This is a genomic window from Rhodobacter sp. JA431, from assembly GCF_900217725.1.
GTDB classification, from domain to species: Bacteria; Pseudomonadota; Alphaproteobacteria; order Rhodobacterales; family Rhodobacteraceae; genus Rhodobacter; species Rhodobacter aestuarii.
The window spans coordinates 111,024-166,407 of sequence record NZ_OBMP01000003.1; the positions used below are offsets into that span (position 1 = coordinate 111,024).

Genomic DNA, 55,384 nt, shown 5'->3' on the forward strand with positions numbered 1-55,384 from the left:
GTCAGCGAGCAGCGCGTCGTAGTTGCTATGAACCGCCAGCCCCGGTGCGAAGGCTTCAAATCGGGCGGCTTTTTCAGGCGAGGAGGTGGCAAGGGCCGCAAGCCGCGCGCCTTTGGCGGCGTGGATCGCGGGCCCCATATGTTCGGCGGCAAAATTCGCCGCGCCCAGAATGCCCCAATTCATCGGCTCCATCGCGCCCTCCTGTCTTCATGTTTCCCGAAAGCTAGGCCGGGGCATGGGGGGCGGCAAGGGCGCTTAGTCGCTGAGCGGCATGCCCTTTTCTTTGGCGAGCGCTTTCATCCGGCCTTGCAGCTTTTCAAAGGCGCGCACCTCAATCTGGCGGATGCGTTCGCGGCTAACCTCATATTGGCCGGAAAGTTCTTCCAGCGTCACCGGGTCATCACGCAGCCGCCGCGCCATCAAGATATCACGCTCGCGCTCGTTGAGCACATCCATCGCCGCAACCAACATTGCGCGGCGCGCCTCTAGCTCATCAGCTTCGGCATAGGCTTCGGCTTGGTCGGCGGTTTCATCCTCCAGCCAATCTTGCCATTGCGTCGCGCTTTCGCCATCGGACGAGCCGATTTGCGCATTGAGCGAGGCATCCGAACCCGCGAGGCGGCGGTTCATCTCCACCACGTCGGCCTCGGTGACATTCAGGTCTTTGGCGATTTGGGCGACCGTATCAGGGCGCAGATCGCCATCTTCCAGCGCGCCAATTTTGGATTTGGCCTTGCGCAGGTTGAAAAACAGCTTCTTTTGCGCGGAGGTGGTGCCAAGTTTCACCAAGCTCCAAGACCGCAGGATATATTCCTGAATCGCGGCGCGGATCCACCACATCGCATAGGTGGCGAGCCGGAAGCCGCGCTCCGGATCAAAGCGCTTCACCGCCTGCATCAGGCCCACATTGGCCTCAGAAATCACTTCCGCCTGCGGCAGACCATAGCCGCGGTATCCCATCGCGATTTTTGCCGCGAGCCGCAAATGCGAGGTCACAAGCTTATGGGCAGAGGCGGAATCTTGGTGGTCAACCCAAGCTTTTGCCAGCATGTATTCCTCTTCCGGTTCCAGAAGCGGAAACTTCCGGATCTCCTGCAAATAGCGATTCAGACCCTGTTCGGGACTGGGGGCTGGCAGGTTGGCATAGGTGCTCATGCGTGCTCATTCCTCCTTCGGCCCCCATAAATGGGGCGAGACGGCCCGCCTTTCAAGGGCTTGCGGCTGCGGGGCCTTCTTTACAGGAACCTGAACGGAGCATGAACCCGTTTCCGCCGCATCGCAAGCTTCGTTGACGCAACTGTGAGCCTAGCGGGCCTGGGCCCCCGCGCGCAAAATGGCCTGCAAGGCTTCAAAATCAGCGGGCAGGGGGGAGGTGAAGCTGAGTTCTTCACCCGTCACCGGATGGGTGAAGCCCAGCGTGGCCGCATGCAGCGCTTGGCGCGGGAAACTGGCCACGGCTTGCGCTGCCGCCTCGCCAATGATCCGCACCGGCAGTTTGCGCTTGCCGCCATAGGTCGGGTCGCCCACCAGCCCGTGGCCTATATGGGACATATGCACCCGAATTTGATGCGTGCGCCCGGTTTCCAGCCAGCAATCCACGAGCGACGCGACGCCGGCAAACTCTTCCACCACCCGCGCGCGGGTCACCGCATGACGCCCGCCGGAGAAAAGTACTGCTTGGCGTTGCCGGTCCGTGGGGTGTCGGGCGAGTTGCGAGGTGATCTTGAGGATATTTCCGCCCTCGAAACTCACGCCACGAATCCCGCGCAGGCGCGGATCGGCGGCAGAAGGCACGCCGTAAACCAGCGCGCTATATTGGCGGTGCACCGTGTGCTTTTCAAACTGCGCGGCAAGCCCATGATGCGCGCGGTCGGATTTTGCCACCACCAACAGGCCAGAGGTATCTTTGTCGATCCGGTGCACAATGCCGGGCCGCGCCTCGCCACCAATGCCCGAAAGATTGCCACCAAAATGGTGCAACAGCGCATTGACCAAGGTGCCATCTTCGGAGCCCGGTGCCGGATGCACCACCATGCCCGCGGGTTTGTCGATCACGATCAGATCGTCATCTTCCCAAAGCACGGTGAGCGGAATGTCTTGCGCGACCGTTTCCACCGCGCGTGGGGGCTCTAATGCGATCGTGTAGATCTCGCCGGGGGCGACCTTGGCTTTGATCTCAGTCACCGGCGTGCCATCGCGGGTCACCGCGCCTTCCGCGATCAGCTTGGCAAGACGCGAGCGCGAGAGTGCGGCTTCTTCTGGCACAAGGGCCGCCAATGCCTTATCAAGCCGGTCGGCGGGGTTTTCGCCGATTTCGATGTGCAGGAGCTGCGACGCGATGTCCGACATGATGCCTTCCGATCCGGCCCCGCCGCCCGAGGTGAGGTTTCTGAAACTGCTAACCACCACCTTGGCGGGTGTGATGATCGTGGGCCTTGTAACGATCATCGGGCTGCTTGTCACGCGGCTGCCGAAAGGGCCGGTCTTGCCAGAACTTCCCGCGCGGATTGCCCTGCCCGAAGGCGTGAAGGCCGAGACGGTGACCTTTGGCAAAGGCTTCACGGTGGTGGTGAGCGACACGGGCCGAGTGCTTGTCTATCGCCCGGATGGCGCTTTGGTACAGGACGTGCCGCTGCAATAACGGCTTTCGCCTTGGCCAAAAGAAAAGCGCCTCACGCGTGGAGCGGAGGCGCTTTTATGTTTGGCTTTACCGCCCGGCAGCGGCACGCCTGATTTACTTCGCTTCGAGCGCGTCGAGGCGGGCTTTGAGCACTTCGTTTTCTTCGCGCGCTTTGATCGCCATCGCTTTGACAGCGTCAAACTCTTCGCGGGTCACAAAATCGCGCTCGGCCAGCCAGCGGTCCATCCAGCTTTTCATCGCGGTTTCGGCTTCGGTCTTGGCACCTTGCGCCACACCCATCGCATTGGTCATCAGCTTCGACATCTCGTCGAAAATCTTGTTCGGAGCTTCCATCGCGTTTCCCTTCTGCACCCCGGGACTTGGCCCGACTTGCCCCCTATATGGTCTGCGCGGCGCGCCAAGACAAGGTTGACTTCGTCGCAAGCTGCGGGCCTTTTGGCGGCGCGGCAGATGAGATGAGGCCCCGATGGCGATCCCTTTCCCCGAGATATCCCCCAATGCCTTTGTGATCCCCGGAGTAGACCTGCCCATTCGCTGGTATGCTTTGGCCTACATTGCGGGGCTATTGGCGGGCTGGCGGATCATCGTCGCGCTTATGAAGAGGCCAAAGCTCTGGGGCGGGCGCGTACCGATGCCTCCCGAAAAGGTTGAAGACCTGCTCACAGCGGTGATTCTGGGCGTGATCTTGGGGGGACGGCTTGGCTATGTGCTCTTTTACGACCTGCCGACCTATGTGGCCGATCCTTTGGCGGTGTTCCGGGTATGGGAAGGCGGGATGGCCTTTCACGGCGGGTTTTTGGGTGTTGTGGTGGCTGGTATCTGGTTTTGTCGCCGCGACGGCTACCCGGCGCTGTCGGTGGGCGATGCTTTCGCGCTGGTGGCTCCCATCGGGCTTTTGTTTGGGCGCGTGGCCAATTTCATCAAGCCAGAGCTTTGGGGGCGGCCGACCGATGCGCCTTTGGGGGTGATTTTCCCCGGGCAAGCGGCGCAAACCTGTATGGGCTGGGCGGGGCAGGTGGATGGCTTTTGTGCCCGCCACCCCTCACAGCTTTATGAAGCAGGGCTTGAGGGGCTCGTTTTGGGCGCCATGCTTTGGGTGTTGATGGCGCGCGGCGCGCTGCAACGACCGGGGCTGCTCATGGGCGTGTTCTTGATGGGCTATGGGCTGGCGCGCGCTTTTGTCGAGCTGTTCCGCCAGCCTGATGTGCAATTCACCTCGCCGACCAACCCGATTGGCTATGCGCTCCAATTTGGTGAGTTCGGACTGACGATGGGGCAGATCTTGTCAATCCCGATGGTGCTCGTCGGGCTCGCCTTCGTGCTGATTGCGCGGGCCAAGGCATGACCCCACTGGGCGAACTTTTGGCGCGGCGCATCGCGGCAACCGGGCCGGTTGGACTTGATAGCTATATGGCCGACTGTCTGATGCACCCCGACCACGGCTATTACGCCACACGCGACCCGTTTGGGCGGGCGGGGGATTTCATTACGGCCCCCGAAATCAGCCAGATGTTTGGGGAAATGTTGGGGCTTTGCCTTGCGCAGGCGTGGCTGGATCAGGGGCGGCCTGCTCCGTTTATATTAGCCGAATGTGGCCCCGGGCGCGGCACGCTGATGGCCGATGTGTTGCGCACGATCCGCACGGTTCCGGGGATGCAGGAGGCCGCGCAGGTGCATCTGATCGAGGCGTCATCCACGCTTCGTGAACTGCAGTGCGCCAAAATTGCGCCGCAAGACGTTGTTTTTCATGAGAGTATCTCAAGCCTGCCCGAGGCGCCGCTGTTCCTCTTGGCGAACGAGTTTTTTGATGCCCTGCCAATCCGCCAATTTATCCGGCAAGGGCCGGGTTGGGCCGAGCGGCAGGTCGGGCTGCAAGGCGATGTTCTCGTGCCGGGCCTTGCGCCGCCCGCGCCTTTGGAGGCCTTGCAACATCGGCTGAAAGACACGCGCGAGGAAGATGTGGTCGAGATTTGCCCCGCCGCTGCGCCGATTGCCGGGGAAATTGCGACGCGGATTGCCGCGCATGGTGGCGTGGCGCTGATTGTCGATTACGGCCATTGGCACAGCCTTGGCGATACCTTTCAGGCGGTCAAAGACCATGCGCCTTGCGACCCGTTCGCCGCGCCCGGTGAAGCTGATCTGACCGCGCATGTGGATTTTGAGCCTTTGGCGCAGGCAGCGCGTGCCGCTGGCGCACAGGCCAGCGCCATGACCGCCCAAGGCGTGCTTTTGGAACGGCTTGGGATCACCGCACGGGCCGAGGCGCTTGCCCGCAAACTGGACGGCGCGGCCTTGCAGGCCCATATTGCTGCGCATCGGCGCTTGACCCATCCCGAAGAAATGGGTCAGGTGTTCCAAAGCCTTGCCATCTTCCCCGCAACCGCCCCGCTGCCGCCGGGCTTCGACGCTGCTTGAGCTCTTATCATGCCCACCACGCTCGAATTCCTGACTGCTCCGGCCCTTTCGAGCACACGCCACGGGTTCTTTACCCGCAAGGGCGGTGCCTCTTCTGGGGTGTTTTCTGGGCTCAATTGCGGGCATGGCTCAAGCGATCAGACCGAGGCGGTGGCACTGAATCGGTCTCGTGTCGCTGAAGCGATGGGCGTTGCGCCTGCCGCGATGGTCGGTGTTTGGCAGGTACATTCCGCCGATGTCGTTGCCGTGGATGCGCCGCTTACGGAAAAGGTCGAGGCCGATGGCATTGTGACCGCCAAGCCGGGGCTATTGCTGACGGTGCTGACCGCCGATTGCCAACCGGTGCTTTTTGCAGATCGGCAAGCCGGTGTGATTGGGGCCACCCATGCGGGTTGGCGCGGCAGCCTTGAGGGGATTTTGGAAGAAACCCTTGCCGCGATGGAGCGCCTTGGGGCGAAGCGCGCCAATATCACCGCTGTCATTGGGCCGTGCATCTCGCAGCGCGCCTATGAGGTTGGGCACGACTTCATGGAAAACTTCTTGGTCGAAGATGCCGAGAATGCGCGTTTCTTTGCCGGTGGCCCGCAAGGCAAGCCGATGTTCGACTTGCCCGCCTATAGCCTTGCGCGGTTACGCGCTGCGGGTGTCGGCTCGGCGGAATGGATTGGGCGCTGCACCTATTCGGAACCAGATCGGTTTTATTCCTACCGCCGCACGACTCACGCGGGAGAGGCTGATTACGGGCGGCTGATCTCAACGATCCGGCTCTGACCCCTGAGACTGCTCTGCGCCTTTGGGGCGCGAATGTGCTCTCGTTTACCAAAGCCTTGCCACAATTGTGGCGCTGATCGCGCGGATGCGGTGCAAAGGGCCTTGTTTTGCGCGCTCTGGTAACAATCGACGCGCCACAATTTCGGGCAATGTCAGATTAACTTTTTTGCTTAAGGGTCAAAACCTCGCCGCAAAGGGGAGCGATACCTTGGGGACCGGCTAGAAGACCCAAGATGCCTGAGGCAGGAGAGATAAGATGACCGCCAAGACCAATCGCCGCTGGATGCGCACCGCCCTTGCGGGCAGCGTGAAATGTGATGTGGTGATGCCCTGGCAACGTGGCGCGCAACGCAGCGAAATGCTGGCGCGCCGGGATGGCCCGCAGGCCGCCCAAGGCGTGCGCCAAGACCAGATGCGTTGGCGCGCGAAAGCCGCCAGCTAAGAACTTCCCCGACCCTTTCGCCCCTGTGGGGCGGGCTGCCCTTTGGGTGGCCATTGCAGGGGCCGGGGGCTGCCACCCCCGGCCAAGGCCTGTGCGCAAGGCGCGTGATTCGCGCCAATTGCGGCAAAATCTGGGCACTGTTGCCCACATCGGTGACAGTCCGCGCCACGCCGCGCGGATTAGGTTACCGCCCTTTATCAATTCTTCACGAAATTTGACCTGCGCGCGAGAGCAGCGCATTTTCGGTTTGTCTTTCTGCATCCGGTGGGGGCCGCGCAGATATGACCAGACCGAAAGGCTGTGCCATGTCATATTCCCACCGGGTGGGTACGGGGCAGGTGTCCCCCGTGCTGCGACCCCAATCACAAATGCCCGCAGGCCAGCCGCGCAAGGGGTTGCCCACGGGGAAGACGCTGCGTGCGATGCCGCTGACGCGCCGTTATGAGGCGATGTGGCTCGGGGCTGAGGGCGAAATCCTCGACAGCACCCGCCTTGCGCCAGCCATGCCACTTTTTGAAGAGGCGTTCTCGGCCCTTGCGCGCGGGGCGGTGCTGGCCACCACACAAGGGCCTGTCGCGGTCGAAGATTTGGTGCCGGGCATGCAGGTCATGACCGCCGAAGGGGCGGAGGAAACCGTGACTTGGGTGGGCTCCATGGTGATTTACCCGGGCCGTGACGGGGCAGATGGGGGCGCAGAGCCTGTCACCCTGACACGGGTCACCGCCGAGGCATTGGGGGCCGGGCGTCCGATGCAGGATGTGGTGCTTGGCCCGCGCGCGCGCCTTTGCCTGCATGATACGCGGCTGCGCCGTGTCGCGGGCTATGACGCGGCCTATGTGCCGGCCCGCGCCTTTGTTGACGGGGTGAGCGTGATCGAGGTGACCCCGGTCGCACCGGTCACTGTATATCATGTCGTGTTGCAGCGGCATGGCTCGCTCAAAGTGGCGGGGCTGGAGGTAGAGGCTTTCCATCCCGGCGAAGGTGTGGAGCGCATGATCGACCCGCGAATGCTGTCGCTTTTTGCGGCGCAATTCCCGCAAATGCCCGATCTTTCCGGCTTCGGCCCGCAGGCGCATCCGCGGCTTACCCGGTTTGAGGTGGAAAGCCTTTGGGACTGATCGCGCAGCTTTAAAAAACCGGCGCTCTTGCGGGCGCCGGTTTTGCGTGGGTCGCGTGGCTTAATGCGCCATCAAGATCGGCACTTCGGCCTGTTCGAGCATATTGCGGGTCGCGCCACCCAAAATCGCCTCGCGGAACCGCGAATGGCCATAGGCCCCCATCACCACCATCTGCGCCGAGGTATCGCGCACATGACGGTTGATCACATCAGAAATGCGCGGCAGCGTTTTCGCCAGAACCGAGACCTCGACCTTGACGCCGTGACGCGCCAGCCATTGGCTGAGCTGCCCGCCCGGGTCTGAACGTTCCGGCCCATGCGCGGGTGGGTCAATTACCGTGATGTCGACAAGCTGTGCCGATTTCAAAAGCGGCAGCGCCTTGCGGATCGCGTTCATCGCCTCGTTCGATTGGTTCCACGCCACCACAACCCGGCGCGCGTTCAGGCTGACCACTTGCCCATCGGGCACGATCAGCGCGGGGGATTGGCCTTCGAAAAGCGCGGCTTCCACCGCGGCCTCCAATTCCTGCCCGCGGCCCTCGCCATAGGGATGGCCCATCACGACCAGGTCGGCGAAGCGCGCGCGCAGCCCAACCACCGTTGCAATCGCGCCGATTTGGGCCACCACAGCCTCGGTGCTCCAGCGAATATCTTCGGTAGAAAGGCGCTCATTGATCGCTTTTTCGGTCTCGCGGGCCTCTTCTTGCGCCCGATCGAGAACTTCTTGCTGCACAAACGCCGTTGCTCCGGCATAATAGTAGCCAGTTTGGGTGCGATCGACGCCCAAACACAACACTTCCAGATGTGCATCTTCGGCACGGGCCACCGCGACTGCCGAGTCGATTTGTCCATGCGCTTGTGAGACATCCGTCACAATCGTCAAAACCGTCTTGTAGGCCATCTACTGCCCCCTGAATGCGGATTTATCAGCAATCTCTAACGATTCGAACGGGTTTGCACATTGACGAGGATCAAGGCAGACCCTTTACAGGAGGTGGGCGCGCTGTCATGGTGCGGCGAAAGAACGCACCACCTTGTCAAGAAATTGATCAAGATCAAGGCGGGTGGCATACCCTGAAATCACAAGAGACAAGTCGAGAAACTTCTGCCCCGACCGACTCGGGATGGGACAGAAGAACAACAAGACGAAGGGACGCAAAAATATGTGGGATTACATCAAGCTGATCGCGCTTGGTCTCGCGGCGGCGCTTGCTGCATACGCAGCGAGTCAGGCGCGGGACCTGCCGTATATGGTGAACATGATCGAGGCCATGCTGGCGGCGGTCATCGCGTTCATCTGGATACTGCGCACAATGGGGGACCCCAAGCCCTCGAAAAACGAATATTGCGACGGCGTTATTCGCGCCGGCGTTATTGCAACCACCTTCTGGGGCGTGGTCGGCTTCCTTGTGGCCGTGATCATCGCTTTCCAGCTCGCCTTCCCGCAGCTCAACCTTGAGTTCGGAAATGGTATGCTCAACTTCGGGCGCCTGCGTCCGCTGCATACGTCGGCGGTTATTTTCGCTTTTGGTGGTAACGCGCTGATCGCTTCTGCCTTCTATGTTGTGCAACGCACCTCGGCGGCGCGTCTGTTTGGCGGCAATTCGCTCGGTTGGTTCGTGTTCTGGGGCTGGCAGCTGATCATCGTGATGGCCGCTTCGTCCTATTTGCTCGGCGGCTCGCAAGGCCGTGAATATGCCGAGATGAACTGGCATATCGACCTGTGGATCACCGTTGTTTGGGTGGCTTACCTGCTCGCCTTCCTCGGCACGATCTTCAAACGCAAAGAACCCCACATCTATGTGGCGAACTGGTTCTACCTGTCGTTCATCGTGACGATTGCTATGCTCCACCTCGTCAACAACCTCGCGATTCCGGTGTCGATCTTCGGTTCGAAATCGGTTCAGGTTATGTCGGGCGTGCAAGATGCCATGACGCAATGGTGGTATGGCCACAACGCCGTGGGCTTCTTCCTGACCGCCGGCTTCTTGGGCATGATGTACTACTTCGTGCCGAAACAAGCTGAACGTCCCGTCTATTCGTACAAACTCTCGATCGTCCACTTCTGGGCCCTGATCTTCCTGTACATCTGGGCTGGTCCGCACCACCTGCACTATACCGCGCTGCCCGACTGGGCCTCGACGCTCGGCATGGTGATGTCGGTGATCCTGTGGATGCCGTCCTGGGGTGGCATGATCAACGGTCTGATGACGCTTTCGGGCGCTTGGGACAAACTCCGCACCGATCCGGTCATTCGTATGATGGTTGTGTCCATCGGCTTCTACGGCATGTCGACCTTTGAAGGTCCGATGATGTCGATCAAAGCTGTGAACTCGCTCAGCCACTACACCGACTGGACCATTGGCCACGTGCACTCGGGTGCGCTCGGCTGGAACGGCATGATCACCTTCGGCATGCTCTACTTCCTGACGCCGCGCCTGTGGGGCCGTTCGGGTCTCTACTCGCTCAAACTGGTCAGTTGGCACTTCTGGCTCGCCACCATCGGGATCGTGCTCTACGCGTCCTCGATGTGGGTGACCGGCATCATGGAAGGCCTGATGTGGCGTGAAGTTGATGCGCAAGGCTTCCTTGTGAACGCTTTCGCCGACACCGTGGCTGCGAAAATGCCGATGTATGTCGTGCGTGGTTGCGGCGGGGTGCTCTATCTCACCGGCGGCATCATCATGGCCTACAACCTCTGGGCCACCGTGGCCAAACAACCGAAAACGGCCGAAGCTTCGGTCGCGGTCCCGGCGGAATAAGGAGAGACGCAGATGGCAATTCTGGACAAACACCACGTTCTTGAAAAGAACGCGACGCTGCTGCTGATCTTCTCTTTCCTCGTCGTGACCATCGGCGGGATCGTCGAGATTGCGCCGCTGTTCTACCTCGAAAACACGATCGAGAAAGTGGAAGGGGTTCGCCCCTACACGCCCCTCGAACTCACCGGGCGCGATATCTACATCCGCGAGGGCTGCTATGTTTGCCACTCGCAGATGATCCGCCCGATGCGTGACGAGGTGGAACGTTACGGCCACTATTCGCTTGCGGCTGAGTCGATGTACGACCACCCGTTCCAGTGGGGCTCCAAACGGACGGGGCCTGACCTGGCCCGCGTTGGCGGCCGTTACTCGGATGCGTGGCATGTCGAACACCTGACGAATCCGCAATCGGTGGTGCCGGAGTCGGTGATGCCGAGCTACAGCTACCTGTCGCACGTGCCGCTCGACAGCACTTACATCGAGGAACGTCTGGAAACCGACGCCCTCGTTGGGGTGCCTTACACCTCGGAAATGATCGCAACGGCGAAAGCAGACTTCGTGTCTCAGGCGAACCCTGACGAAGACTACGACTCGCTGCTCGAGCATTACGGCGAAAAAGTGAACGTTCGGAACTTTGATGGCCAACCCGGCCTGACGGAGATGGACGCGCTGATCGCCTATCTGCAGGTGCTGGGGACGATGGTCGATTTCTCGACCTTCCAGCCCGTGGCTAGTCGCTGAGGAGAGCTGGGATGGACTATCATATCTTGCGTGAATTTGCCGATAGTTGGGCGGCGGCTGCGATGCTGCTGGTCTTCCTCGGTGCCGTGGTCTGGGCGTTCCGTCCGGGTTCGGCGAAGACTCACGCCGATACGGCGAACATCCCTTTCCGGCATGAAGACAAACCCGCCGATCCCGGCGCGGGCGACAGCCTGCGCTCGGACGACGGCGCCACGCGCTAAGGAGGCGTGGAAATGAGCAAAAAACCGACGAAAAAAGAGATCCAGACCACGGGCCATTCGTGGGATGGGATCGAAGAACTGAACACGCCGCTGCCGCGCTGGTGGCTGTGGACCTTCTATGCCTGCATCGTTTGGGGTGTGGCCTATTCGATCGCCATGCCGGCTTGGCCGATCTTTGCTTCGGGGGCGACCCCGGGTCTGCTCGGGTCTTCGACCCGCGCCGACGTGGACAAAGAAATCGCCAAATTCGCCGAAATGAACAAAGCGATTGAAGAGAAGCTGGTGGCAACGGAACTGACCGAGATCTCGAGCGATCCCGAGTTGGTCACCTATGTCAACAACGCTGGCGGCGCTGTGTTCCGGACTTGGTGCGCGCAGTGCCACGGTTCGGGTGCGGGCGGCAACAAAGGCTTCCCGAGCCTGATCGACAGCGACTGGCTCCATGGCGGCACGATCGACCAGATCTATTTGGACGTGCAGCACGGTATCCGCGATCCGCTTGATCCCGATACCAACGCGGCGGCGCAGATGCCTGCGCACCTCGACGACGAGCTGCTGGAACCGGCGCAAATCGATGAAGTCGTGCAATATGTCCGCCAAATCTCGGGCCAAGATGCCGATGCCGAATTGGCGACGGCTGGCGCTGAGGTCTTTGCTGAATGGTGCGTCTCGTGCCACGGCGAAGATGCCAAGGGCATGCAAGAAATGGGTGCGCCCAACCTGACCGACGCGATCTGGCTCTATGGCGGTGACGTTGACACGCTCACCACCACGATCCGGCACGGCCGCGCTGGCGTGATGCCCTCGTGGAGCTACGGCACCACCGAAGGCACCTCGCGTCTGAGCGAAGTGCAGATCCGCGCTGTCTCCGCCTATGTGCACAGCCTCGGCGGCGGCGAATAAGCTTCAGTCAGATAGTCGGGGCGGTCTTCGGGCCGCCCCGATGAGCACCGACGCCCCGTCCTGTTCGCGCGTTTCCTGGGGCGTCGGTGTTTTTTGCGTTGTAAGTTGCGGTATTTTGTCCTTGCGACACTAAGTCCCATAGGGCAAGACGCACTCACCCATGACAGTCTCGGTCATATCGTGTATCGCAAATCTGTCTTTATATGCAGATATGATGATCTGCGCATCGAGGCATCCCCGTTCGGACCACGGGAAGGCGGCCCGGACGCAAGCGCATTGCCAACGGAGATGAACCCGTGAGCTCCACCGAACCCACTGACGACGCGCCGCTTTATGAGGCGCGCGAACCTATTTTTCCGAAACGTATTTCCGGCAAGTTCCGTTCGCTGAAATGGATTCTGATGTCGATGATGTTGGGGATTTATTACATCACCCCATGGATCCGCTGGAACCGCGGTCCGGCCCTGCCAGACCAAGCCGTGCTGCTCGATCTGGCGAATCGTCGCTTCTTCTTCTTCGGTCTCGAGATTTGGCCGCACGAGTTTTACTTCGTGGCGGGCTTGTTGATCATGGCCGGTCTGGGTCTTTTCCTGTTCACCTCGGCTTTGGGGCGTGTGTGGTGCGGCTATGCCTGCCCTCAAACGGTCTGGACGGATCTGTTCATTCTGGTTGAACGCTGGGTTGAAGGCGATCGGAACAACCGCATCCGCCTGCATCGCCAGCCGTGGAACGCAGAGAAGATCCGCAAGAGCCTGACGAAATGGACGTTGTGGCTGCTTATCGGTCTCGCGACCGGCGGGGCTTGGGTGTTCTATTTCACCGATGCGCCAACGCTTTTGGCGAACCTTTTCACCGGTGATGCCTCGCCAATCGCCTATACGACAATTGCCGTTGCCACCGCGACGACCTTTGCCTTTGGCGGGTTCGCGCGCGAACAGATGTGCATCTATGCCTGCCCGTGGCCGCGGATTCAGGCGGCGATGATGGACGAAGACACGATCACCATCGCCTATCGCGAATGGCGCGGCGAACCGCGCGGCAAGCTGCACAAGGGGCAGGTGGCCGAAGGGCAGGGCGATTGCATTGATTGTATGGCCTGCTTCAACGTCTGCCCGATGGGGATCGACATCCGCAACGGTCAGCAGCTTGAATGCATCACCTGCGGTCTGTGCATCGATGCTTGCAACGAGATCATGGACAAAATCGGCAAGCCGCGCGGCCTTGTGGGCTATATGGCGCTCAAAGACGAAGCGAGCGAGCGTGCGGGCAACAAGGTGGTCAACATCTGGAAACACGTGCTGCGTCCGCGCACGCTGGTCTATTTCACTCTGTGGTCTGGCTTCGGGATCGCGCTTGTCGTGGCGCTGTTCTTGCGCTCGCCGCTTGACTTCAACGTCACGCCGAACCGTGACCCGCTTTACGTGATGCAAGGCGATGGGACGATCCGAAACATCTACACGATGAGGATCCGCAACAAGCATGGCGAAGACGTGACCTACCGTATCAGCGCAACCACACCCGATGGTGAAGCTGATCCCACGCTGACCCTCTCGCTCGAGGGCCAAGAGGGTGATACGGTGACCGTACCGGCTGACCAGCTCTATAACCAGCGGCTCTACCTTGAAGCGGCGCCGCGGTCTGATCTGGCCACCACCAGCCGCACCGATATCGACATTTGGGTCGAACAGGTGGGCGGCGAAGTGCCGGTGAAGGACTCGGTTGGCACCGTGTTCAACGGGAAGGAGCAATGAGATGACGAAACCCCTCACCGGGCGCAAGGTGTTCGCAATGTTCGTGGCCTTCTTTGGCCTGATCATCGCAGTGAACGTGACGATGGCCTATAACGCTATCAAAACCTTCCCCGGTGTCGAGGAGGCCCATCCCTATAACGCATCGCAGACCTTTGATGCGGATCGGGAAGCGCAGGAGCGGCTCGGTTGGAGCGTGCGCCCTGCCTATGATGGGACGTCACTCATCATCGATATTCGCGACCGAGACGGAAATCCCGCCTCGGTCGCGGATTTGACTGTTTTGGTTGGCCGCAAAACCATGGCCGCCGAAGACCAAACCCCAGACATGACGCCATTGGGCGGGCTTTTCACCGCCCCGGTGGCCCTCGCCCCCGGCGATTGGCTGCTCCATATCAATGCGAAGTCGACTGACGGCACCGTCTTCCGCCAAAGGCTCGATTTCTTTGTCGACGGCTGATGCGCCATGACGGTTGCCCCCCTCGCGCCGGAACGCGCGCAAGAGTTTGACGAAGAGCATGTTTCGGCCTCGGCCTGCCCGGCCTGCCTTGCCGCCCCTTCGGCGGAACAGATGGCAAAATCGGGCGATATCAAGGGCGCGCGGATCATGCTGTCGTTGCCCACCGCGCATTGCGCTGTGTGTATCACCGATGTCGAACGCGAGATGGAAGCAACGCCCGGCGTGCGTTCGGCCCGCGTCAACCTCACGCTCAAGCGGGTTTCTGTTGATGCTGAGGCGGGGGTGGAAGCGGGCGATCTGATCGCGCGTCTGGACCGTATTGGCTATGAGGCGCATGAGCTTGACCCGGGTATGCTCAGCGCCACCGAGACCGACAAACGCGGGCGTGATTTGCTGATGCGGATCGGCGTGGCCGGCTTCGCGATGATGAACATCATGCTCTTGTCGATCGCGGTCTGGTCAGGGGCCGAAAGCGCGACGCGCGATATGTTCCACTGGATTTCGGCGGCGATTGCTCTGCCGACGGTGGTTTTTGCGGGCAAGCCGTTCTTCGTTTCGGCCTTTGGGGCGCTGCGCCATGCGCGGCTCAATATGGATGTGCCGATTTCGCTGGCGCTGGTGCTGGCCTCGGGCATTTCGATCTTTGAGACGATGCAGCACGGCCATCACGCCTATTTCGATGCGGCTGTGATGCTCGCCTTCTTCCTGTTGGTCGGGCGCTACCTTGATTACCGCACCCGTGCAGTGGCGCGCTCGGCGGCCGAAGAACTTGCCGCGCTTGAGGTGCCGCGCGCCACGCTGTTGCGCGAGGGGCTTGAAAGCATTGTCGCCGTGTCTGACCTGCAACCGGGCGATTTGATCCGCGTGCGCCCGGGGGGCCGCATCCCAGCCGATGGTGCGGTGACGGAAGGGACATCGGAAACAGATCGCTCGCTGCTGACAGGCGAGACGCTGCCGGTTTACGTCGGCCCGGGCACGATGCTCAGCGCGGGCGAGGTGAACCTGACCGGCCCGCTGACCTTGCGGGTGACGGCGGCAGGGAAAGATAGCTCCCTCCACCGCATGGCCGATCTGGTGGCAATGGCCGAAAGCGCCAAGACCCGCTACACCACGCTCGCCGAGCGCGCTGCGCGGGCCTATTCGCCGCTGGTGCATCTGCTTTCGTTCTCGGCCTTCGGCTTTTGGCTCTGGTGGACCGGAGGCGATCTGCGCTTCGCGATCAATATCGCCGCCTCTGTCTTGATCATCACTTGCCCTTGCGCGCTTGGGCTGGCCGTGCCTGCGGTGGTGACGGCGGCCAGCGGCAAGCTGTTCCGCAAGGGGCTATTGATCAAAGACGGCACCGCGCTCGAACGCTTGGCCGAGGTCGATACGGTCGTGTTTGATAAAACCGGAACGCTGACGCTCGGCACACCCGTGCCCGAAAATCTTGATGACTTTGATGCCGAAACGCTTTCGATGGCCGCAGCCCTCGCTGCGGCTTCTGCGCATCCGCTGGCGAAATCCATCCACGCGGCCACGCTGGAACGTGGGCTACTGCCTACCCAATTGGATGATTTGCGCGAAGTGCCCGGCTTTGGGGTCGAGGGGCGGCTTGGCAAACGCAAACTGCGGCTCGGTCGGTCCGATTGGGTTGGGGCGGCAGCGGCAGACACGACCGCGACGCATCTGCGCATTGGCGATGCGCCGCCGCTCACCTTCCGCTTCTCGGACCATCTACGCCCCGGGGCGGCAGAGGCTGTGGCGCTTTTGCATGCACAGGGCAAGCAGGTGCTGCTGGTCTCGGGCGATGTCGAAAGCGCTGTGGCCACTCTCGCCGCGAAGCTTGAGATCAAAGATTGGCGCTCTGGCGCATTGCCTTCCGAAAAGGCGGCACTGGTCGCTGATCTGATGGGCCACGGCCATCGCGTGTTGATGGTGGGCGATGGGCTCAATGACACGGCGGCGCTTGCGGCGGCGCATGTCTCGATCTCGCCCGCAACCGCGCTTGATGCGGCCCGCACGGCTTCTGACATCGTGCTCTTGGGCCAAGACCTTGCGCCCGTGGGCGATGCTTTGCGGATCGCCAAACAGGCCCGCGCGCGGATCAAACAGAACTTCGCGATTTCGGGGATCTACAACACCATTGCAGTGCCGCTTGCGCTTATTGGCCTTGCGACCCCACTTTGGGCGGCCTTGGCGATGTCGTCATCCTCGATTACGGTATCGCTCAACTCGCTGCGTTTGCGCTGAAGAGGTGCCCTGATGTCGGTCCTGACCTATCTCATCCCGATCTCGCTCTTTCTGGGCGGCTTTGGCCTTGTGGCTTTTGTTTGGTCGCTGAAAGACCGCCAATATGAAGACCCGAAGGGCGATGCCGAACGGATCTTGTCTGGCCAATATGACGATCACCCGAAGCAATAAGCGAAGCGATTGTGCAAAGAAAAAGCCCGGGCGCCGCAAGGCCCGGGCTTTTATAGCTTCTGTGGGGCGCGCTTACGGCCCGATGACTGTGCAGTCCACGGCACGGGCGCTTAGCCGCGCGCAGGCAAGGTCTGCATCAGCGCGGGTCAGCCCAACAAACAGTGCCTCATGCCCTGCGGGGCGGCTGGCCACTTTGCGCAGGCCTTCCCCAAGCGAAGTGCTTTCCATCAGCGCCGTTTTCAACAGCACCTGTTCGGCGGCATATTGTGAATTGTATTTGCCAAGGCTTACGCCCCATTGCCGCCCACCGGAGCTTGAGGCCCGCGCCACCACTTCGCGCCGCGCTTGCGGCATCGGGGCAGGGGGGGTGAGGGCGGCCAAAATCACCGTATCATTGCGGCTAGCTTGGCTGCGCGACATCGCCAGCGTTTCCGGCTGAGCCGTTGCCGTCTGGATGAAGATCGGCGCGGTGGCATCGGTATCGCCTTGCGCAAGCACAGAGTCATCCGCTTCGAGCATCGCCAGCGTTTCGGGCTGCGGCGCGGTCACTTCAACCAGACCTGCCGGTTCGTCCTCAGCCAAGGCCAATTGCACGGGAGCGGTGTGCGCGGGCTTCGGCGCGGGGCGCAGGGTATTGGGCTGGGCCTGCGCCACTTGAATGGTTGCGGCCAAGGTTTCTTGCGGCTCGGCAGCTTGTACCGGCTCTGGTGCAGGTGCAGGCGGCGGTGCTGCGGCTGCCAGTGCGACAGCGGCAGCGATGGCGTCGGTGTCAATCGCGGCGGCGATTTCAGGTGCCGCAGGTGCCGGGCGTTCCATTGGCCGTGGGCTGCGCTTCAGCGCAGGCGGCGCAGATGTGGGGGCCGCATCAGCCAGCAGCATCGGGGCGGGTTCAGGCGTGACCGTGCGCGCACGGTTCGGCGCACGAGCAAAGCCGAGATCCAGAAGTTCCGCCATTTTCGCGTTGCGGCTTGCGGTCGAGGTGCCGCCAAACACGGTCGCAATAATGCGTTTGTTGCCGCGCTTTGCCGAGCCCACAAGGTTGAAGCCCGCGGCAACCGTATAGCCCGTCTTGATTCCATCCGCGCCTTCATAGGCATCCAGGAAGCGGCGGTTGGTGTTGTAAACGCGGGCAATCCCTGCATCTGCGCTACGGCGCGAGAACAGGTTGTAATATTGCGGGAAATCGAACAGCAGGTGGCGACCCAGAGTCGTCATGTCATGGGCGGTCGACAAATGCCCTTCGCGGGTCAGCCCGTTCGCGTTTTTGAACGTAGTCTTGGTCATGCCAAGCGCGCGGGCGGTGCGGGTCATGCGCGCGGCAAATTTTGCCTCATCACCGCCGATAAAATCACCAATTGCGGCGGCCGCATCGTTGGCAGATTTTACGGCCGCAGCGCGGATCAGATAGCGCAGCGCGATCTTCTGCCCGGCCTTGAGGCCAACGCGGGAGGGCGGTTGCCCCGCAGCATTGGCGGAAACCGTCACCATCGTATCAAGGCTCAGCCGCCCCGCTTCGATTTCTTGAAACGCGATGTAGAGCGTCATCATTTTGGTGAGCGAGGCCGGGTGCAGCCGCGTCTCGGCGTTTTTGGCGTAAAGCACCTCGCCCGAACGCGCGTCGATCACATATGCCGCAAACGGTGCCGCCCAAAGCGCCACCGGCATAAGAACAAGAAGTATTGCCACAAGCCCTGAACGGACCCAGCACGAAAGCCTGGTCACGGTACTGCCCTTACACTGCCTCTGAACGCCCCTATTTTTGGGCTTTCGCACAGCCTAGCACGGTCATATCGCGGTGAAAACCAAGAAGATTCAAAGGGTTTGAATGCGACCTTGATGCAACGAGGGCGGCACCCCTGCGCAATATACCGTAGGTTTATGGCGTCTGGGTGCTAGATGTTGTGTTTTTGATATGTGGCGAAATTGTGGCGATGTCGTTTTTGGGATCGGCGCGGGGCCTTACTCACTTTTGCGTGCGCGGCCTATACTTGTGACAAGCGCTTCAAGGCCGCTCAAATCGGGCAATTCCGCAAATCTTGGGTGCCCTAAGGGCGGGTCGGCATGTTCAAGTGCCCAAGTGAGCCCATGCGGGACGTAAACGCCCCAGCCGCCGGCCTCAATCATCGGTAAAACGTCCGATTTCAGGGAGTTGCCGACCATTAGCCCCTCTGTTGCGCCGGTGCCATGGCGCGCAAATACGGTTTGATAAGTCTCGGCGCGCTTGTCCGAGACAATCTCAATCGCGTCAAACAATTCCCCCAGCCCGGATTGCGCGAGTTTACGCTCTTGGTCGAGCAAATCGCCCTTGGTGACCAGAACCAACCGATACTGGCCAGAAAGCGCCTCCACCGTCGCGCGGGCATGGGGCAGTAATTCGATCGGATGGGCGAGCATTTCGCGCCCTGCCGCCATGATCTCTGCGATCACCGAAGCGGGAACCTGCGCCTCGCTCACCTCAATCGCGGTTTCGATCATCGACAGCGTGAAGCCCTTCACGCCAAAGCCGTAATGGCCCACGTTGCGCCGCTCCGCCGCTAATAGCCGTTCTTCCAAATGATCGGCGGGCGCATGATCGGCCAGCAGGTCATGAAAACGCGCCTGCGTGAGCCGAAAGAACCGCTCATTGTGCCAAAGCGTATCGTCGGCATCAAAGCCAATGGTGGTCAGCGTCATGGGCGCCTCCTTTGCCGCGCGACCCTGCCGCGCAACCTCCTGTTTGGCAACTGTTCCGCTTGGGCTTTTTTTCTGTCACCATCTTCCTATATTGACGCGCATGCTCAGCGATTCCCTATCCTTGGAGGACCACGTGCTTCAGCCTTTCCTTGCCAGCGCCGATGATGATGGCGATCGCGGGGGCGATGGCGATGCGGGTCTTGCCACCAAGACGCGGACGCGCACCAAGCGCCCGCCGATGTATAAGGTGATGCTGCTCAATGATGATTACACGCCGATGGAATTCGTCGTGCACATCCTGGAGCGGTTCTTTGGCATGACCCATGCACAAGCGTTTGAGATCATGTTGACAGTGCATAAGAAGGGGCTGGCGGTTGTCGGCGTTTATTCCTTCGAAGTGGCCGAGACGAAGGTGGGGCAGGTGATGGATTTCGCCCGGCGCCACCAGCATCCGCTGCAATGCACGATGGAAAAGGAGTGAGGGCAGGCGCCCTCTGAACCCGCCATGAGCCATACCCGTTTGTCACTGGCGCTTGATGCGCCCGAAGCTTTGCCCGTGGAAGGTCGTATCGCGGTGTTTCGCCCAACGGCGGAAAGCGATCTGTCGCTTTTGCCGAAAGAGCGGCTGCACCTGATCCAAGGCTTCCGCCCAGATTATGACGCGCTCACCGCGCGCGGCTACACCGTTTCGCCCGCGCCCGAGGGCAGCTATGCCGGGGCCGTGGTGTTTTTGCCCCGCGCGAAGGCCGAAGCGCGCGCGCTTTTGGCGGCGGCGTGTGAAGGTGTGGCCCCCGGTGGGGTGATCTGGGTCGATGGCATGAAAACCGATGGCATCGACTCGGTGATCAAAGATGTGCGCGCGCATCTCGAAATCTCGGACCCGATCGCCAAAGCGCATGGCAAGATTTTCTCCTTCTCCGCCACATCGGGCGCGCTGGCGGCTTGGGCGGCAAAGCCGATGCATCCTGCCGAAGGGTTTACCACGCTGCCCGGCGTCTTTTCTGCCGATGGGGTAGATCGGGGTTCGGCACTGTTGGCGGCGTGTTTGCCCGAGCATCTGCCGGCGAAAATGATCGACCTCGGCGCGGGTTGGGGCTGGCTGTCGGCACAGGTGCTGGCGCGCGAAGGCGTAGAAAGCCTTGATCTGGTCGAGGCAGAGCATTCCGCGCTCGAATGTTCGAAAATGAATATTTCGGACCCGCGTGCACGCTTCATTTGGGGGGATGTTACCCATCTGAAGTTGGAAAATCGCCCTACGGGTGCGGTGATGAACCCGCCGTTTCACACCTCGCGCACGGCAGATCCGGCGCTTGGCGCGGCCTTTATTCGGTCTGCCGCGGGGCTTTTGTCGCTTTCGGGCACGCTTTGGATGGTGGCAAACCGCCACCTGCCCTATGAGGCGGTGCTGCGCGAAACCTTCCATGAGGTGCATGAGATCACGCCGCCCACGGGCCGTGATGGGGCCTTCCGCATCTTCCGGGCAGAGCGGCCGATTGCCCATGCCACAAAGCCGGGTGCCGCTGTGCAAAAGCCCGTGAGCGCGCCGCCGAAAGGCCGCCGCGTTGCTCGCACCCGTCGTTAAGATCGGTTAACCTCTCCCAAAACCGCTGAAGGAGCCGCTATGACGCTCGCGATTTCCGGCAAGACTGCCATTGTCACCGGGGCTGCCAACGGCATTGGCCTTGCGATTGCACGCCATTTTCTGGATCGCGGCGCGCAGGTGATTTGCGCCGATATCGATGAAGCGCGGCTGCAAGCGGAATGGGGCGCCGCCGCGCGCGAAGAAACCGGTCCGGTGCGGCTTTTCACGGGCGATTTGTGCGAAAAGCTAACGGCTGCGAACTTGCTTTCTGCCGCGATTGACGCCTTTGACCGGATTGACGTGCTGGTCAATGCCGCGCGCAGTTTTGCCCCCACGCTCGACCCGCTCGATTGCTCCGATAGCGGGCTGGAAGAGATGCTCGCGCAGAATATGAAATCCAGCCTGCGGTTGTCGCAGATGACGGCGAAGCGGATGATCGCGCTTGCTGAGAAGGAAGAACGCACCGAAGGCGAGATCGGCTCGATCATCAACGTCTCGACCTTGGCTGGGTGCCGTAACCAGCCGCAATTGCTGAACTATTCGATTGCTTGTGCCGCGCAAGATCAAGCAACGCGCGCGCTCGCCGTGGCGCTTGCCCCGCATCGCATTCGCGTCAATGGCGTGGCCTTCGCCTCACTCATGAGCGCGTCGCTGCAAGCCGCCTTGAAGGAAAATAGCTCGTGGCGCGAGGCCATTACCGAGGGCACGCCGCTTGGCCGGATTGCGCCCGCTTCGGAGTTGGTCGATACGGTGCAATATCTGGCGTCCCCCGGCGGCGGCTTTGTGACCGGGCAGATCATCACCGTGGATGGTGGGCGCAGCCTGCTCGATCCGGTCTGCGTGCCAGCTTACTGATCACGTCTCGGGGTAGGCTTCACGGCAGGCGGCAACAGCGGCATTGGCGGCGGGGGTCAATTCCTTCACGCGTTTGCGCAGCCCGTCCCGTTTGCGGGTCTCGGCAGCCGGATCAATCGCCACTTTGCGGGTGCGGGTCACGGTGTAATCTTCAAGGCACATCTGAGGCTTTTCGATCACCGTGCCATCGGGGCGGGTGATCGTGGTCGCGCCGCAGACTTCCCACCGGGTCATTGGCACTTCATAGTCTTCATAAGCGTAGCCGCGCGCCAGATTGCCCTCTACCTCTGCCAAGAGATTCTGCACGCTGCGCAATTCGCGCGTTTCGCGGTTGATGCACCGTTCTTGCGGCGTGCCGCAGGCGGCAATGAGCAAAAGGGCGAGCAGCGAGAGTTTGCGCATGAGGGCCTCCGAGCTTTGTGGCATTCTTTCGTGCGCGCAAGCCCTTGGCAAGGGCGGGCCAGACGCGCGCTTCCCGTTGCGCGACAGTTTGTGCGGATATTTTCACCCATTCTGCACAACAGGCTTTCTTTTTAAGGCAAAGGGGCGTAGAAGCCGCGCTTTCCGCTCTAGTGAAAGCCTTCCCCCCATGACCGAGTTCCCCCATCTTCCCGCCGCGCTGTCACAGGCGTTGGCTGCGAAGGGCTATGAAGCCCTCACGCCGGTGCAGGAGGCGGTGACGAAGCCCGAGATCGCCGGGCGCGATCTGTTGGTCTCGGCGCAGACGGGCTCGGGCAAAACCGTGGCTTTTGGTCTGGCGATGGCGGGCGAATTGATGGGCGAGGCGGGGATTTCGCCTTATCCGGATCTGCCGCGTGCGCTGGTGGTGGCCCCGACGCGCGAATTGGCGATGCAGGTGAGCCGGGAGCTGAGCTGGCTTTACGCGGGCGCTGGTGCCGTGATCGCGGGGGCCGTCGGCGGCATGGATGCCCGGTCGGAACGCCGTGCGCTTGAACGCGGCGCGCATATCGTTGTCGGCACCCCGGGCCGGATTTGCGACCACATCCGCCGTGGCGCGCTGGATCTGGCGGCGCTTTCGGTCGTTGTGCTCGACGAAGCCGATGAAATGCTCGACATGGGCTTTCGCGAAGATCTTGAATTCATTCTAGAAGCTGCGCCGGAAAGCCGCCGCACGCTGATGTTCTCGGCCACCGTGCCGCGCGAAATTGAGCGGATGGCAGGCACCTTCCAGCGCGAGGCGGAGCGAATCTCCACCATCGCCGCGCGCGAAAGCCATGCCGATATTGATTATCGCGCCTTCTTGGTCGACCGCTCAGATCGGGAAAACGCCATCGTCAACCTGCTGCGCTTCCATGAAGCAGAGCGCGCGATTGTGTTTTGTTCGACCCGCGCCGCCGTGGCGCACCTGACGGGGCGGCTTTTGAATCGGGGTTTCTCGGTCGTCGCCTTGTCTGGGGAACTGACGCAAGACGAACGCTCCCGCGCGCTGCAAATGATGCGCGATGGCCGGGCGCGGGTCTGCATTGCGACCGATGTGGCCGCGCGCGGGATCGACCTGCCGGGCTTGGAATTGGTGATTCACGCTGATCTGCCGATGAACCGCGAAGGGCTTTTGCACCGGTCTGGCCGCACCGGGCGTGCTGGTCGCAAAGGGCTTTCGGCCATCGTCGTGCCCGCGAATATTCGCGCCAAGGCAGAACGGCTGATCCGCGAAGCGGGCGTGGCCGTGAACTGGGACACCGCGCCGACGCCGGAGGCCATCTTGGCGCGCGATGAAGAGCGCATGCTGCAAGAGCCGGGTCTGGTGGAGCCGGTCACGGCGGAAGAATTTGACGCGGTCGAGCGCCTTGTCTCGGCCTTCCCGCCCAAGCAATTGGCGGCGGCGGTGCTGCGCCATTTCCGGGCTGCGCGCACCGCGCCCGAAGACATCGTGCCGATGACGGTGGGCGAAGGCCCGAAACCGCGTGCACGCGAAGAATTTGGCGCGGCGCGGTTCTATCGTCTGTCGATGGGCCACGACCAATGGGTTGATCCGAAATGGCTTTTGCCGATGCTGTGCCGCGCGGGCGATCTGACGCGCCGCGACATTGGCATGATCCGGGTGATGGAAGATCATACCTTCGTGCAAATCCATGAATCGGCGGCGGCAAAGTTCGAAGCCGGGCTCGCGCCGTCGATGGTGATGGAAGACAAATGCACCGTCGAGCCGCTGGCCGAAGCGCCGGCTGGGCTGGATCGGCCCGGTCCGAAGCCTGCCCGCTGGGCCGGTAAGGGCGGGGATCGTGGCGACCGTGGCGACCGGAAACCCTATGGCGGCAAAAGCTTTGGTGACAAACCGCGCAGCCCGAAACCGCACCGCAAAGGTCCGCCGCGCGAAGACCGCAGCGAAGGTGGCGAGCGCCAAGAGCGTGCAGAACGCCCGGCCCGCAAATTCGGCGAAGGCGCGCCCGCGAAAGGCCGCAAAGCCGCCCCTTGGGCGCGCGAAGGTGGCCATGGCGGTGCTGCAAAAGAGGGCAAGCCGAAGGCGAAATACGGCGCGAAACCCGCAGGAAAACCGGGTGGCAAACCTGCAGGCGCATGCAAGCCGGGCCCCAAGAAACCGCGCAAAGCGTAAGGAAATAAGAAAGGGGGCCGCTTGGCCCCCTTTCGCTTTGGTCTCCCCGACCGCAGCTTAACCGTTGCGGATGGTTTCCATCAGCAGCGTGACGTTTTCCGGATCGGCTTCGGGCGTGATGCCGTGGCCGAGGTTGAAGATATGCGGGCCGTTTTTGAACGCGGCGACAACATCTTTCGTGGCCTGCACCAGCGCATCGCTGCCGGTGATCATGTAGGACGGATCAAGGTTGCCCTGCACACAGCCATCTTTTTGCACATTGGCGGCTGCCCATTCGGGCGAGACGGAGTTGTCAATCGCCACACAATCGGCCCCGGTTTTCTTGGCAAAGCCGATGTAACCGTCACCCGCTTCACGCGGGAAGGCGATGACCGGCAGGCCCGGGAAGCGGGCTTTGAGTTCCGAGGTGATGCGTTTCGCCGGTTCCACCGCGAAATCGTCAAAATCCTGGCCCTTCAGGCTGCCCGCCCAACTGTCAAACAGCTTGACGACTTCACAGCCCGCTTCGACCTGTTTCGACAGATATTCGATCGTCGCATCGGTCACCTTGTCGAGCAGCGCGACAAAGGCGGCCCGGTCTGTGTCTTTGAGTTTATGCGCGGCGGCTTGGTCTTTCGAGCCACGGCCCGCGATCATATAGGTCGCCACGGTCCAGGGCATGCCGGCGAAACCGATGAAGGTGGTTTCTTTGGGCAGTTCACGCGACAGGATTTTGCAGGTCTCGTAGACCGGGGCGAGCTTGTCGTGGATGTCGTCTTTGCCTTTAAGCGCGTTCACACCAGCCATATCGGTGGTGGTGGACATGCGCGGGCCTTCGCCCGTTTCAAACCAAAGGTCCGCACCCAAGGCTTGCGGCAACAGCAAGATGTCGGCAAACAGGATCGCCGCATCAAAGCCAAAGCGGCGGATCGGCTGCAGCGTCACTTCGGCGGCCAGATCGGGCGTGTAGCACAGGCTGAGGAAGTCGCCCGCCTGCGCGCGGGTCGCACGGTATTCGGGCAGGTAGCGGCCCGCCTGCCGCATCAGCCACACCGGCGGCGTGGGAAGTACTTCGCCCTTCAGGGCGCGCAGGATCGTCTTGTCGGTCATGGGGGCCTCCTTCACTTACTCCCTTTCATCGCCCCCTGCGGCTGAATGTCAAGTCTTGTTGACAGTTGTAAAGCTTGCGCGGGCAATCTGACGCGGATATGCCAAGTGTATGGAACAGATGCCCTCGCCCAACGCCCCGCTGAAGATCGGCACCCGCGGCAGCCCTCTGGCGCTCGCGCAAGCCTACGAGACCCGTTCGCGGCTCATGGCCGCGCATGATTTGCCTGAAGAGGCGTTTGAGATCGTGGTCATTAAGACCTCGGGCGACAATGCCTCTTTGATTGCAGCGGACAAACCGCTGAAAGAGGTGGGGGGCAAAGGCCTTTTCACCAAAGAAATCGAAGAGGCGATGGTCGATGGTGGCATCGATATTGCCGTCCATTCGATGAAAGATATGCCGACGGTGCAGCCCGAAGGCCTGATCCTCAACTGCTATTTGCCGCGTGAAGATACCCGCGACGCTTTCGTTTCGCTCAAATACGACTCGCTTGACGCGCTGCCCGAAGGCGCTGTTGTCGGCACCTCGTCGCTGCGCCGCCGTGCGCAGCTTGCCTATCGTCGCCCGGACCTGAAAATGGTGGAGTTCCGGGGCAATGTGCAAACCCGGATGAAAAAGCTCGAAGATGGCGTGGCCGATGCCACCTTCTTGGCGCGGGCCGGTTTGAACCGCCTTGGCATGTCGGATGTGGCGAAATCTTCGATTGAGCCGGAAGATATGTTGCCCGCCGTGGCGCAAGGCTGCATCGGGATCGAACGCCGCATCGCCGATGAGCGTTGCGCTGAGCTGCTGCTGCCGCTGATGGATGGCCCCTCGGGGCTGCGCCTTGCCTGTGAGCGCGCTTTCCTGCGCACGCTGGATGGTTCGTGCGAGACGCCGATTGCGGGTCTGTCGATCCTTGAAGGCGATCAAATCTGGCTGCGTGGCGAGATTTTGCGCCCCGATGGCTCGGAAGCGATTGCCGATGCCATTCGTGGTCCGGCGACCGATGGCGAAGCCCTTGGCGAAGAGCTTGCGCGCCGGATGCTGGCCTCGGCCCCGGCTGATTTCTTTAGCTGGCGCTGCTGAGCCCACGACGATAAAGCCTTTCGGGCCGGAGGTTTGCCGCAGGGCAGCCTCCGGCCCGCTGCATTTCAAGGACACCCGCCATGGATCTGATCGCCCGCCTTGCTGAGATTGTCGGCCCCACCCATGTGCTGACCGGGGCCGAGGCGGCGGGCTTTGGCCGCGAATGGACGGGCCATTATACTTGGACCCCCTTGGCCGTGGTGCGCCCCGGCACAACGGCAGAGGTTTCGGCGCTTTTGCAATTGGCGCATGAAACCGGCACCAAGGTTGTGCCGGTGGGCGGCAATACCGGGCTAAATGGCGGTACCTTTGCCGAAGGCGCGCTGATGATCTCGCTTTCACGCCTGAACCGCGTGCGCGAGATCAACCCCGCCGCGCGGGTGGCGGTGGCCGAGGCGGGCGTGGTGCTGGAAAGCCTGCATGATTTGGCCGCGCAGCATGATCTGGCGTTCCCGCTGACCTTTGGGGCCAAAGGCTCGGCGATGGTGGGGGGCTTTTTGTCCACCAATGCGGGCGGGTCTAATGTGGTGCGCTATGGCTCGGCGCGTGCGCTCTGTTTGGGGCTAGAGGTCGTGCTGGCCGATGGCCGGATTTGGAACGGCCTGACCGGGCTGCACAAAGACAACACGGGTTACGACCTGCGCGATCTGATGATCGGCGCGGAAGGGACGCTTGGCATCATAACCGCCGCGGTGCTCAAGCTCACGCCTGCGCCCAAGGCCTATGCGACGGCGCTGATCGGGCTGCCCAGTTTGGGCGATGCGCTCACGATTTTGAATGCCGTGCAAAAGGGCAGCGGCGGCGCGGTTGAGGCGTTTGAATATATGCCCGACACCTATATGGAGCGGCTTGCAAAGGCCAAACCTGCGCTGGCCTGCCCGTTCCCGCCGCAACCCGTCAATGTGCTGATCGAAACCGCGACCACCGTGCCCGGGGCTGACCCTGTGGCGCAACTTGAGGCCACGCTTTTTGAGGCGATGGAACAGGGCCGCGTGACCGAGGCTGTGGTGGCCCATTCCACCGCGCAGCGCCGCAAGCTTTGGGAGATGCGCGAAACGGCGGCCGAGATCACCTTCACCACCCCCGATATTGTGGATTGCGACATTGCTCTGCCGCTTGATCTGTTGCAGTCCTTCCTTGACCGCATGACCCCGCGCCTGATGGCGTTGGACCCGCAGGCCGGGGAATTGGTGATTGGCCATCTGGGCGATGGCAATCTGCATTACACCGCCTATCCCAGCCGCTCGGATGCCGCGTTGGGAAAGGCGATCCGCGCGGCGGTGAATGAGGAGGCAATGGCGCTGAACGGCAGTTTCTCTGCCGAACATGGGGTGGGGATCTCCAAACGCGCCACGATGGCCGCGCATAAAGACCCGGTTGCGGTGCAGATGATGGCGGCGATCAAGGCCGCGCTCGACCCGAAGGGGATTTTGAACCCCGGCAAGGTTTTGCCATAGGCTCTTGAAACTGGGCGCGTCAGGGGGCATGGATCGCGCGATCATGAGCCTATCCGCCCCGTTCCGCCCTATCCTCCGCGTGCCCGCACTGCGCCTTGCAGCGGCGCTGATTGCGCTGTTTGGCGCGCATATCGCCACGCTTGTGCCCTATGTCTCAATGCTGGCAGTGACCCGCTTTGGGATGAGCGATCACGCTTTTTCTGTGCTGTTGGTGGTGGCGTCCTTCGTGGGGGTGGCGGCCTCGGTTTCCTTCGGTATTCGCGCCGATCAACGCGCGAACCGCCGCCGCATCGCGCTAATCGTGAGCGGCGCGCTGACGCTTGGCACCGCCTTGGTGACGTTTTTCCCCATCGCGCCCGTTTTCATTCTAGCCCATGCGCTGATCCTGCCCGTGTCCGGTGCAATCTTTGGGCAGGTCTTTGCCCTCGCGCGGCTCGCGGCCTCCACCTGCCCAGAGGCAGAGCGCCCGGCGGTGCTTTCTACCCTGCGTGCGCTGTTTGCCCTGCCGTGGATCATCGTCTTGCCGATCTGGTCGGTCGTGTTTCGCGGCGACACGCCGCTGACCGTGATTTACCCGGTCTGCCTTGCCTTTGCGGTGCTGATTTTGGGGCTGACTTGGGCGTTTTGGCCACGTGATGGGGCGACGGCTTGGTCGGATGCGCCCTCGGGCCTTAGTTTCCGCGCGTCGCTGCGTGAAATTGCGCATCCCAAGGTGCTGGTCCGGGTGCTGGCCCTTGGCACGATCAATGGCGCGGTGATGCTGTACATGGTGGTGGTGGGGCTCGTCTTCGCGGGCATTCCCTATCGTGGCGCGTCTGATACCGCGCTTTATGCCGGGATCATGGCGGGGCTAGAGGTGCCCTTCATGCTGGCACTGCCCTTCATGATTGGGCGCATTCGCCAGACATGGTTCATCTTCATCGGCACGGTGCTTTACGCGATCCACCTTGCGGGGATTCCCATTTTGGCGGAAAGCCCCGCCGTTTGGGTGCTGACGATCTCCGGCGCGATTGGTGGGGCGATCGTGCTCACCCAACCAATGGCCTATCTGCAAGACCTGATGGGGGATCGCCCCGGCGCGGGGGCGTCGCTTATGGCACTGCAAAAGCTCGCCGGCGATGGTTTCTCTGCGGCTTCGTTTGCGCTGGGGACCACCTTGGCCGTGGGCTACGGGCTTGCCGCCTTCATTGGCGCGGGGCTGGCCCTGACCGGGGCCACGCTGCTGATTGTGCTCGACCGGCGGCGCTGATCTCAGCTGTCGGGCGTTACCCGATCAAGCAGTTCCAACACCTTCGGCCCCAATGCCTCGACGACCAGCACCACCCCTTTGGCGGAGGGGTGAATGCCATCGGCCTGCATCAGGCCTTGGGCCGCGCGCTCTTCGGGGCTTTGCGCGGCAATCGGGCCCAAGAGGTTATCCACCACCACAGCACCATATTGCGCGCCAAGCTCTGGCCAAATCGCGTTGAATGCCTCCTGATAGGCGGCCCCGTAATTGCCCGGCGCTTGCAACCCCACCAGCGCGGCGGGCAGGCCCTTGGCGGTGACATCGGCCAGCATCGCATCAAGATTTTCGCGGGCCTTGGCGGGGGGCTGGCCGCGCAGCATGTCATTGCCGCCAAGGGCGATCATCACCGCATCCACCTCGGGTGTGAGCGACCAGCCAAGCCGCGCCCGCCCGCCCGATGTGGTGTCGCCAGAGACGCCCGCATTGATCACGTTCACGTCAGCGCCATGAACTTGCAACCAACTTTGCAATTGCGGCACCAACCCTTCGCCGGAGTTTAACCCATAGCCTTGGGTGAGGCTATCGCCCACCGCAAGCAGCGTGATGGGCTCTGCTGCCGCCGTTGACGCAAGGGAAGCGCTGACCAATCCGGCCGCCAAAACCTTGCCCATGCCGCTGCGGACCCCATATGCCCTTGAAAGCAATGACAGGCAGGTTTTCATGACCGACACGGTTCTCTCCCTTGATGATGCGCGGCTGACTTTGGCCGGAAACGCAGGCCCCGTAGAGATTTTGCGCGGGATCACGCTTTCGGTCGCTAAGGGGGAAAGCGTGGGGCTGGTGGGGCCGTCTGGCTCGGGCAAGTCGTCGCTCCTGATGTTGATGGGCGGGCTGGAACGCGCCACCGGGGGCAAGGTCACCGCTTTGGGGCAGGATCTGACCGCGATGGGCGAAGATGATCTGGCCCGCTTCCGCAGAGGGAATATGGGGATTGTGTTTCAATCTTTCCACCTTGTCCCCACAATGACCGCGCTCGAAAACGTTGCCCTGCCTTTGGAAATTGCGGGCCAGCCGGATGCGCAGTCCCGCGCGATGGCGGAATTGGATCGGGTGGGGCTTGGGCATCGCCACCACCATTACCCGTCTGAAATGTCGGGCGGCGAACAACAGCGCGTGGCTTTGGCGCGTGCCGTGGCTCCGCGCCCAGCGATTCTGCTCGCCGATGAGCCGACGGGGAATTTGGACGCCAAGAACGGCGCCGCGATCATTGAGCTTTTGTTTGATCTGCAAGCGCAAACCGGGGCCACGCTGGTGCTGGTTACCCATGCTGCCGATCTGGCGGAGCGTTGCGGGCGCTTGGTGCGGCTTGCCGATGGGGTGCTAGAATGAGCCTCGCGGTTCGGATTGCGCGTGCCGAATTGCGCGGGGGGCTGCGCGGCTTTCGCATTTTCCTCTTGTGTCTGATGCTGGGCGTCGCCGCGATCACCGCCGTGGGTGAGGTACGCGAGGCGATTAAGGCGGGCCTCGCCGCCGAAGGCTCCACCATGCTCGGTGGTCAGGCAGAGATGGAATTCACCTATCGCCGCGCTACGCCTGAAGAACGCGACTGGATCGTGGCTAATGCGCGTGCCTTTTCCGAAGTGGTCGAAATGCGCTCCATGGCGGCGCTGGAAGACGGCTCTGAAACCGCGCTGACGCAGTTGAAAGCGGTGGATGGCGCGTGGCCGCTTTTGGGGCAGGCGCAGCTTGACCCGCCCGTGGGCGTCGCGGCTTTGGCGGGGCAGGGCGGTGTGCCCGGTGCCTTCCTCGACCCGGTTTTGGCAGACCGTTTGGGGTTGCAACCGGGGGATACGTTCAAAATTGGCGGTGAAAGTTTCGTTTTGATGGCGCGACTGGTCCGCGAGCCCGATGCCGCCAGCGCGGGCATGGCCTTTGGCGCACGCTCGGTTGTGGCGCTTTCGTCGCTGGAGGGCACGCCGCTTTTGGCCCCCGGCACGCTTTATGAAACGAAATACCGGGTGCTTTTGCCCGAGGGCACGAGCTTAAGCGCCCTAAGTCGCGCGGCGGAGGACCGCTTTGCGGGCGCGGGCATGAAATGGGCCGATGAGACCCGCGCGGCCCCCTCGATCGAGCGGTTCACCGACCGGCTCAGTTCGTTCCTTGTGCTTGTGGGGCTGGCGGGGCTGGCTGTCGGCGGTGTGGGCATTTCGGCCACCGTGCAGGCGTGGATTGCGCGCAAGGCTGCGACCATCGCCACTTTGCGCGCACTTGGCGCCTCGGGCACGACGATCCGGGGCGCTTTCCTGATACAGCTTGCGGTGCTGACCACTGTGGGCGTGGCGGCGGGGCTTGCCTTGGGCGGCGGCGCTGTTTTTGCCGCGCGGGGGCTGATTGCCGATGCAATGCCGGTGCCGGTGGAGGTCAGCCTTTCTGCTCGCCCGCTATACGAGGCGGCGATCTATGGCGCGCTGACGGCGGGGATCTTTGCGCTGTGGCCTTTGGCGCGGCTCTCTGAATTGCGCGCGGCCACGCTTTACCGCGAGGCAGAGAAACCGCGTCGTGGCCTGCCGCCGCTCGGGTTCTTGGCGATCATTGCCGGGCTGACGGCGGCTTTGGTCTTGGCGGCGGTGCTGTTTTCGGGCCTGCCCACGCTGACGCTTGTGACCCTTGGCGGGGTGGCGGGCGCGCTGGTGTTGCTGGCCCTTGCGGCGATGGGTATTCGCGCGCTCGCGCGCCGCTTTGCCCCGCGCACATCACGCCGCCCGGCACTGCATGCGGCGTTGGCGGCCATTGGCGCGCCAAGGTCAGAGGCGACCGCGGTGATTTTGGCGCTTGGGCTGGGGCTCACGGTGCTTTCCGCCGTGGCGCAGGTGCAAAGCGGGCTGCGTGGGGCGATTGCGCAAGAACTGCCGCAACAGGCCCCTGCCTTCTTCCTGCTCGACATCCCGCCGCCCGAGCGTGCGGCGCTGGTGGACCGGCTGATGGCGCAAGAGGGCGTGAGCCGGATTGATACCGTGCCGATGCTGCGCGGCATCGTGACCGAGATCAACGGGCAAAACGCGCGCGAGGTGGCGGGCGAACATTGGGTGCTGCGCGGTGACCGGGGCGTGACCTTTGCCGAAACCCCGCGCGAAGAGCTGACCGCAGGCGAATGGTGGCCCGAGGGCTATACCGGCCCGCCGCTGGTGTCTGTCTCGCAAGAAGAGGCGACGGAACTCGGCTTAAAGCTGGGCGATAAGCTGACGGTGAACATTTTGGGCCGCGATATCGTCGCTGAGATTACCTCGTTTCGGAACGTAGATTTCTCGACCATGGGGATTGGCTTTGTGCTGACCTTTGATGCGGCCACGCTTTCAAGCGCGCCGCATACCGACCTTGCCACCGTCTATGCGCCGCCAGAAACGGAAGCCGGGCTGTTGCGGTTGATGGCGCAAGAATTTCCGACCGTGACCGCCGTGCCGGTGCGCGAGGCGCTGAGCCGGGTGAGCGAGGCTTTGGGCTCGATTGCGACTGCGGTGGGCTTGGCGGCGTCCGTCACGCTGGTGACGGGCTTTGCGGTGCTTCTAGGCGCGGCCGCTTCGGGCGAAGAGGCGCGCGCGCGCGAAGCGGCGCTTCTCAAAACGCTTGGCGCCACGCGCGGGCTGATTTTGCGCTCATTTGCTTTGCGGGCAGCGCTGATGGGCGCGGCGGCGGGGATCATCGCTGTGGGTGTGGGCGCGCTGGCTGGTTGGGCGGTGCTGGTGTTGGTGATGGAGAGCAGCTTCCGCTTTGATGCGCTCGCCGCCCTGTTGGTGGTTGCGGGCGGCATGGCGGCGGTTTTGCTGGCCGGAACGCTGTTCGCGCTGCGCCCCTTGTCGGCGCGGCCCGCGCGGGTGTTGCGCGCGCAGGAATAAGGGGTAGGGGGCGTATCGCGCGCCCCCACTTACTCAGGTGCGTAGCCCGGTTTCGTACAAGATCCCGCGCCGCTTAGCCTCATAATAATAGCCGCGCGCGTACCACATGACGGCGGTTTGCTCGTCGCCATCGGCACACATCCACGCCCCGCGCAGATATTTCACACCGTATTTCAGGTTGGTATCGGCATCGAGAAGCGCCATCGCCTCGCCCTCAAACCCCATCCCGCGTGCGGTTTGCGGCAAGATCTGCATCAGCCCGTAATAGGGGCCATTGCGCGCCGCGGCGTTATAATCGCTTTCACGCTGAACGACGCGGTGCACGAGCGAGCGCGGCACGCCATAATGATCCGCCCAATGGTTGATCTTGGCGCGCAGCGCGGGCGTTTCGCCGGGGTAAAGATTGAGAAGGTCAGCGCGCGGAGATTTGGTGGATTCCCGTCCCGCACCACAGGCGGAAAGGGCGCCAAGGGCGGTCATCCCAAGAAGAAGCGAGCGGCGCGTTACCATGAAGCCTCCAAAATCGTGACGCATGATCACGTGATCATTTCAATCGTGATACGCGCGTGAAGGCTTTCGGGCGAGCAAAAATCAAGGCCGGGGCGTGGCGATGCGCGGAGCTTTGCCGATCAACTGGCGGCGCGGCGCAACCGCAGCGCATTGGTGACCACGAAAACGGAGGACAAAGACATCGCCCCCGCAGCCAGCATGGGGGAAAGCCCCGGCCCGCCAAAAGGCACCAAAACGCCCATCGCCACAGGGATTAGCGCGGTGTTATAGGCAAACGCCCAGAACAGGTTTTGCTTGATATTGCGCATCACCGCGCGTGAAAGCGTGACCGCACGGGCCGCGCCGCGCGGGTCGGCCCCGGTGATCACCACCTCGGCCGCTTCAATCGCGACATCTGTGCCCGACCCGAGCGCGAGCCCGACATCGGCGGCGGCGAGCGCGGGGGCATCATTGATGCCATCGCCCACAAAAGCGACCGCGCCTTTGGTTTTGAGGGCCGTGACGGCGTCCACCTTGCCTGCGGGCAGCACTTCGGCGGTGACGCGATCAATGCCGAGATCGCGCGCGACCGCTTGCGCCGTGGCCTGCGCATCCCCCGAGATCATTGCCACTTGGAGGTTTTGCGCCTTGAGCGTGCTCACCGCCTCGGCGGCGTGATCTTTGGGCGGGTCAGACAGGGCGAGCACCCCGATAGGTTGGCCATCAAGTGCGACCAAAACCGGGGTTTTGCCTGCGCTGGCAAAGTTGTCTGCGGCGGGGGCGAGTGGGGCCGTTTCAACGCCTGCCTCAGTCAGTGCCGCCCGATTGCCGAGCAAAATCTGCTGCCCCTCGACTTCAGCGGAAAGCCCGCGCCCCGGTGTGGCGGTGACTTTGCGCGCACGGGCGGGGGCGAGGCCGCGGGCTTTGGCGGCCTCCACAATCGCATGGGCGAGCGGGTGTTCCGATCGCGCCTCGGCCCCAGCCGCAAGGCGGAGCAGATCATCTTCGCTCATATCGGTGGCCAGATGGAGCCCGGTGAGTTCGGGCCGCCCTTCGGTCAGCGTGCCGGTTTTGTCAAAGGCGACCGTCTTCACTTCGGCCAAGCGTTGCAGCGCATCGCCGCGCCGGAACAAAAGCCCAAGTTCCGCACCGCGCCCGGTGCCAACCAAGATCGAGACCGGGGTGGCGAGCCCCATCGCGCAGGGGCAGGCGATGATCATCACGGAAATCGCAGCGACCAATGATGCCGCAAAGCTTTGGCCTGCGGCGAACCAAATCAGGAAGGTGAGGGTGGAAAGCGCCATCACTACGGGCACGAAGACGCGAGTGACTTTATCGACCAGTGCCTGCACGGGGAGCTTTTGCCCCTGCGCTTCTTCCACCAAGGCGATGATGCGCGACAGCACCGTATCGCCCCCAGTGGCGGTAACGCGGAAAGAAAGCGCCGCCGTGCCGTTGACCGTGCCGCCCGTGACGGGGCTGCCCGGCACTTTTTCAACCGGCACGGGTTCGCCCGTCAGCATGCTTTCATCAATAAAGCCGGTGCCTTCGGTCACAATACCATCCACGGCGATGCGTTCGCCCGGCGCCAAAAGCACAATATCGCCGGGGGCGAGTTCTTCGACCGGGAGCGAGATCGTGGTGCCATCCCGCTCCACACGGGCGCTGCTGGGGCGCAGCGCGACCAGCCGCGAAATCGCTGCCCCGGCTTGGCCTTTGGCGCGCGCCTCAAGCCAGCGGCCAAGCAAGATGAGCGTAACGATCACCGCTGCCGCTTCAAAATACACATCCAGCGTGCCGGGGGGCAAAAGGCCCGGCGCAAGCACGACGACGGCAGAATAAAGATAGGCGGCCAGCGCCCCAAGCGCGACAAGCGAGTTCATCTCGGGCGCAAGGCGCAGCAGCGCGGGGAGGCCAAGGCGCAAAAACACACGTCCCGGGAAGGCCAGCACCAGTGTGGTGAAGAAGAATTGGATATTTTGCATCCAATCCTCGCCCATCGCGCGGGCCAAAATGTGATGCAGCGGCGGGTAGAGATGCGGTCCCATCGCCAAAAAGAAGACCGGGGCGGTGAGGATGGCGGAGAGGAGGAATTGGCTCTTTAGTTTGGCGGCTTCCTGCGCTTGACGTTCTGCCATCGGCGCGGCGGGCATGGCTTCGGTGATGGTGCGGGCTGGGTAGCCCGCTTCTGTTACCACTTGCGCCAGTTCCGATGGTGCAATCGCGCCTTGGGCATAGGTCACCGTCGCGGTTTGTGTGGCCAAATTGACGGCGGCAGATAATACGCCGGGGGTTTCGGCCAATGCACGTTCCACCCGGCCCGCGCAACTTGCGCAACTCATGCCCTCAACAGCCAATTTCGTTTCAGCCTCAGCCACCGGGTAGCCGGCTTTTGCCAAGGCTTGCGTTAGCCCGGCAGCAGTGGCGGGTGTATCAAACTCCACTCGCACCGAGCGCGCGACAAGGTTTGCTGCGGCGCTGTGCACGCCCGGTTCTGCGGCAAGCGCGCGCTCCACCCGGCCCGTGCAGGCGCCGCAATGCATCCCCTCAACGATGAATTTCGTGCTGGCCATACCGATCCCCTTTGCCTTTCACTTGCGGCCGGGCCCGCAGAGGTCAAGTAGTGAATACATTCTGCAACTTGAATTTGAGCATGGTGAATGCTAGCTGAAGGTAAGCATTCATTCCAACCGGAGCCTTCCCATGACCCTTGATCGTGCCGTTCTTGTCTTCGCCGGCATCATGGTTCTTGTCAGCGTGATCCTGACCTGGACCGTGTCCACCTACTTCCTGTGGTTCACCGTTTTTATCGGTGTGAACCTGATCCAATCCGCCTTCACCGGCTTTTGTCCCGCCGCGATGGTGCTGGGCAAGCTCGGCTTCAAAACCGGCTGTGCGTTTGAGGCGAAATAATCTGCCTTTCCGGACGCAGTCGCACACAAAGGCAAGGGCGGGAAGATCCCGCCCTTTTCATTTTTGATGTGAGGTGGCTCAGGCGGCGTGATCAAGCTTTTGGGCCTGCACGAAAATCTCACGCAGTTTGGCTTCATCGGTCGAACTCAGATTGGTGCGCAGCACCGTGCCGCCAAAATCGGCCAGATGGGTGATCACCCGGTCAGAGGTCAGATTGCGCGCCATCATAAAAAGCGCGGCCCGGCCCGGGGCGAGCGTGGCGGCGATGTCTTTCATGAAATCATCGCGGATCCCGTAATCGGTGAGCGCCCCGGCCGCAGCCCCAGCCGCCCCGCCAATCACGATCCCAAAGAGCGGGTTGAGGAAGATCGCGCCGATCAACAGTCCCCAAAAAGAGCCTGACATCGCGCCAAGCGCCCAAGGGTTAACCATCTGGCGCAGATGCACTTTGCCGTTTTCATCAGCCACGGCAATCACCGCATCGCCCACATCTGCATAATAGTCGTTTGACAGTTCAAAGAGTTTTTTGCGGGCGGCTTCGGCGGTGTCTACATCGTCATAGCCGATCACGATCAGTTCGGACATCTCTGTCTCCTTTGCGTCTGGCGTTTCGCTCGCGCCCGCCCCGGGCCCCTTGGCATGCGACCCGAGGCGGGTTTGAAAGAGAAACGATGCACATCTGCAAAGGTTCCTTTGGCCGCTATCACAGTGGCGTGTGAGGGGCGCCGTGACGCGAATGGGGCCGCGCCAGTTTGCGCGATGGACAGGATTTCACGCCTGAGCGACAAGAGTCGCAACGCGTTTCAGGGAGGAGTTTTCGGGATGTATGGCAAATATTTGCTGGGCGGCACCGCTCTGGTCGGTGTGGTGGCTTGGGGCGTTTGGTGGGCGCAAACCCCGCATGCGAGCGGCCCCGGTGCACAAGCATTGCAAACGCAGATTCAAGCCGCCCTTGGCCCGGCAGGCCCTGCGGTGGTGGTGACCCCGGCTTTTGACCACTACGTTTTGAAAATTGATCTGGCGCGGGTGCTGCCCGCCAAAACTGACGCAGCACCGGTCCCCTTTGCGATTTCTGCCTATGAGCTTGATCTAATGCCGCTGGGCGAGGGGCAATGGCAGGTCTCCAGCGCGCCGCAAGATGTGACGATGCAGACGAACATGGTGATCCCGGGGCAGCCTGAAGGGGCTGTGACGGATTATGTCTTCAAAGGGGTCACGTTCAACGGCACCTATGATGAGACGCTGCGCTTCATGCGGGGCTGGCAGACGGCCTATGCCAGCGTCAACATGCGTCAAGTGCAGACGCTCGTCAGCCCGCGTGGGCAAACAAACAAAATGGAAGTGACGGCGGTTCTTTCAGATTATCGCGCGCAAACGCAGGTGAGCGAGGGGCCAAATGGGCTTGATCTGACCGGTCAGGCGCGCGTTGGCTCGTTGTCTGAGAGTTTTGCAATGCCATCGAGGTCCTTCGGAGAGCCGGTTCCCGTCGTTCTGGAAATGGCGGGGCTGAGCGGCACGACCCATATTGAAGGGCTGCGCTGGAACACGCTTTTGCCGGTGTTGAACAAGTTGCAGGCGCTTTATGCCGAAGGCAAAGACCTTGAGAGCGAACAGCAAGCGCTGGCAGCGCTGATGTTGCCAGCCCTTCCGGTGCTGGATCAGGCCGCCACGAAGGCGGATTTCTCGACACTTTCCTTGAAGGTTCAAGATACCAGCGTCAAAGCTGATTCCGGGACGTTTGAGGTCGAGTTCTCCACCGCCGGGGAGGGGCTACGCGAAGCGTTTGAGGTGACGGGGGTGAGCGTGCCCGCAGGCGTGGTGCCGGACTGGGCCACCGCTTTGATGCCGCAAACGGTGCGGCTCGATTTCGGGTTAGAAGGCTTTGACCTTATCGGGGCGGCGAAGCTTGCCTTGGAAGATTTGGCCGCTGGCGGCACGGGCGACGTGCCTAATCCGCAAATGGGAGCGGCGATGCTGCCAGATGGGACCATGACCTTGCGGCTTAACCCGAGCCGCGTCACGGGCGCGGATTATGCTTTGAATGCCAACGTCATGGCGCAGGTTGATGTGGAAAAGAATGCTCCGCAGGCTTTGGAGGCGGTGATTTCGCTTTCTGGCATGGATGCCATTCTGACCGCGATGCAACAAGGCCCCGCCGATGTGCAGCAAGGCGCGATGGGCTTGATGGCTATGCGCGGTTTGGCCAAGGGCGCGCCCGACGGCAGCCTGAAATGGGATATTGGCCTTGGCGAAGATGGCGTGCCGACCGTGAATGGCATGTCGATGGGGGCTTTGGGGGGTATGATGCCGTAAAGCGCCCCTAGCACTCGGGCGGAAGCCTGCGAGGGCGGGCCAAACACATTTCGGGCGGGACCGTCACCAGATCGGTGCTGCCCGGCTTGTCGAGCAATTCCCAAGCGGTGCGGACCAGTTCAAGGTGGCGCTGGCGCACCATATGCACGGGCAGTCGCAACAGCGCGCCATAAGGTTCGTAATCGAAGCACCCCAGGCTGAACGCACCCAATTCGATCTCTGGGCGTTGCGACAAGAACCGCAAAACCTCTTCAAAGACATTGATCGAATTGGCAAAAAGCCCCGCAGGCAGGCCGCCAAGGCGCGCGTAAAGTGCTTGTATTTCGGTTTGCGCGACCTCGGGCTCATAGCCGCAGGCAATCACTTGATCCGCGTCACATTTGCCAAAATGCGCGGTGATCTCCGATTGGAACCCGGCAATTCGGCGCGAGGAGGCATGTAAACGCGCATCGCCACCCAGCAGATAAACCTTCTCGCGGCCAGTGCCCTCAAGCGCAGGGGAGTGGGGGGCGAGCGTGTCGATGATCGCTTCGGTCAACTGCCGCGCGCCAGTTTCATTGTCGGTGATCACCGAGGGCGCGCCGGGGCAGGGCTGGTCAATGAACACATGGGGCAATTGTGCGGCGCGGCAGATATCTGAGATTTGGCCCGGATCGGCAGCGCCTGCCACAAAGAGCGCATCGATCGAATAGCCCATCAGGTCGCGCACGGTGGAAAGCTCTTCTTCCGGTTTGCGCGCGGTGGCGATGATCACCGGGCATTGGCTGCGGGCGCGCGCCTCCACGGTGAAGCTTTGCGAGAGATCCGAAAAGAAGCGGTTGCTGTGTTCGGGCAAGATCAGCCCCACCAACCCAGAGCGTGCTGTGCGCAGCCCCCGCGCCTGCAAATTCACCGAATAGCCCATCTCGCGTGCAAGCGCGATGATGCGCTGCGCGGTCTCTTCTTTGATGCGGCGGGCTTTCCATGTACCATTCAGCGCGGCGCTCACGGTGGAGGCCGAGGTGCCGATGCGCATAGCGATGTCATGAATGGTATGTTTTTGGGTTGGTTTCATTGCTGGGTCCGGGACTGTCGCCTTGACAGGATGAGACCGAATCGACTTAATATGCAACAACGATTGTGCAGGCGTTGGATGTGACGCTTCGTAAAGTCAATTACGCCCGTGAGCTGGTTTGGAGGCTGGCCTAGGGCGTTTTTTCGGAGCCTTTGCGCAATCGTTTGCACAGCGACCGAGCCCCGCGGTTCGGGGAAGTCAGAGTCGGGTGGATGAGCCCGAGGGAGGAACAGATGAAGAAGCTTCTCGCCTGCGCCAGCGCAGTGGCGTTTTCGGCAGTATTTGCCACCGCAGCCAGCGCCACCGAAATTGGTGTGGTGGTGAAGATCGGCGGTATTCCGTGGTTCAACGCGATGGAAGATGGCATCAAACGCCAAGCCGAAGCTTTGGGCGTGGACGCCGAAATGATTGGTCCGACCTCGGCGGATCCGGCGCTGCAAGTGCAAGCCATTGAAGACCTGATCGCCAAAGGCGTTGACGTGATCGGTGTTGTGCCGAACGACGAAAAAGCGCTTGAGCCGGTGCTGAAAAAAGCCCGCGACGCTGGCATCATCGTCATCGCGCATGAAGGTCCCGGCCTTGAAAACGTTGATTGGGATTTTGAACTCGCCTCGGCGCAAGGTTTTGGCGAAGCCCATGCCAAACTTCTGTCTGAAAAAATCGAAGGCCCCGGCAAATATGCGGTATACGTGGGTTCGCTCACCGTGCCGCTGCACAATGCTTGGGCGGATGCCGCGATTGCTTGGTTGACCGAAAACCGCCCCGATCTGGAGCCGGTGGGGGACCGCTACGGCGTGGCTGAAAACGTCGATGAAAGCCGCAAAACCGCGCTCGACCTGATGGCCGCAAACCCGGATCTGAAAGGCTTCCTGGGCTTTGGGTCGCAAGGGCCGATCGGCGCGGGCCGCGCGATCGACGAGCGTAAAATGTCGGGCAAAGTCTTCGTTGTGGGCCCGTTCTCGCCCGGCCAAGGCGCGCGGATGGTGCACCAAGGCGTGCTGACCGGCGGCTATATGTGGAACCCGGCGCAAGCGGGTGAGGTCTTCGTGACGCTTGGCAAGATGCTGGCCGATGGCGAAGAAATCACCGATGGCATGGATATTCCGGGCCTTGGTGTGGTGCATCCCGATTTTGAAGGGCGTGACATCATCACCGATAACCTGCTGGAACTGAACGACAGCTCTGTCGACGATCTTGCGGACAAGGGGCTCTAAGCTCGGGCTTAGCCAATCATCCAGGAAAGCCGCGGGCGTGCAAAGCTGCGCCCGCGGCCTCATGGCGGGACGAAAACAATGACAAGCGGCAGTGACGGCTTCGCACTTCGGCTCAAGGGCATCACCAAGATCTTCGGCGGGGTGAAGGCCCTTGATGCGGTCGATTTTGAGGTGCGCGCGGGCGAGGTGCATTGCCTTGCGGGCGAAAACGGATGCGGGAAATCCACCCTGATCAAGGTGGTGACCGGCGTCTATACACCCGAAAGCGCAGAGGAAATCAGCCTTTTCGGCGAGGCTGTGGGCACCATTACCCCGGTCAAGGCGCGTGCCAAGGGCGTGTCGGTGATCTGGCAGGATTTGGCGCTTTTTCCCAATATGTCGGTGGCGGAAAATATCGCCTTCGACACGCTTGTCGGCGCGCGCCCGCGCGGCGTGCCATTTGCAAAAATGAAGGCCGCCGCCGCAGAGGTGTTGGCGCGGTTGGGCGTGACGCTCGATTTGGATGCGCCGCTCGAAACCCTGCCGATTGCGCAGCGGCAGGTGGTCGCGATTGCGCGCGCGCTTTTGAATGATGCGCGGCTGATTTTCATGGACGAGCCCACCGCCTCGCTGACGCAATCGGAAACGGATCGCTTGCTGGAAATCGTGCGTAAGCTTTCTGCCGATGGTGTGGCCGTGGTCTTTGTGAGCCACCGTCTGGCAGAGGTGCTGGATATTTCCTCCCGCGTGACCGTATTGCGCGATGGCAAGTTGGTGGGCGTTTACCCGACCGAGGGGATGACCCAAGCCCGCTTGGGCGAGTTGATGACGGGGCATTTGCTGGAAAGCAATGTCTGGGCGCGCGATGTCTCTGGCCCGGTGGTGTTTGAGGCCAAGGGGCTGAGTGTGCCCGGCCAGTTTGAGAACATTGATCTGACGATCCGCGCTGGCGAGGTGGTCGGCCTGACTGGCCTCATCGGGGCAGGGCGCACCGAACTCGCCCATGCGATGATTGGCATGACCCGCGCTCAAGGCACAATGCGCCTGATGGGCAAGCCCTATACCCCCGGTTCGTTGCGCGATGCGATTGCGCAGGGGTTGGCCTATGTGTCGGAAGACCGACTGTCGCTTGGGCTTTTGCAAAAGCAGTCGATTGCCGACAATGCGGCGATTTCGGTACTGCCGAAGCTGCTTGATCAGTTTGGCCTGATTTCGCCCGCCAAGAAGCAAGCACTGATCCTCGATTGGGTCAAACGGCTGGGGATTAAGATCGGCGCACCGGAAAACCCGATTGCGACGCTTTCGGGCGGCAACCAGCAAAAGGTCGTGCTGGCAAAATGGCTGGCCACCGAACCGAAGCTGCTTATCCTTGATAGCCCCACGGTGGGCGTGGATGTGGGCGCGCGGGCGGGCATCTTCCGCATTGTGCGCGACTTGGCCGATCAGGGGCTGGCGATCTTGCTGATCTCGGATGAAGCCTCTGAGGTGCTTTATAACGCGGACCGCGTTTTGCACATGGCCGAGGGGCGCATTCGCGAAAGCTTCGATCCGCGTCAGACCACCATTCAAGCGCTGGAGGCGGCAATCTATGCGTAAGCTCATGAAAAACCGCCAGATCGAGACGCGCATCTTCATCGCGCTCGCAGCGATCTGTATCTTCCTTAGCCTTGCAACGGATACGTTTCTGACCTCGGCCAACCTGACCTCGCTGTTGAACAACTCCTCGGTCAACTTGATCTGGGCGGTGGGGCTTTTGGTGGTGCTGATCGCGGGCGGGATCGACATTTCCTTCGCGGTGGCCACCTCGGTCGTGCAATACGTCGCCGCCAAAATCCTGATTGGGATGGGCGGCGGCAACTGGGTGCTGGGCTTCATCGTTTGTGGCGGTGTGGGGATCATGCTGGGCCTGATCAACGCCGCGTTGATCCACGGGTTCCGGATCATTTCGATCGTTGTCACCATTGCGACCTTCAACGCCTTCTTTGGGCTGTTGATGTTCTTCACCCGAGGTCGGTCGATCTACAACCTGCCCGATTGGTGGATTGAGCGGATTCCGCTTTACGAACACCAAGCCGCCGATGGCACGTGGTCTCAGTTGATGATGCCCGTTGCGGTGATGGTCGTCTGTGTCATTGCCACATGGTTCCTCATTCAACGCACCAACCTTGGCCGCCAAATCTACGCCTTTGGCGACAACCCAGAGGGGGCGCGGCGCGCTGGTGTGAACTTGGCGCTGATGCAGGGGCTTGCCTTTGGCTGGTGCGGGATGATGGCCGGGATCGCCGCCTTGATGCAGGTGAATATCGTGCAAGAAGTGGTGCCGAACGCGCTTTATGGCCGAGAGCTTGACGTGCTGGCCGCCACCGTTTTGGGCGGCGCGCGGCTTGGCGGAGGCAAGGGCACGGTTCTGGGCGCAGTGCTCGGCGTGATGTTTGTGGCTGTGACACAAAACGGGCTCAACTTGCTCGGTATCTCGCCCTTCGCCTTCAAGATGATCATCGGCGCCGCGATCTTGATCGCGATCTCCACCTCCAACATGAACCTTGGCGGCTTGTTCGCCACCCGCAAGGAGGGCGCGAAATGAGCGCGTTCATCACCCGTTTGCGCAATGCCTTGGGGCGCGAGACCTTTGGCCTGCTGATCTTGCTCGCGGTTATGGTCACGGCCTTCAGCCTTGCCTCGCCCAAGTTCCTGACCGCTGCCAACTTTGGCTCGATGGGCTATCAGGCCCCGCTGCTGGGCCTTCTAACACTGGCAATGCTGGGGCCGATGATCTCTGGCGGGATCAATTTGGCGATCATCTTTCTGGCCAATATCTCGGGCCTGACCTTTGCATGGGTCATGCTGCAATTTGGCGGCGCGGAGGCGGGGTTGCCAGCGATCCTTTTGGGGGCCGTGGCGGCGATGGCCGTTGGCGCAGCGGCCGGCGCACTTGAAGGCGCGGTGATTGCTTTTGTCGGCGCGCACCCGATCCTTGTGTCGCTTGCGATGATGATCTTCCTGCGTGGCTTGGGCGAGTTTTTGACCAAGGGCGGCGATATTTCGGGCTTTCCCGATGTCGTCGGCGCGCTCGGGCATGGGGCGATTTTCGGTTTCCCGCTTCCGCTGCTTTTGTTCTTGATGGTGGCATTGGTCTGGCATGTGCTCTTCTCGCGGTCGCGCCACGGTTTTGCGACCTATATGGTCGGCTCCAACATCCGTGCGGCGGAATATTCGGGCCTGCCCACCAAGCGCACTCTGATCACCATCTATGCGCTCTCGGGTCTTGTCTGCGCGATTGCCGGGATTTTGATGCTGGCCCGCTTCAACTCGGTCCGCGTCGGTCATGGCGAAGCGATGCTTCTTGTGACGGTTTTGGCGATTTTCCTTGGCGGCATTGACCCCTTTGGTGGGCATGGCCGCGTGGCGCCGGTGATCTTGTCGATCTTGATCCTTCAGATCCTCTCATCTGGTCTGAACCTGATCGGCGCCAACCAACATCTTGCGACCGCGGTTTGGGGGCTGTTCCTCATCGCCGTGATGATCCTGCGTTCGGGCAGGCTGGCCGCCCTCATACCCTTCAGAAAGGACTGACACCATGGAAGGATTCGGTGTTCACACCAGCATGTGGACGATGAACTGGGACCACGAAGGCGCCGAGCGCGCCGTGGCAGGGGCGCTGAAATACGGCGTCGATTTCATCGAAATCCCGATGCTGCAACCCGCCACGATTGATACGGCGCATACCGCTGGCCTTTTAGAAAAATCGGGCCTGCGCGCGGTGTGTTCGCTTGGTTTGCCCGAAGAATGCTGGGCCTCGAACCACCCGGAAAAGGCGATTGATTACCTGCAACTTGCGCTCGACAAAACCAAAGCCTGCGGGGCAGAGGCGCTTTCGGGCGTGACCTACGGCGGCATTGGTCAACGCACCGGCCTGCCCGGCACGGCGGAAGAATATGACAATGTCGCCCGCGTGCTGGAAGCGGGTGCGGCTCATGCCAAGAAAATTGGCCTTTTGTTCGGGATCGAGCCGGTCAACCGCTACGAAAACCACCTGATCAACACGGGTTGGCAAGCGCGTGACATGATCCACAAAGTGGGCGCGGATAACATCTTCATCCACCTCGATACCTATCACATGAACATCGAGGAAAAGGGCGCGGGCAACGGCATTTTGGACGCGCGCGAGTTCCTGAAATACATCCACCTGTCGGAAAGCGACCGTGGCACGCCGGGCGAAGGCACCTGCGATTGGGATGAGATTTACGCAACCCTTGCCGCCATTGGCTTCAAGGGCGGTTTGGCGATGGAAAGCTTCATCAACATGCCGCCCGAAGTGGGCTATGGCCTCTCGGTTTGGCGTCCGGTGGCGGAAAGCCATGATGAGGTGATGTCGAAAGGCCTGCCGTTCCTGAAGAACAAAGCCAAGCAATATCGGCTGATCTGATGGGCGCGCGGGTCGATATGCTCGGCCTTGTGGCGGTGGCGCGCGAGATGCTTGCGCGCCCCGACCGGCAGGTGCTGGCCATTTCCGGCGCGCCGGGCTCTGGCAAATCCACGCTGGTAGACGCGCTCGCGCAGGTGATTGAGGCCGAAAGCCCCGGTGCTTGCGCGATCTTGCCGATGGATGGTTTCCACTACGACGATGCGGTGCTCCATGCCCGCGGCCGTCGCCCGTGGAAAGGCGCGCCCGATACGTTTGATGTGGGCGGGCTGCGTTCCACCTTAGGGCGGCTGCGCGCCCCGGCAGAAGGTGCGGTGGCGGTGCCGGTCTTTGACCGCGATCTGGAAATCTCGCGCGGCTCGGCGCGGATCATTGAGCCCACGGCAAAGCTGATCTTGGCGGAGGGGAATTATCTTCTCTTGCAAGATGATCCTTGGGCCACGCTGCATCCGCTTTTTGATCGCACCGTGATGATTGAGGTCGCCGAAGACGAGCTGCGTCGCCGCTTGCGGGGGCGTTGGGTCGGCTATGGGCTGACCGAGGCCGAAATCGACCATAAGCTTGACGGCAATGACATTCCAAACGGCCACACGGTGCGGGATCGCTCCATTGCGGCTGATTTGATTTTCGTCCCGTAAGCGGGGCGAATGCGGCCGCGTTTTGCGCGGCTTGACGGCAGCGTCGCGGGTCTTCACCCTCCCCTTGACCCGCGACGCCTGTCGCATTGGGAGGATAATATGCGCTACTTCATCGGCATTGACGTTGGCACCGGCAGCGCGCGCGCAGGTGTATTTGACGGTGCGGGCCAGCTTTTGGGCAGCGCGAGCGCCGACATCACCACCTTCCGCCCTGCGCCGGACTTCGCCCAACAAAGCTCGGTTGAGATTTGGGGCGCGGTTTGCACGGCGACCCGCGCCGCCTTGGCGCAATCTGGCGTGGCAGGCGATGCTGTTGCCGGGATTGGTTTTGATGCCACCTGTTCTTTGGTGGTGAGCGGGGCGGGTGGCGCGCCGGTTTCAGTCGACCCGGCAGGCGCGCCCGATCAAGATGTGATCTTGTGGATGGATCACCGCGCGCTTGCCGATGCGGCACAGATCAACGCCATCGGGGGCGCGCCGCTCGCCCATGTGGGGGGACGCATCTCGCCCGAGATGGAACTGCCGAAGCTGCGCTGGCTTAAACGCGAAGCGCCCAAGGCATGGGATCAGGCGCAAGCTTTTTGGGACCTGCCCGATTGGCTGGTGCATCGCGCCACCGGGGCGGCGGTGCGCTCGCTGTGCTCAACCGTGTGCAAATGGACCTATCTTGGCCATCGCGGCGAGGCGGGGGAGGGCTGGGATGATGATTTTCTGGCCGCTATTGGGTTGGCCGAATTCTCTGAGGCCGGGCATGCGGCCATTGGCGCGCAACTCGCCCCGCCCGGTCGTTTGGCAGGGTGCTTGACCGATCAGGCCGCCGCAGAAATGGGTCTTGCGCCGGGTATCGCGGTTTCCACCTCGATGATTGATGCCCATGCGGGCGCTTTGGGCACTTTGGGTGTGGGCGGCGCGGGCTGGGAGCGGCGGCTTGCGGTGATTGCGGGCACCTCAAGCTGCCATATCGCGCTCGACCCCGATCCGCGCTTTGTGCCGGGTGTTTGGGGCCCTTACTTCGGCGCGGTGCTGCCCGGTGTTTGGGCGCTTGAAGGCGGTCAATCTGCGGCGGGCGCGCTGATGGATGCGGTGATCGCGCGCCATGCCGCCGCTGTTCCTTTGGCCGAGCGCGCGAAGGCCGAGGGCAAACGCGTGGCGGCGCTGATTGAAGAGCATCTGGCGAGCATGACGGAAGAAACCGCAACCCTCACCGCCACGCGCCACGTGCAGCCCGATTTCCACGGCAACCGCTCCCCCTTGGCCGAACCGTGGCGCAAAGGCGCTGTGGTTGGGCTGGGGCTGAGCTGTGATCTGGATGATCTTGCGCTGGATTACCTCGCCACGGTGCAGGCGCTCGCCTATGGCACGCGCCAGATCATCGAGGCGATGCGGGCCAAGGGCGCGCAAATCGACACTTTGGTGATGAGTGGTGGGCTCGCCAATAACGCGCTTTTCGTGCGGGAAAACGCCGATGCCACAGGCTGCGCTGTGCTGGTGCCCGAAACCGCCGAGCCGGTGCTTTTGGGCTGTGCGATGCTCGCCGCTGTTGCCGCAGGCTCGCAACCCGATTTGGCTTCTGCGATGGCGGCAATGGCGGGTAGTGGGCAGGTGGTGGCCCCGCGCGGCGGCGACATCGCGCAGTTCCACGCCCGCAAATACCAAGTCTTTGAGCGGATGCAGCAAGACTATGCCGCCTATTGCGACATGATGAAAGGCTGAGGGGATCGCCCCTTTCTTTCCCTTAGGCGCAGGGTCATAAACGTGGCCGGAGGCTCTATGATTATGATCACGCTTGAACATCCGGTGCAGGAGGATTTGGCCCTTTTGCATGCGCGCCACACCGAGGCGATGCATGCCGATACCCCGCCAGAATCGATCCATATGTTGCCCGCCTCCGCTTTGGCGGCAGAAGGCATCTGGTTTTATGTGCTGCGCGAAACGGGCACGCCTTTGGCGATGGGGGCGCTTAAGCGCATTGATGCGGGACATGCGGAGATCAAATCGATGCATGTGTTGCACGAGGCGCGGGGCAGGGGGCTTGCCCGCGCGATGCTCGACCATCTGTTGGCAGAGGCGAGGCGCTTGGGTTTTGCACGACTGAGCCTAGAGACCGGCGCGCAGGAAAGTTTCGCCCCGGCCCGCGCGCTTTACCTTGCCGCTGGTTTCACGGAATGCCCCCCCTTTGAAGGCTACGGCCCCGATCCGATGTCAGTCTTTCTGACCCGCGCGCTTTAGTGCGCCCCGCAAGGCTTGCACCAAGGCTTGCACCGCGCGCGCGCTTAACGCAAAAGGGGGCGGTGCGGCCCCTTAGCTCAGCTGGATAGAGCATCCGCCTTCTAAGCGGACGGCCGAGGGTTCGAATCCTTCAGGGGCCGCCATCCAATCAGAATTTTTGCCAATGCACCATAAGCTTGCACGTTTTGGCGGTTTTCATGCACACCCCATGTCAAGAGGCTTGGGGTGCCGTGTCGAAGGTTTCTTCTAGCACACTGGGATAGAACGGTATTTCATCGTAACCCGTGGTTAGCGGTCACTTTTCACCCTGAGTTTTCAAGAGTGCGACAACCGGCTCAACAGCGTTGCGAAGATAGATCGGTCCGACATCCAAGCCGTTCGGTCGGAACGGCTGGACCCCCTCGTTCTGCAGAACGGCCCGGATCGTGTTCCTATGCGCACCGGTTTCGGCCGACAGAATCGTTAGTGTCGTGTATCGTCCCACAGTCCAGCCAGCGTCCATCGGCGGAACTGGCGATAGACGGACGACCACTTGCCGAACTCCTCCGGCAGGTCCCGCCATGGCGCGCCCGTCCGAGCGATCCAGAAAATACCGTCCAGAACAAGGCGATGGTTCGACGGTTTGCGCCCGTTCGGACGACGAACAGCTCGGATGAAGGCTTCGAAAAAGGCCCATTCGTCGTCGGATATCAGGTTGCGTGCCACGATCGTCTCCCATCTCGAGAATGGGCTTGAATCACGCATTCACGCGGGCTGGAATCCCTTTTGTCAACAGGACCTACGTTTCCAGATATCAAAGCGCTTACGTCGTGAAACTTGGGGGCTGGCGAGTGGTTGATGCTGCATTTTTCTTGACATATCGATGTGCGCCTGATCCACTCTTCCAGTAGAATTTGGATTTTGTGGAGCGTTGTCGCGAAAACATATTGGGCAGTTGGGGGTGGTACTTTATCAAAGATTGAATTGGATGGAAAATGATCAAGTATCTTTGCTTTTCCTTGGCTTTATCAGCCTTGCCGATACTCCAAACCTCTTCGGCATCAGCCGATACATCAAGGATAACCGCACATATTACCTTCGATGGCGGAACGGATCATTCAGAAGATGAAGCGAACACCTTTCAACGGGCGCTGGATCTGCTTGATGGCCAGATAATATGGCTTGATTTGACACTTGAGCACGTCACTGAAGCAGATCCGCTAAATTCCTTTAGCTTGAGCAGTTATGGCCCGGTCGCTCATACATCTCCGGATCAGGAGGAGAACACTTGCGACAACCCTGGCAGTATCACAAATTTCGATCAGGAATTCGAAGTGTCATTCCATAGACCAGCCGACTATCACGGCCACACATCGATCTTTATTGGCGATCGCCGCCAGTATCCACATCAATCTCTCAGGTGCTTGTTGACTGATTTCGAGCAGCCCGGCAACAGAGTTTTACAGATTAGAGGGTATTATATTGTAGATGCAACACTCATAAGGACGGCATACGATTATACTCTATATCCAGCCAACGAGAGGTAGCAACAAGTTGTCGTGAAATTGGCTTTTGGCGCTATATAGAAAATCCACTCAGCTTTTTCTTCACGGCTCAAAGTGCAGAGTTTTCGAGGAAATTACTTAATGCGGAATTGGCAATAATATGATCTGCAGAATATTGCCCCGAGGTTAAAAAGAACTTTCCAATCTTAGAGATCTCGGCGCCCTTGCCTCTCTATGTTTGTATCCTCCACCAAAAACTTGCAATTTGTTATATGGAAAGACATCGCATGAGCCAACCAACTCTTCAACGCCCCGGGAACGCTCCGGAGGCCAGCGCATTGTATCTAGTGCTCCCTGTAGGAGAAAATATTCGCTCTTACGCCAATGGTGACATACGGCTTGCCCACCTGAATACCTTTTATGAGCCTGCTGCTGGAGCGTCGCATGTTCTTGTTTCGGTGAGATCGAAGGACTCGCCAATTTTTCAAGGAACACTTATATCTTATGGAGAAACCGTTAGCTTCTCAGAGGTTGATCTGATGCGCGCAAGTAGTCGATACGATCCCAAAACAGGATTAAATCTCCAGATTCCTGTGAGAGTCTTCGACGGCCAAGGCTTTGTTGACCGAACACTCGAAGTGAATGTAGATCAATCGAAACCAAAAGTGACCTCAAACGTTCATTGATAGCCGGCGCTAGCGCGGAAAATTCATCAGGATGGGAAGAATTGCGTTGCTTCAATAAGGCACCTATCTCTTCGAACAGTGTTACGACACAACACCACAAGGGCGAGTGTGGAATTTCGGCCCCACACCGAATTATGCGGTCCTGAGAAATAGTGGCGGACATTTCGCACAAAGATAAAAGCTTTTGGTCTGGTTCCTGCGCGGATTCGACGAAAAGCGAAGCACATGTCGCCCCTTGTAGCAAATGGCGGGACGGTCCGATCCTCGTGCGCCCATGGTGTTGGGATGAAGGTCCGCTTCACCGTGCGGGGCAACCGAGACGAATGGCGAGTTGGGCTGGGAGCGGACGAATGCACCCGCAGCGGAGCCCCCGCGCGATCCTGGTCACTCTGGGCTCGAACCGGTCATGCGGCGCTGCGGCAGGCCCCCTCGATGCCCGCGGAGTCGTATCGACGTTCCCGGCCCAATCCTGCCGGTCGACCCTCTCGGTGCAGGTTTGCCGAAGCGGACACTCGTCGGGGGCGCAGCATGAGGTTTTGGGTAGAGCGGAAGGCGGGTGCCTATCTGCCGCGGAAGGACGACATTGTATTTGCAGAAATCCGTGGTCGCCGAACCGACCGGCGGGCCCAAATGCCGATGGTCCGCGCCCCGAAGTCAGCTACAAGCTTGACGAGACAGGAACCTATCAGCGGTTATGAGCCAGAACTACCCCGCATACCCGACCAGCGCTCCAGTGGTAGCCGGCGCTCCGAGGCCGGATATTTCTTGGTGGAAAGATGGTAAATTGTGGAAGATCTTCGCGATGAAATTCCTTGGTGATGGCTATACAGTAGCTTAGGCCAACGAAACTTATCGCGAAATTGCCGAAGATCAGGATGCCGAGCTTCAAGAACTCAAAGTGGATCGAGACTGCGATTGCAAGACCGGCAGAGCTAAACCAGAGAAATGCTGAGTAAGAATATGATGGTACCTGCCAATTTGACAATCGCCAGGAATCTCGAGGCGGCCGCAGTTTTATACGATCAGAATGATCCAGATTGCGTCGCAACCCGCCTCGGAGGACTGCTCAAATTATATTTTCTGAACAACTCCCCTGCAAAGCGGGAGCAATTCTTCAAGGTTGCCGAAGATTATCTGGCCATTCCCGGCTGTCGGGTCACGCATTACATGAGTGATGAAGGGCGACGCAGGCGGATGGCACAGCCCCATCGCGTGCCCGATTATTTCCTGAGCAAGGAACCAGACCCCGAAAATGCAGATGCAAGAATTGATGTTTATGAAGAACTCGGTGGAGATTATTACGCCCCCCCCTGCTGGCATCTGCACGGAGATGTTTTCGGCGTAAACTTTCAGCCCTACAAACTTTCCGGCCTCGAGGCCCATTTCCCGCCGGATCTCATGACACGCGATGCTGATCGCCTTGCAGAGCTCGCCCTGCGATGGGTCGAGCAACTGGGCGCCATCCACGGCAGTTTTGGCTTCGGTGTCTTGGGGACACCCGGGTCAGAGAACAGCACTGGCCCGTATTGGTACCCGTGGCTTCAGGCCTATCCGTTGGTTGATCAGGGATCACTCGGCGTCTATTGGAGCGCCTCGCGTCGGGGCGGCTATGACCAGCCATTCACCTCGAACTGGCTGACCATCTTGGGGGACGCCAATATCGAAAAGCTCGGCGGCAAGGGGGAAATCCGCGAACGCCTCGGGCAGGGCATGTCCTTCCTCCCCTTCAAGGGCGGTGCCATCATCCGCGCCTGCGAAACGCCGGCGCTTGGCAATGCGGCGAGCGGCGGCATTCCCGAAGGCTATCGCACCGCCGCGCGGATCATCAAGCCGATCCGCTTCGAAGGCTATCAGCGCGGCATCATTAAGACGCCGAAAGAGTTGGGCTTCACCCGGGAACAAGACCTGCAAGTCACGCTTGATTGGGTCCGTCGGTTCGACTGATGCTGCACGACAACACCACCCCCCTCGCCGCGATCGGCTTCGAGCAATGGAAGCCCGACGGAACGCGCATGACGCCGGTTATCATCGGCCTTGACATGGAAAAGCTCACCAAGCGTCAGGCCATTGAAATGGTCTACGCGCTTTCGGCGCCGATCTTTTCCGACAGCAGCCAAAACTATGACGCAGCAAGGATGAGAGAAGCGGCGGAGCTGTTCTAATTTTGTCGTCATGCGGGGAAAGCATGACAATATGCTGCGAGTCTGGAAAGTAATGCCTTTCCCCGCCTTTTCGTTCAACCTTCAACCCTTCTTGGTGGTCTTGTCCTCTTCGAACAGGTGCCACTATCTTCAGCGGGTGGTTTTCTCGCCTTTTCAGGGCTTCAAGGGATCTCGGCGCATCAAACACAGATTTGAACGACCAGCCAACCGGAGCACCCATCGCGGGTAGGCTATGAGCATGGCCCGGCAAACGCAAAATCCCTGCCCGAAGCGTCCCAAGCGGCTCGCGGCCCTCAACTGCCGGTCGAGCATGGGTTCACGCGGCGGTGCGGCTTACCCGAAGCGGCCGTCCATGGCACGACGCAGCAAAATCCCGGGCCGAATGTCGCTGAGCGGACATTAGGTCACATGGAGTCCGCACGTGCCATTGGACAACATCCCGATATCATCCAATGATATGACAGACGCTTGAACGCTGGGACGGGAACATGAGCCAAGCAATCGTTGAAATCGGCTTTCTCGTGGGTTTTCTGACGACCTGGCTCGGTTTCGCCTTCCTGCTCTTTCCGATGGTCCTTCGCTTCGTTTTGGGAGGAACATGGTTGAACAGCCTTTCGGAGCCTTACTCCGAAAGAATGAGGCGCGCTTCTCTTTTCATGAACGAAGAAATCTCACGCGCTGGCAGATCCCGCATTGGTCGGATCGGTCAACTCTTGGCGGCAATTGGCATCTCCGTTCTTATCATGACGGGCATCGTTTGGATCACACTTCGCATCCTTGAAAAACAAGGTATACCTGCTTGACCCAAGCATGTGTCGAATGCCCGCAAAGGGCTCAAACTGGTCATGCGGCGCTGCGGCGTGCGACGAGGTAGAGCCGCAAGGTCAGACCCTACATGCCCGGCCCAAAACGGCCGGTCGACCCTCCCGGGTTAGGCCGCGGAAGCGGCCGTTCAGACACGGCGCAGCGAAGGGACAAGCTAGCCCGAAGCGGATTCAGCACCATCCGAGCTTGCCGACGATAGCTGACCTTCGCTGCATCGGTGATGACACTGCGCCGCCGCAAGGTATGGTGGCCTACTCTTGCACCGATTCTGCATTCGCAGAAGGAGCGGCAATTTCCCCTTTTCGGCGACAGAATGCCGGTGTGAATTCCGCAGGCCGACCCGATGCTGAAGGAAGGAACGACCGTCGACTGCATGGCGTTTTTGAGCCAAGCAACCATCCCGTTTTGAAAGGCAGCGCTCCATTCCCGTACCGGCTGTTTGATCTTCGGGAACGTACCCGGTCGCCTCCTCTGTTGACGGGCGCTCGCCGTGCTGACTAATCTGAAGGCTGTTCGTTTCTCTTTTTGGCATTCTTTCGGTTTAAGCGTGGCGCAGACGATCTCGATTGCGGAAAGCGATGGCGTCGCGACGCTGCGGGACGCAGTGAAGGGCGCGCTACCGGGAACCGTGATCTCGGTCGGCGCGGGGACTTTCCCGCTCGATACGCCGCTTGTTGTCCCTTCTGGAACGACCCTTGAGGGCGCGGGCAAGGAGAAGACGGTCTTCACCCACGATTTCGATGGCCCGGCTATTGTCGTGCGGCACGCGCAAAACGTTCGCCTTGCCGATTTCGCTGTCAGCACTCGGGCGCGTGGTATCGTCCGTCGCACGCTGCCCGAGGATCTGCCTGCCGCCAGTGCGACTCCGGAGGACGTCCGGAATGAATGGGGTCTGATCTTCATCGATTCCGGGCTGGCCGTCGATCTGAAGCGCATTTCCCTCACAGGTCAGCGCGAAGAAAAAGCATTGAGAGCACTCGTTGCCCGGGGCAGCACCGGGATTTCGATTACCGAAGCCGAGATCCAGTCGTTCGGCGGCAGCGGCATTACGCTGTTCGGGACCGATGAGGCAACCGTCGCGTCCTGCACCGTGGCGAACTGCGGAAATGGAATCGTGCTGACCGTGATGCAGGATGGTGGTCGATCCTCGCGCGCGGTCGTGGAGCGCAACCGCTGCCACGACAACACCCAGGCCGGGATCATCCTTTTCTCCTCGGAGAGCGAGGCGGTGCGCGACAACGAGTGCTGGGGCAACGGCGCCTCGGGGATCGTCCTGCTGCGGGCTCCCAAGGCCCCCGACCAGCCATCGCGCGCGGTCGTGGAGAGCAACCGCTGCCACGACAACACCGAGACCGGGACGCTGGGCTGTTGCGCCGCTCGATCCGGCGACAAAGATCTCAGATCCTCAGGATAACAGGTTCATGCGATAAATCGACTGGTCAGGGGCGACCTCGGATCTGCTGATGAATCACGCGCTCAAGGTCAATGGCATGAGCCTTGCCGATATCGAGCATGTGTCGATGGGGGCCTCCGAGGCGGGACTGGCGCTGCTGTCGGGCCGGGGCGGCGCGACGGTGACCTACGAGCCCTATATTTCGGCGGCGCTGACCAAGGGCGAGGGGTACAAGGTGCTTTACGATTCCGCCGGGCCGGGGGGCGGGCCGCCGGTATTGGCGATCAGAATATCGACCGGGCCGAAGGTGGCTGCGATTTCAAGCACCGCGGGCTCGATAGCGGAAAGGTCGGCCAAGTCCCAGTCCAGCGCCAGCGCCCCACCACCGCTGGCGTTGATCTCGGCGGCATCAATGCTGCGATTGGCCACCGCCACGCGCGCGCCCTCCGCCGCCAGCCCGCGCGCGATCGCGCTGCCCAGACCGCCGCCGCCGCTCAGCACCAAAGCCGTCTTTCCCCGCAAGCCCAGTTCCATGCTTCC

General features: G+C 61.3%; 54 protein-coding genes, 1 tRNA gene and 1 pseudogene (1 of these 56 running past the window's edge). 40 read left to right on the plus strand and 16 right to left on the minus strand.

Going from position 1 to position 55,384, the window contains the following annotated elements; all coding sequences use genetic code 11:
• The 3 genes from CRO18_RS07365 to CRO18_RS07375 all read right to left on the minus strand — a co-directional run.
• A protein-coding gene (locus CRO18_RS07365; protein WP_097081652.1) for a Gfo/Idh/MocA family protein crosses the window boundary here: on the minus strand, positions 1 to 192 show its 5' portion. Its footprint begins 780 nt before the window's first position; only the first 192 of its 972 coding nucleotides appear in the window; it begins with the start codon at positions 190 to 192; its stop codon lies off the left edge, out of view.
• 63 nt (positions 193 to 255) lie between these two features.
• The gene (rpoH, locus tag CRO18_RS07370; protein WP_076485835.1) at positions 256 to 1,155 is read right to left on the minus strand and encodes an RNA polymerase sigma factor RpoH; all 900 of its coding nucleotides are present in this window, start codon (positions 1,153 to 1,155) and stop codon (positions 256 to 258) included.
• Positions 1,156 to 1,305: 150 nt separating this feature from the next.
• Positions 1,306 to 2,349: an RluA family pseudouridine synthase gene (locus tag CRO18_RS07375; RefSeq protein WP_097081653.1), complete on the minus strand. Its 1,044-nt coding sequence runs from the start codon at positions 2,347 to 2,349 to the stop codon at positions 1,306 to 1,308.
• On the opposite strand from CRO18_RS07375, the gene CRO18_RS07380 reads away from it, so the two are divergent.
• On the plus strand, positions 2,339 to 2,641 hold the full coding sequence (locus CRO18_RS07380; RefSeq protein WP_076485897.1) for a DUF6476 family protein: 303 nt from the start codon (positions 2,339 to 2,341) through the stop codon (positions 2,639 to 2,641). The two genes, CRO18_RS07375 and CRO18_RS07380, sit on opposite strands and share 11 nt — an antisense overlap.
• 93 nt (positions 2,642 to 2,734) lie before the next feature.
• Here CRO18_RS07380 and CRO18_RS07385 read toward each other — a convergent pair whose 3' ends face one another.
• A complete protein-coding gene (locus CRO18_RS07385) occupies positions 2,735 to 2,974 on the minus strand; it encodes an accessory factor UbiK family protein (RefSeq protein ID WP_097081654.1) in 240 nt (79 codons plus the stop codon).
• 133 nt (positions 2,975 to 3,107) lie between these two features.
• Here CRO18_RS07385 and lgt point away from each other — a divergent pair, with 133 nt between their 5' ends.
• The 5 genes from lgt (at position 3,108) to CRO18_RS07410 (ending at position 7,387) form a co-directional block, all read left to right on the plus strand.
• Positions 3,108 to 3,986 (plus strand): prolipoprotein diacylglyceryl transferase, encoded by an 879-nt coding sequence (gene lgt, locus CRO18_RS07390; RefSeq protein WP_097081655.1) that lies wholly within the window; start codon positions 3,108 to 3,110, stop codon positions 3,984 to 3,986.
• Positions 3,983 to 5,056: a class I SAM-dependent methyltransferase gene (locus tag CRO18_RS07395; protein WP_097081656.1), complete on the plus strand. Its 1,074-nt coding sequence runs from the start codon at positions 3,983 to 3,985 to the stop codon at positions 5,054 to 5,056. Before lgt ends, CRO18_RS07395 begins: the two co-directional genes overlap by 4 nt.
• Before the next feature lie 9 nt (positions 5,057 to 5,065).
• Complete coding sequence (gene pgeF, locus CRO18_RS07400) at positions 5,066 to 5,827, plus strand: peptidoglycan editing factor PgeF (protein ID WP_097081657.1); 762 nt, start codon at positions 5,066 to 5,068, stop codon at positions 5,825 to 5,827.
• 256 nt (positions 5,828 to 6,083) lie between these two features.
• Complete coding sequence (locus tag CRO18_RS07405) at positions 6,084 to 6,269, plus strand: hypothetical protein (protein WP_097081658.1); 186 nt, start codon at positions 6,084 to 6,086, stop codon at positions 6,267 to 6,269.
• Between the two features lie 281 nt (positions 6,270 to 6,550).
• Entirely contained in the window at positions 6,551 to 7,387 is an 837-nt protein-coding gene (locus CRO18_RS07410; protein WP_097081659.1) for a Hint domain-containing protein, read from the plus strand.
• Positions 7,388 to 7,447: 60 nt separating this feature from the next.
• Here CRO18_RS07410 and CRO18_RS07415 read toward each other — a convergent pair whose 3' ends face one another.
• Positions 7,448 to 8,287 (minus strand): universal stress protein, encoded by an 840-nt coding sequence (locus CRO18_RS07415; RefSeq protein ID WP_097081660.1) that lies wholly within the window; start codon positions 8,285 to 8,287, stop codon positions 7,448 to 7,450.
• A 262-nt stretch (positions 8,288 to 8,549) separates the two neighbouring features.
• On the opposite strand from CRO18_RS07415, the gene ccoN reads away from it, so the two are divergent.
• From ccoN to ccoS, 8 genes are all read left to right on the plus strand, one after another.
• Positions 8,550 to 10,148, plus strand: coding sequence for a cytochrome-c oxidase, cbb3-type subunit I (gene ccoN / locus CRO18_RS07420; RefSeq protein ID WP_076485844.1), 1,599 nt, complete (start codon positions 8,550 to 8,552; stop codon positions 10,146 to 10,148).
• Positions 10,149 to 10,160: 12 nt separating this feature from the next.
• Positions 10,161 to 10,889 carry a cytochrome-c oxidase, cbb3-type subunit II gene (ccoO, locus tag CRO18_RS07425; protein WP_076485845.1) on the plus strand — a complete coding sequence of 243 codons (729 nt, stop codon included), beginning with the start codon at positions 10,161 to 10,163 and terminating at the stop codon, positions 10,887 to 10,889.
• An 11-nt stretch (positions 10,890 to 10,900) separates the two neighbouring features.
• The gene (locus tag CRO18_RS07430; protein ID WP_076485846.1) at positions 10,901 to 11,110 is read left to right on the plus strand and encodes a cbb3-type cytochrome c oxidase subunit 3; all 210 of its coding nucleotides are present in this window, start codon (positions 10,901 to 10,903) and stop codon (positions 11,108 to 11,110) included.
• Between the two features lie 12 nt (positions 11,111 to 11,122).
• Complete coding sequence (gene ccoP, locus CRO18_RS07435; protein ID WP_076485847.1) at positions 11,123 to 12,013, plus strand: cytochrome-c oxidase, cbb3-type subunit III; 891 nt, start codon at positions 11,123 to 11,125, stop codon at positions 12,011 to 12,013.
• A gap of 296 nt (positions 12,014 to 12,309) precedes the next feature.
• A complete protein-coding gene (gene ccoG / locus CRO18_RS07440; RefSeq protein ID WP_097081661.1) occupies positions 12,310 to 13,764 on the plus strand; it encodes a cytochrome c oxidase accessory protein CcoG in 1,455 nt (484 codons plus the stop codon).
• 1 nt (position 13,765) lies between these two features.
• On the plus strand, positions 13,766 to 14,221 hold the full coding sequence (locus CRO18_RS07445) for a FixH family protein (RefSeq protein ID WP_076485849.1): 456 nt from the start codon (positions 13,766 to 13,768) through the stop codon (positions 14,219 to 14,221).
• 6 nt (positions 14,222 to 14,227) lie between these two features.
• Positions 14,228 to 16,453: a cation-translocating P-type ATPase gene (locus tag CRO18_RS07450; RefSeq protein WP_097081662.1), complete on the plus strand. Its 2,226-nt coding sequence runs from the start codon at positions 14,228 to 14,230 to the stop codon at positions 16,451 to 16,453.
• A 12-nt stretch (positions 16,454 to 16,465) separates the two neighbouring features.
• Positions 16,466 to 16,624 carry a cbb3-type cytochrome oxidase assembly protein CcoS gene (gene ccoS / locus CRO18_RS07455; protein WP_076485851.1) on the plus strand — a complete coding sequence of 53 codons (159 nt, stop codon included), beginning with the start codon at positions 16,466 to 16,468 and terminating at the stop codon, positions 16,622 to 16,624.
• Positions 16,625 to 16,696: 72 nt separating this feature from the next.
• Here the strand turns inward: ccoS and CRO18_RS07460 are convergent, their stop codons facing one another.
• Together CRO18_RS07460 and CRO18_RS07465 are read right to left on the minus strand one after the other, a co-directional pair.
• Positions 16,697 to 18,289 (minus strand): D-alanyl-D-alanine carboxypeptidase family protein, encoded by a 1,593-nt coding sequence (locus tag CRO18_RS07460; protein WP_097081663.1) that lies wholly within the window; start codon positions 18,287 to 18,289, stop codon positions 16,697 to 16,699.
• 294 nt (positions 18,290 to 18,583) lie between these two features.
• Positions 18,584 to 19,297, minus strand: a complete 714-nt coding sequence (locus CRO18_RS07465) for an HAD family hydrolase (protein WP_076485853.1) — start codon at positions 19,295 to 19,297, stop codon at positions 18,584 to 18,586.
• Positions 19,298 to 19,430: 133 nt separating this feature from the next.
• On the opposite strand from CRO18_RS07465, the gene clpS reads away from it, so the two are divergent.
• The 3 genes from clpS to CRO18_RS07480 are packed head-to-tail and all read left to right on the plus strand — an operon-like array spanning position 19,431 to position 21,734.
• Positions 19,431 to 19,778, plus strand: a complete 348-nt coding sequence (gene clpS, locus CRO18_RS07470) for an ATP-dependent Clp protease adapter ClpS (protein ID WP_097081664.1) — start codon at positions 19,431 to 19,433, stop codon at positions 19,776 to 19,778.
• Between the two features lie 24 nt (positions 19,779 to 19,802).
• Positions 19,803 to 20,879, plus strand: a complete 1,077-nt coding sequence (locus CRO18_RS07475) for a class I SAM-dependent methyltransferase (protein WP_097081665.1) — start codon at positions 19,803 to 19,805, stop codon at positions 20,877 to 20,879.
• A gap of 39 nt (positions 20,880 to 20,918) precedes the next feature.
• The gene (locus tag CRO18_RS07480) at positions 20,919 to 21,734 is read left to right on the plus strand and encodes an SDR family NAD(P)-dependent oxidoreductase (RefSeq protein ID WP_076485855.1); all 816 of its coding nucleotides are present in this window, start codon (positions 20,919 to 20,921) and stop codon (positions 21,732 to 21,734) included.
• Here the strand turns inward: CRO18_RS07480 and CRO18_RS07485 are convergent, their stop codons facing one another.
• Complete coding sequence (locus tag CRO18_RS07485) at positions 21,735 to 22,136, minus strand: hypothetical protein (RefSeq protein WP_249276011.1); 402 nt, start codon at positions 22,134 to 22,136, stop codon at positions 21,735 to 21,737.
• Positions 22,137 to 22,323: 187 nt separating this feature from the next.
• Here CRO18_RS07485 and CRO18_RS07490 point away from each other — a divergent pair, with 187 nt between their 5' ends.
• The gene (locus CRO18_RS07490; RefSeq protein WP_097081667.1) at positions 22,324 to 24,309 is read left to right on the plus strand and encodes a DEAD/DEAH box helicase; all 1,986 of its coding nucleotides are present in this window, start codon (positions 22,324 to 22,326) and stop codon (positions 24,307 to 24,309) included.
• 57 nt (positions 24,310 to 24,366) lie between these two features.
• On the opposite strand, the gene hemE is transcribed toward CRO18_RS07490, so the two are convergent.
• Positions 24,367 to 25,398 (minus strand): uroporphyrinogen decarboxylase, encoded by a 1,032-nt coding sequence (gene hemE, locus CRO18_RS07495; protein ID WP_097081668.1) that lies wholly within the window; start codon positions 25,396 to 25,398, stop codon positions 24,367 to 24,369.
• Between the two features lie 118 nt (positions 25,399 to 25,516).
• Here hemE and hemC point away from each other — a divergent pair, with 118 nt between their 5' ends.
• The 3 genes from hemC to CRO18_RS07510 all read left to right on the plus strand — a co-directional run bounded on the left by hemC (position 25,517) and on the right by CRO18_RS07510 (position 29,170).
• Complete coding sequence (hemC, locus tag CRO18_RS07500; RefSeq protein WP_076485859.1) at positions 25,517 to 26,464, plus strand: hydroxymethylbilane synthase; 948 nt, start codon at positions 25,517 to 25,519, stop codon at positions 26,462 to 26,464.
• 80 nt (positions 26,465 to 26,544) lie between these two features.
• Positions 26,545 to 27,921 carry an FAD-binding oxidoreductase gene (locus CRO18_RS07505; RefSeq protein WP_097081670.1) on the plus strand — a complete coding sequence of 459 codons (1,377 nt, stop codon included), beginning with the start codon at positions 26,545 to 26,547 and terminating at the stop codon, positions 27,919 to 27,921.
• Between the two features lie 28 nt (positions 27,922 to 27,949).
• Positions 27,950 to 29,170, plus strand: a complete 1,221-nt coding sequence (locus CRO18_RS07510; RefSeq protein WP_097081671.1) for an MFS transporter — start codon at positions 27,950 to 27,952, stop codon at positions 29,168 to 29,170.
• A 2-nt stretch (positions 29,171 to 29,172) separates the two neighbouring features.
• On the opposite strand, the gene CRO18_RS07515 is transcribed toward CRO18_RS07510, so the two are convergent.
• Complete coding sequence (locus tag CRO18_RS07515; RefSeq protein ID WP_097081672.1) at positions 29,173 to 29,820, minus strand: arylesterase; 648 nt, start codon at positions 29,818 to 29,820, stop codon at positions 29,173 to 29,175.
• A gap of 49 nt (positions 29,821 to 29,869) precedes the next feature.
• Between CRO18_RS07515 and CRO18_RS07520 the strand changes: the two genes are divergently transcribed.
• Together CRO18_RS07520 and CRO18_RS07525 are read left to right on the plus strand one after the other, a co-directional pair.
• Positions 29,870 to 30,538, plus strand: a complete 669-nt coding sequence (locus tag CRO18_RS07520; RefSeq protein WP_097081906.1) for an ABC transporter ATP-binding protein — start codon at positions 29,870 to 29,872, stop codon at positions 30,536 to 30,538.
• Positions 30,535 to 33,042, plus strand: coding sequence for an ABC transporter permease (locus tag CRO18_RS07525; RefSeq protein WP_097081673.1), 2,508 nt, complete (start codon positions 30,535 to 30,537; stop codon positions 33,040 to 33,042). The genes CRO18_RS07520 and CRO18_RS07525 overlap by 4 nt, the downstream gene beginning before the upstream one ends.
• A gap of 33 nt (positions 33,043 to 33,075) precedes the next feature.
• Here CRO18_RS07525 and CRO18_RS07530 read toward each other — a convergent pair whose 3' ends face one another.
• On the minus strand, positions 33,076 to 33,552 hold the full coding sequence (locus tag CRO18_RS07530) for a lytic transglycosylase domain-containing protein (RefSeq protein WP_097081907.1): 477 nt from the start codon (positions 33,550 to 33,552) through the stop codon (positions 33,076 to 33,078).
• A gap of 119 nt (positions 33,553 to 33,671) precedes the next feature.
• Positions 33,672 to 36,104, minus strand: a complete 2,433-nt coding sequence (locus CRO18_RS07535) for a heavy metal translocating P-type ATPase (RefSeq protein ID WP_097081674.1) — start codon at positions 36,102 to 36,104, stop codon at positions 33,672 to 33,674.
• Positions 36,105 to 36,234: 130 nt separating this feature from the next.
• Here CRO18_RS07535 and CRO18_RS07540 point away from each other — a divergent pair, with 130 nt between their 5' ends.
• Positions 36,235 to 36,444 (plus strand): DUF2892 domain-containing protein, encoded by a 210-nt coding sequence (locus CRO18_RS07540; protein WP_076485865.1) that lies wholly within the window; start codon positions 36,235 to 36,237, stop codon positions 36,442 to 36,444.
• 78 nt (positions 36,445 to 36,522) lie between these two features.
• Here CRO18_RS07540 and CRO18_RS07545 read toward each other — a convergent pair whose 3' ends face one another.
• Positions 36,523 to 37,029, minus strand: coding sequence for a DUF1269 domain-containing protein (locus tag CRO18_RS07545; protein ID WP_076485866.1), 507 nt, complete (start codon positions 37,027 to 37,029; stop codon positions 36,523 to 36,525).
• A 237-nt stretch (positions 37,030 to 37,266) separates the two neighbouring features.
• Between CRO18_RS07545 and CRO18_RS07550 the strand changes: the two genes are divergently transcribed.
• On the plus strand, positions 37,267 to 38,757 hold the full coding sequence (locus CRO18_RS07550) for a hypothetical protein (protein ID WP_097081675.1): 1,491 nt from the start codon (positions 37,267 to 37,269) through the stop codon (positions 38,755 to 38,757).
• A gap of 7 nt (positions 38,758 to 38,764) precedes the next feature.
• On the opposite strand, the gene CRO18_RS07555 is transcribed toward CRO18_RS07550, so the two are convergent.
• Positions 38,765 to 39,811: a LacI family DNA-binding transcriptional regulator gene (locus CRO18_RS07555; RefSeq protein ID WP_097081676.1), complete on the minus strand. Its 1,047-nt coding sequence runs from the start codon at positions 39,809 to 39,811 to the stop codon at positions 38,765 to 38,767.
• 233 nt (positions 39,812 to 40,044) lie between these two features.
• Between CRO18_RS07555 and CRO18_RS07560 the strand changes: the two genes are divergently transcribed.
• The 9 genes from CRO18_RS07560 to CRO18_RS07600 all read left to right on the plus strand — a co-directional run bounded on the left by CRO18_RS07560 (position 40,045) and on the right by CRO18_RS07600 (position 48,437).
• Positions 40,045 to 41,025 carry a substrate-binding domain-containing protein gene (locus CRO18_RS07560; RefSeq protein ID WP_097081677.1) on the plus strand — a complete coding sequence of 327 codons (981 nt, stop codon included), beginning with the start codon at positions 40,045 to 40,047 and terminating at the stop codon, positions 41,023 to 41,025.
• Between the two features lie 78 nt (positions 41,026 to 41,103).
• Positions 41,104 to 42,600 (plus strand): sugar ABC transporter ATP-binding protein, encoded by a 1,497-nt coding sequence (locus CRO18_RS07565; RefSeq protein ID WP_097081678.1) that lies wholly within the window; start codon positions 41,104 to 41,106, stop codon positions 42,598 to 42,600.
• Entirely contained in the window at positions 42,593 to 43,588 is a 996-nt protein-coding gene (locus tag CRO18_RS07570; protein ID WP_097081679.1) for an ABC transporter permease, read from the plus strand. The genes CRO18_RS07565 and CRO18_RS07570 overlap by 8 nt, the downstream gene beginning before the upstream one ends.
• Positions 43,585 to 44,577: an ABC transporter permease gene (locus tag CRO18_RS07575; protein ID WP_097081680.1), complete on the plus strand. Its 993-nt coding sequence runs from the start codon at positions 43,585 to 43,587 to the stop codon at positions 44,575 to 44,577. Before CRO18_RS07570 ends, CRO18_RS07575 begins: the two co-directional genes overlap by 4 nt.
• Positions 44,578 to 44,581: 4 nt before the next feature.
• A complete protein-coding gene (locus CRO18_RS07580; RefSeq protein ID WP_097081681.1) occupies positions 44,582 to 45,430 on the plus strand; it encodes a sugar phosphate isomerase/epimerase in 849 nt (282 codons plus the stop codon).
• The gene (locus tag CRO18_RS07585; RefSeq protein WP_097081682.1) at positions 45,430 to 46,065 is read left to right on the plus strand and encodes an ATP-binding protein; all 636 of its coding nucleotides are present in this window, start codon (positions 45,430 to 45,432) and stop codon (positions 46,063 to 46,065) included. Before CRO18_RS07580 ends, CRO18_RS07585 begins: the two co-directional genes overlap by 1 nt.
• Positions 46,066 to 46,164: 99 nt before the next feature.
• Positions 46,165 to 47,778, plus strand: coding sequence for an FGGY-family carbohydrate kinase (locus CRO18_RS07590; protein WP_170952595.1), 1,614 nt, complete (start codon positions 46,165 to 46,167; stop codon positions 47,776 to 47,778).
• A 57-nt stretch (positions 47,779 to 47,835) separates the two neighbouring features.
• Positions 47,836 to 48,294 (plus strand): GNAT family N-acetyltransferase, encoded by a 459-nt coding sequence (locus CRO18_RS07595; protein ID WP_097081683.1) that lies wholly within the window; start codon positions 47,836 to 47,838, stop codon positions 48,292 to 48,294.
• Positions 48,295 to 48,360: 66 nt separating this feature from the next.
• A tRNA-Arg gene (locus CRO18_RS07600) sits at positions 48,361 to 48,437 on the plus strand.
• 331 nt (positions 48,438 to 48,768) lie between these two features.
• Here CRO18_RS07600 and CRO18_RS07605 read toward each other — a convergent pair.
• Positions 48,769 to 49,038 (minus strand): annotated as a pseudogene (locus tag CRO18_RS07605) (transposase); the annotation flags it as partial.
• Between the two features lie 230 nt (positions 49,039 to 49,268).
• On the opposite strand from CRO18_RS07605, the gene CRO18_RS18590 reads away from it, so the two are divergent.
• From CRO18_RS18590 to CRO18_RS07625, 6 genes are all read left to right on the plus strand, one after another.
• On the plus strand, positions 49,269 to 49,820 hold the full coding sequence (locus CRO18_RS18590; protein WP_143128610.1) for a hypothetical protein: 552 nt from the start codon (positions 49,269 to 49,271) through the stop codon (positions 49,818 to 49,820).
• A gap of 245 nt (positions 49,821 to 50,065) precedes the next feature.
• Complete coding sequence (locus CRO18_RS18595; protein WP_143128611.1) at positions 50,066 to 50,464, plus strand: hypothetical protein; 399 nt, start codon at positions 50,066 to 50,068, stop codon at positions 50,462 to 50,464.
• 960 nt (positions 50,465 to 51,424) lie between these two features.
• Positions 51,425 to 52,408, plus strand: a complete 984-nt coding sequence (locus CRO18_RS07610) for a type VI immunity family protein (RefSeq protein WP_170952596.1) — start codon at positions 51,425 to 51,427, stop codon at positions 52,406 to 52,408.
• Positions 52,408 to 52,626: a hypothetical protein gene (locus CRO18_RS07615; protein ID WP_097081685.1), complete on the plus strand. Its 219-nt coding sequence runs from the start codon at positions 52,408 to 52,410 to the stop codon at positions 52,624 to 52,626. Before CRO18_RS07610 ends, CRO18_RS07615 begins: the two co-directional genes overlap by 1 nt.
• 488 nt (positions 52,627 to 53,114) lie before the next feature.
• On the plus strand, positions 53,115 to 53,429 hold the full coding sequence (locus CRO18_RS07620) for a hypothetical protein (protein ID WP_076485269.1): 315 nt from the start codon (positions 53,115 to 53,117) through the stop codon (positions 53,427 to 53,429).
• A 569-nt stretch (positions 53,430 to 53,998) separates the two neighbouring features.
• Complete coding sequence (locus tag CRO18_RS07625; RefSeq protein WP_170952597.1) at positions 53,999 to 54,865, plus strand: right-handed parallel beta-helix repeat-containing protein; 867 nt, start codon at positions 53,999 to 54,001, stop codon at positions 54,863 to 54,865.
• Between the two features lie 219 nt (positions 54,866 to 55,084).
• On the opposite strand, the gene CRO18_RS07635 is transcribed toward CRO18_RS07625, so the two are convergent.
• Positions 55,085 to 55,378: an SDR family NAD(P)-dependent oxidoreductase gene (locus tag CRO18_RS07635; protein ID WP_097081687.1), complete on the minus strand. Its 294-nt coding sequence runs from the start codon at positions 55,376 to 55,378 to the stop codon at positions 55,085 to 55,087.
• Positions 55,379 to 55,384: the final 6 nt, after the last annotated feature.

Coding starts and splice junctions, on each gene's coding strand:
- CRO18_RS07485 (WP_249276011.1), bottom strand. CDS start 22,136: ATGCGCAAACTCTCGCTGCTCGCCCTTTTGCTCATTGCCGCCTGCGGC.
- CRO18_RS07480 (WP_076485855.1), top strand. CDS start 20,919: ATGACGCTCGCGATTTCCGGCAAGACTGCCATTGTCACCGGGGCTGCC.
- hemE (WP_097081668.1), bottom strand. CDS start 25,398: ATGACCGACAAGACGATCCTGCGCGCCCTGAAGGGCGAAGTACTTCCC.
- CRO18_RS07570 (WP_097081679.1), top strand. CDS start 42,593: ATGCGTAAGCTCATGAAAAACCGCCAGATCGAGACGCGCATCTTCATC.
- CRO18_RS07565 (WP_097081678.1), top strand. CDS start 41,104: ATGACAAGCGGCAGTGACGGCTTCGCACTTCGGCTCAAGGGCATCACC.
- CRO18_RS07515 (WP_097081672.1), bottom strand. CDS start 29,820: ATGGGCAAGGTTTTGGCGGCCGGATTGGTCAGCGCTTCCCTTGCGTCA.
- CRO18_RS07610 (WP_170952596.1), top strand. CDS start 51,425: ATGATGGTACCTGCCAATTTGACAATCGCCAGGAATCTCGAGGCGGCC.
- CRO18_RS07460 (WP_097081663.1), bottom strand. CDS start 18,289: ATGCCGGTGGCGCTTTGGGCGGCACCGTTTGCGGCATATGTGATCGAC.
- CRO18_RS07575 (WP_097081680.1), top strand. CDS start 43,585: ATGAGCGCGTTCATCACCCGTTTGCGCAATGCCTTGGGGCGCGAGACC.
- CRO18_RS18595 (WP_143128611.1), top strand. CDS start 50,066: ATGAGCCAACCAACTCTTCAACGCCCCGGGAACGCTCCGGAGGCCAGC.
- CRO18_RS07375 (WP_097081653.1), bottom strand. CDS start 2,349: ATGTCGGACATCGCGTCGCAGCTCCTGCACATCGAAATCGGCGAAAAC.
- CRO18_RS07380 (WP_076485897.1), top strand. CDS start 2,339: ATGTCCGACATGATGCCTTCCGATCCGGCCCCGCCGCCCGAGGTGAGG.
- CRO18_RS07540 (WP_076485865.1), top strand. CDS start 36,235: ATGACCCTTGATCGTGCCGTTCTTGTCTTCGCCGGCATCATGGTTCTT.
- lgt (WP_097081655.1), top strand. CDS start 3,108: ATGGCGATCCCTTTCCCCGAGATATCCCCCAATGCCTTTGTGATCCCC.
- CRO18_RS07405 (WP_097081658.1), top strand. CDS start 6,084: ATGACCGCCAAGACCAATCGCCGCTGGATGCGCACCGCCCTTGCGGGC.
- CRO18_RS07465 (WP_076485853.1), bottom strand. CDS start 19,297: ATGACGCTGACCACCATTGGCTTTGATGCCGACGATACGCTTTGGCAC.
- CRO18_RS07635 (WP_097081687.1), bottom strand. CDS start 55,378: ATGGAACTGGGCTTGCGGGGAAAGACGGCTTTGGTGCTGAGCGGCGGC.
- CRO18_RS07520 (WP_097081906.1), top strand. CDS start 29,870: ATGACCGACACGGTTCTCTCCCTTGATGATGCGCGGCTGACTTTGGCC.
- CRO18_RS07410 (WP_097081659.1), top strand. CDS start 6,551: ATGACCAGACCGAAAGGCTGTGCCATGTCATATTCCCACCGGGTGGGT.
- CRO18_RS07450 (WP_097081662.1), top strand. CDS start 14,228: ATGACGGTTGCCCCCCTCGCGCCGGAACGCGCGCAAGAGTTTGACGAA.
- CRO18_RS07535 (WP_097081674.1), bottom strand. CDS start 36,104: ATGGCCAGCACGAAATTCATCGTTGAGGGGATGCATTGCGGCGCCTGC.
- rpoH (WP_076485835.1), bottom strand. CDS start 1,155: ATGAGCACCTATGCCAACCTGCCAGCCCCCAGTCCCGAACAGGGTCTG.
- CRO18_RS07445 (WP_076485849.1), top strand. CDS start 13,766: ATGACGAAACCCCTCACCGGGCGCAAGGTGTTCGCAATGTTCGTGGCC.
- CRO18_RS18590 (WP_143128610.1), top strand. CDS start 49,269: ATGATCAAGTATCTTTGCTTTTCCTTGGCTTTATCAGCCTTGCCGATA.
- CRO18_RS07550 (WP_097081675.1), top strand. CDS start 37,267: ATGTATGGCAAATATTTGCTGGGCGGCACCGCTCTGGTCGGTGTGGTG.
- CRO18_RS07615 (WP_097081685.1), top strand. CDS start 52,408: ATGCTGCACGACAACACCACCCCCCTCGCCGCGATCGGCTTCGAGCAA.
- CRO18_RS07530 (WP_097081907.1), bottom strand. CDS start 33,552: ATGGTAACGCGCCGCTCGCTTCTTCTTGGGATGACCGCCCTTGGCGCC.
- CRO18_RS07490 (WP_097081667.1), top strand. CDS start 22,324: ATGACCGAGTTCCCCCATCTTCCCGCCGCGCTGTCACAGGCGTTGGCT.
- CRO18_RS07545 (WP_076485866.1), bottom strand. CDS start 37,029: ATGTCCGAACTGATCGTGATCGGCTATGACGATGTAGACACCGCCGAA.
- ccoP (WP_076485847.1), top strand. CDS start 11,123: ATGAGCAAAAAACCGACGAAAAAAGAGATCCAGACCACGGGCCATTCG.
- CRO18_RS07585 (WP_097081682.1), top strand. CDS start 45,430: ATGGGCGCGCGGGTCGATATGCTCGGCCTTGTGGCGGTGGCGCGCGAG.
- CRO18_RS07555 (WP_097081676.1), bottom strand. CDS start 39,811: ATGAAACCAACCCAAAAACATACCATTCATGACATCGCTATGCGCATC.
- CRO18_RS07595 (WP_097081683.1), top strand. CDS start 47,836: ATGATTATGATCACGCTTGAACATCCGGTGCAGGAGGATTTGGCCCTT.
- ccoN (WP_076485844.1), top strand. CDS start 8,550: ATGTGGGATTACATCAAGCTGATCGCGCTTGGTCTCGCGGCGGCGCTT.
- ccoO (WP_076485845.1), top strand. CDS start 10,161: ATGGCAATTCTGGACAAACACCACGTTCTTGAAAAGAACGCGACGCTG.
- CRO18_RS07510 (WP_097081671.1), top strand. CDS start 27,950: ATGGATCGCGCGATCATGAGCCTATCCGCCCCGTTCCGCCCTATCCTC.
- CRO18_RS07560 (WP_097081677.1), top strand. CDS start 40,045: ATGAAGAAGCTTCTCGCCTGCGCCAGCGCAGTGGCGTTTTCGGCAGTA.
- CRO18_RS07475 (WP_097081665.1), top strand. CDS start 19,803: ATGAGCCATACCCGTTTGTCACTGGCGCTTGATGCGCCCGAAGCTTTG.
- CRO18_RS07430 (WP_076485846.1), top strand. CDS start 10,901: ATGGACTATCATATCTTGCGTGAATTTGCCGATAGTTGGGCGGCGGCT.
- ccoS (WP_076485851.1), top strand. CDS start 16,466: ATGTCGGTCCTGACCTATCTCATCCCGATCTCGCTCTTTCTGGGCGGC.
- CRO18_RS07415 (WP_097081660.1), bottom strand. CDS start 8,287: ATGGCCTACAAGACGGTTTTGACGATTGTGACGGATGTCTCACAAGCG.
- CRO18_RS07620 (WP_076485269.1), top strand. CDS start 53,115: ATGAGCCAAGCAATCGTTGAAATCGGCTTTCTCGTGGGTTTTCTGACG.
- CRO18_RS07395 (WP_097081656.1), top strand. CDS start 3,983: ATGACCCCACTGGGCGAACTTTTGGCGCGGCGCATCGCGGCAACCGGG.
- hemC (WP_076485859.1), top strand. CDS start 25,517: ATGCCCTCGCCCAACGCCCCGCTGAAGATCGGCACCCGCGGCAGCCCT.
- CRO18_RS07580 (WP_097081681.1), top strand. CDS start 44,582: ATGGAAGGATTCGGTGTTCACACCAGCATGTGGACGATGAACTGGGAC.
- pgeF (WP_097081657.1), top strand. CDS start 5,066: ATGCCCACCACGCTCGAATTCCTGACTGCTCCGGCCCTTTCGAGCACA.
- CRO18_RS07385 (WP_097081654.1), bottom strand. CDS start 2,974: ATGGAAGCTCCGAACAAGATTTTCGACGAGATGTCGAAGCTGATGACC.
- CRO18_RS07505 (WP_097081670.1), top strand. CDS start 26,545: ATGGATCTGATCGCCCGCCTTGCTGAGATTGTCGGCCCCACCCATGTG.
- CRO18_RS07590 (WP_170952595.1), top strand. CDS start 46,165: ATGCGCTACTTCATCGGCATTGACGTTGGCACCGGCAGCGCGCGCGCA.
- CRO18_RS07525 (WP_097081673.1), top strand. CDS start 30,535: ATGAGCCTCGCGGTTCGGATTGCGCGTGCCGAATTGCGCGGGGGGCTG.